The sequence below is a fragment of the Nocardia sp. NPDC059240 genome (assembly GCF_042753865.1).
Classification (GTDB): Bacteria; Actinomycetota; Actinomycetes; order Mycobacteriales; family Mycobacteriaceae; genus Nocardia.
In genome coordinates this window covers 57,672-114,204 of the sequence record NZ_JBHZAC010000009.1, presented here as the reverse complement: position 1 = coordinate 114,204, position 56,533 = coordinate 57,672, and the positions used below count along the sequence as shown (strand labels likewise).

The following is a 56,533-nucleotide window of genomic DNA, read 5'->3' as shown; positions in this document are numbered from 1 at the left end:
GCCGCCGGCGGTAGGGTCGCGGCATGCCTCGCATCGCGATCGAATACTGCACCCAATGCCGCTGGCTGCTGCGCGCGAGCTGGATGGCGCAGGAGTTGCTCTCCACCTTCGCCACGGACCTCTCCGAGGTGGCGCTGATCCCCGGCGAGGGCGGGATCTTCCGCATCACCGTCGACGGCGAGCAGATCTGGGAACGCAAGGCCGACGGGGGATTTCCCGATATCGCGGTGCTCAAGCAGCGCGTCAGGGACCGCGTGGCCCCGGACAGGTCGCTGGGCCACGCGGACGCAAAGGCGGACGGTAAAACGGCGGACTAGCCGCAGCAGCCGCCACCGCAGCAACCGCCGCCGGACGGGGGCGCGACCGGAGCGGGTGACGGCCCACCCCCGCGTGTCACCGTCCCGAACGTCGTCAGCAGCTTGACCGTGTCGTCATGTCCCGCGGGGCAGGCGGCAGGTGTCGCAGACTCGGCCATCGGACGGTTCATTTCGAAGGTATCCCCGCACTCACGGCAGCGATACGAGTAACTCGGCACGCCGACAGCCTAATCGACGTGTCGGGACGACTCGGTACGCTCGATTTACGGGGTACGAGGAGGTGGCTGGTGAGCACTCAGATCTTCGACACACTGTCGGAAGACGCCGGCGTGCCGATGGCGCGGACGGCCAGCGGTGAGATTTCGGGTTCGCGCGACGGGAAGATCGCCGTGTGGCGCGGGATTCCCTATGCCGCCACGACCGGTGGACCCAACCGATTCCGCCTACCGCAACCCCCGCAACCGTGGACCGGGGTCCGTGAATGCACCACCTTCGGTGACGTCGCACCCCAATCGCCCGGTTTCGTCCCCGTGGACGGCAGCCTGCGCATGGGCGAGGACTGCCTGTGGCTCAATGTCTGGGCCCCCGCCGCACCGAAGGACGACCACCGCCCGGTCCTGGTCTGGCTGCACGGCGGCGCGTACTGCCTGGGCACCGCCGCCCAGGCCATCTACGACGGCAAACGCCTGGCCGAGACCGGCGACGTGATCGTGGTCACCGTCAACTACCGGCTCGGTGCGCTGGGTTTCCTCGACCTCTCCTCGCTCGGCGAAGAATTCACCCCGAATCTGGGCTTGCACGACCAGATCGCCGCCCTGCGCTGGGTGCGCGACAATATCGCGGCCTTCGGCGGCGACCCGGGCAATGTCACCCTCTTCGGCGAATCCTCCGGCGCGGGCTGCGTGACCGCACTGCTCACCTCACCGCTGTCGGCGGGCCTGTTCCACCGCGCCATCGCCCAATCCCCGCCCGCCACCACGGTTTTCGGCCCGGAACGCGCCGCCGTCGTGGCCAAGCGCTACCTCGAACTGCTCGACATCACACCCGACCAGGCCACCGAACTGCTGACCATGCCGATGGAACGCATCATCACCGCCGCGGGCACCCTGCTCGACGAGGTGCCGCTGCGCGAGCCCGGCCGCCTGGCCGCCGCGCCCGTGGTGGACGGCAATCTGCTGCCCGCCTATCCGAGTGAGCGCTTCCAGCAGGGCCGTTCGCATCGGGTGCCGCTGCTCATCGGCACCAACAAGGACGAGGCGTCGCTGTTCCGGCTGTTCCGCTCGCCGATCATGCCGGTCACCCCGGACGCGGTGAACGCCATGCTGCGCGGCGTCGCCGCCGACCATCCGGGCTTGTCGCCGGAGCGGTTGGCCGAGATCGCCTCGGCCTACGAGTCCAGCACCCCGCGCGGTGCGCTCACCATGTCCACCGACGCCGCCTTCCGCATGCCCGCGCACTGGGTCGCCGACGCGCATTCCGCGCATTCGCCGACCTGGATGTACCGCTTCGACCATGCCACCCCGATGCTCAAGGCGGCCCGCGTCGGAGCCGGGCATGCCACCGAATTGCCTTATGTCTTCGGCAATTTCGGCTCCTTCGACTACGACCCCACCTTCTGGCTGGGCGGCCGCAAGGCGGCGCAGGACGTGTCGGGCCGCATGATGCGCCGCTGGCTCGCCTTCGCGGGCTACGGCGTGCCCGCCGCGATCGACGGGTCCAAGCATTGGCCGCCCTACAGCGCCGCGACCCGGCGAACCCTGGTCATCGACACGGTGGACCGGGTGATCGACGATCCCGACAAGGACCGCAACACCATCTGGGGAGACGACGTCGTCGGGTTCTACTGAGCGGCAACAGTTGCGCGCCGGCCCAGCCGAACCGGCATGTGCGCGTACCCGTGCAGGGTGTAGAGCGGACGACGATGCGGTTCCCCGTCCAACGCCAGATCGGGGAAGTTGTCGAACAGCGACCGTAGCGCGTACGCACCCTCCATCCGGGCCAGGCTCGCGCCCAGACACGTGTGGATACCGCTCGAAAAGGTCAGGTGCTCACGGGCATTCGACCGGGTGATGTCGAAACTGTTGGGCTCCTCGAACTTGGCAGGATCGCGATTGGCTCCCGACAGTGACATCACCACCACCGTGCCCGCCGGAACCGCGTGCTCGCCGACCTCGGTGTCGCACAGCGCAAGTCGTGCGGTCATGGTGACCGGCGGGTCGAATCGCAGGATCTCGTCCACCGCCTGCCCCCACAGCTCCGGATCCTCCTTCAACTTCGCCAATTGCTCAGGGTGCGAAAGCAATTGGACGACACCATTGCCGATCAGATTGACCGTCGTCTCGAAGCCCGCGCCCATCAGCAGACTCGCGGTGGCCTTCAACTCCCGGTCGTCCAGATCGCCCGCGGTGACCAGGCTGCTGAGAATGTCCTCGCCCGGCTCCCGCCGCAACCGGGCCAGATGCTCGTCGAGATAGCCGTCCATCACACCCATGGCCAGATAGGCGTCGCGCCAGGTCCGCCAGGAGATGCCGATATCCAGCAGCGGGCTGCCCGCGTCACCCCAGGCCAGGAACTCGTCGCGCTTCTCCTGCGGGAAACCCAGCATCTCGGCGATGATGGCGATCGGCACCTGCTGGGCGAAACCCTCGATCAGATCGGCCGAACCGCCCGGCGGCAGCGCGTCGAGCAGTTCCGCGGTCACCGATTCGATCCGATCCCGCAACCGGCCGATGGCGCGCGGCGTGAACGCCGCCGACACCGACTTGCGCAGCCGGGTGTGCTCGGGAGGATCGACCATCAGCATGGACGGCGGCTCCACCGGATTCGGCGGCGTCTGCACCGTCTTCAGCCGATTCCGCAGCCATTTCGGCATGTCCATGCCATCGGGCCCGAAGGTGCCGAAGCGGCTGTCGCGCAGGATGGCCCGGGTGAACTCGTAGTCGGCGGTGACCGTCCAATACGACTTCGGCAGCAGCCGTCCGCGCTGACGAATCTCCTCGATACTCGGGTAGGGATCCCGCAGCGCCGCCTGCGTGGTGATCAACCGCGCGAACGGGTCGCGGCGAGCCTGTAGTCGCAGCGCATAGCGCGCGCCACCCTGTTCGACCACCCAGCGGGCCCAATACCGTGGACTCATCATCACGGGACTCCCTCGTCATCGGATGATTCCACGGTACGGAAGCCGTTGGCCGGGAAAAACATCCCGCGGAGGGAAGTAATTCTCCTACCCGGGTAGGAGAGCTCAACTCTCGAACTCTCAGGGGCTTCCCCTGAAACCCCTGCTACCGACGCTCGGTGGTCACCCTTTCACTGGCCACCCGGCGCTCCCGCGCCCCCGCATCCTGATTGGCCACCTGCACCAGCGACGCCCCCGCCGCCAGCACCGCGACGAACCCGTCGATCAGCTCGGCCGGGGTATCCCACGACCCGGTGGACAGCACCCGGTCCTCGCTGGTGAACCCTTGCCGCGCCGCCGATTTCCGCGCCTGCTCGAGCACCTCCGACACCGACACGCCGTCCAGCGCGCACCCGATGCCGCCCGGCCGGAACTGGTCGCCGTGCACGCGCACGGAGGTCGCGTAGTCGGTGACCCCGATCGGCAGATCCTTGACCGGCATCCCCATCGGGTCCAGTGACAGCGCCGCCACCTCCGCGATCCCGTCGGCCTCGTCGATGCGTTCGGCGGTCACCAGCGCCAGTTCCGCGTCCGGATCGGCGTGCAGCACCACCTCGGTCCCGGCCCACCAGCAGCCCAGCAGCACGGCCGCGGTCTGCCAGTGCGCCGGCAGCAGCACGGCGACGCGCGCCCCCGCACTCAGCCCGAACTCGTCGCGAATCATATTGGCGGTCTTGGCCGCCCAGTTGGCCAGCGTCAGCGCGGATAGTTCGATACGCGCGCCGGTGGCGTCGTCGTAGAAGGTGATGCGCGGGCCCGCGGGGTCGCGGGCGAGGATGGGGTCGAGTACCGCTTCGGTGAGGGTCTCGTTCAGTTCACGCATTTCGGTCCGTTCGTGCCGGCATCGATGGGTGGGGCTGGTGGCACCGGCGTCGCGGTCGTGCTGCCTCCGGAGAAGTCGAACGCGCCACTGCCGGTCGCCGAACCCGGACCAGCGTAGTCACTCGCCAGCACCACGCGGATGGTGCCCGCCGGAAGTCCGTTCTCACCGATCACCGGCAGCCCGCCCAGCGCCGCAGCCACCGCCCGCGCCTTCGGATCCCCGCCCGATCCGGCCAGCACCCGGCTGCTCTGGATCGGCCCGCCGATCCAGTTGTCCACCGTCCCGGTCCGGAATCCCTTGGCGGCCAGCGCCTGCGCCGCCTGCCCGGCCAGTCCGCCGGTGCCGGACGCGTTGTAGACGTCGACGGTGATCGAGGACGGGTCGATGCCGCCGTCGCCCTCATCGTCGCCGCCCACCGCCTTGGCCACGAACTTCTGTACCGCGGGCGGATCCACCCGCACCACGGATTCGCCATTGTCGGTCCAGCCGTTGAGGTCCTTGACCGGAATGGTCGCGAACTTCACCTGACCGCCGGAGAGGTCCTGCAGCTGATGCAGGAAGCTCAGCACATCCCAGCCGTCATCCAGCACCACCGTGCGGCCCACCGCATTGCTGAGTTCCTGCAGGCGGGACGGGCTGGTGAGCATCTTCGCGCTGAGCACCTGATGCACCAGCTGCGCCATGTACACCTGCTGCCGCACGATCCGGTCCAGGTCGCCGCGCGGCAGCTCGTGCCGCTGGCGCACGAAGCTCAAAGCCTCTGCGCCATTGAGCTTCTGCGGCCCGGCCGGGAAGTCCGCACCCGAAAGCGGTTCGTCCACCGCATTGTTCAGGCACACGTCCACCCCGCCCACGGCATCGGTGAGCAGCACGAAACCCAGCAGCCCGACCTCGGCGTAATGGTCGACCGTGATCCCGGTGAGGTTGGCCACCGTTTTGACCAGCGCCTGCCGCCCGGCCAGGGTCGAGCGGCGATCCGCCTCGGCGGCCGTGACGCCCTGATCGACCAGCTTCTGCTGCAGCAGGGCCTTGGTCACGCCGTACGCCGAATTGATCTTCCCCATGCCGATGCCCGGGATGTCCACGTACGAGTCGCGCGGAATCGAGATGGCTGTCGCGGAACTGCCGTCATTGGGCACCCGGATGAGCACGATGGTGTCGGTATTGAGCCCGCCCTCGCCGTCGTCCCCCGCGTGCAGCATGGCCAATTCGTCCGTGGTGAGCGGATTTCCGTGCGCGTCGGTGCGGGCGTCGATGCCGACCATCAGGATGTCGGTCGCGCCGTCGGCATTGTCGCCGCCCAGCCCCAGATTCCCGATCCGCTCGATGCTCGACACCAGCTGATCCACGCTGTGCCAGCCCAGCCCGGTGACCACCAGCACCAGCACCGCGACCACCGCGGTCAGCACCCGGCCCGGAGTGGCCAGGCGGCGGTTCGATGCGAATGGCATGGATGCCCAGGAACTCTCTGGCAACCGGATGGTCCTTTCGAAAGCGTGGGAATCCCCCGATATGCAGGCTAGTAGCGGTAACCAAAATGTTGCAGTATCGGCGGATCCGGTGAGTCGTGCGGGTGCATGGGAAACTGGCTGCCGTGACTGGCACCAGGCTGCTGATAACGGGCGCACGCGGGCAGTTGGGGCGGGCAGTGCAGACTCTCGCGCCGCAGGCGCGTGGCTTTGCACACACCGATCTCGACATCTGCGATCCCGATGCCGTGCGCAAGGTGGTGCACGAAGGCGACATCCTGATCAACTGCGCGGCGTATACCGCTGTGGACAAGGCCGAAACCGACGAAGCTGCCGCCTACGCCGTGAATGCCACCGGCCCCGGCGTGCTGGCTCAGGTCTGCACCGAAGAATCAGCCCGCCTGATCCACGTCTCCACCGACTACGTCTTCCCGGGCACCGGCACCCACCCGTACGAACCGGACGATCCGACCGCCCCCGCCACCGTCTACGGCCGCTCGAAACTCGCTGGGGAACAAGCCGTTGCGGAGTTCGCCCCCACCGCGCACATCGTCCGCACCGCCTGGGTCTACACCGGGCAGGGCACCGATTTCGTCGCCACCATGCGCCGCCTCGAACGCGAACGCGACACCCTCACCGTCGTGAACGACCAACTCGGCTCGCCCACCTACGCGCCCGATCTGGCGGCGGGCCTGCTCGAACTGGCCGCCACCCCGGCCGCCCCGCGAATCCTGCACGCCACCAATGCCGGTCAAGCCACCTGGTTCGATCTCGCGCAGGCCGTCTTCAGCGGCCTCGGCGCGGACCCGAACCGCGTACTGCCCTGTGGCACCGAGGATTTCCCGAGACCCGCTCCGCGCCCGGCATATTCGGTCCTTTCGGGCAATTCGTGGGCCGCCGCGGGCCTGTCGCCGCTGCGGCACTGGAAGCTGGCACTGAACGACGCACTGGCCGCCATCTCCGACTATCCTGGGCCCCCGTGAGCCCCTCGGATTCTGTCGGACAGCCCCCCGCCGCGGCGAAAAAACCGCAGCTGGCAGTCGTCACGGTGACCTACTCGCCCGGCGAGCACCTGGAACACTTCATCAGCACGCTGACCACCGCCACCGGTGAGAAGCCGCAGGTCATCCTGGCCGACAACGGCTCGGTCGACGGCACCCCGGAACTGGCGGCCGAAGCCAACGCCCATGTGCGGCTGCTGCGCACCGGCGGCAATATCGGCTACGGCGGCGCCATCAACCGCGCGGTCGCCGAGATCGACCCGGACATCGAATTCATCGTCATCGCCAACCCGGACATCCGGTGGGGCACCGACTCCATCGACGAACTGCTGGCCGCGGCGCGCCGCTGGCCGCGTGCCGGTGCGGTCGGCCCGATGGTGCTCGAGCCGGACGGCAGCACCTACCCGTCCGCGCGCTCGGTGCCGGGCATCGCCGACGGTGCGGGCCACGCCATCCTGGGCAGCATCTGGCCGGGCAACCCGTGGACGCTGCGCTACCGGCAGGACAATGCCGCGCCTTCCGAGCGTTCGGTGGGCTGGCTGTCGGGCTCCTGCCTGCTGGTGCGCCGCGCCGCCTTCGATTCCATCGACGGTTTCGACTCCCGGTACTTCATGTACATGGAGGATGTCGACTTCGGTGATCGGATGGGCCGCGCGGGCTGGCACAATGTTTTCGTGCCGTCCGCGGAGGTCACGCACGCCAAGGGGCACGCCGCGGGTCGCCACCCGGAAACCATGCTGCCGGCGCACCACGCCAGCGCCTACCGTTTCCAGGCCGACCGGCATCCGCATTGGTGGCAGGCTCCGCTTCGGGTCGCGCTCAAGGCTGGACTTGCGATTCGTTGCAGGCTTGCGGTTCGATCCGCACTGCGCGAACGCGATCGAAACGGCACCGTTTGAAACACGGCCGTTTAATATCGCTGACGCGCATTCCTGACAACCTGACACAGGGGAGAAAATGGCGAACAGCGGTAGTACCGCCGCGACAACGGATGCGGTGATCCTGGTCGGGGGCCAGGGCACCCGACTGCGTCCGTTGACCTTGTCCGCCCCCAAGCCGATGCTGCCGACGGCCGGACTGCCGTTCCTGCAGCACCTGCTGGCCCGCATCGCCGATGCGGGCATCAAGCACGTGGTGCTCGGCACCTCGTACAAGGCGGAAGTGTTCGAAGAGCACTTCGGCGACGGCTCGGACCTGGGCCTCGAGCTCGAATACGTCACCGAGAGCGAAGCGCTCGGCACCGGCGGCGGCATTCGCAACGTGCTGCCCAAGCTGCGTGCGGACACCGTCATGGTGTTCAACGGCGACGTGCTCGGCGGCACCGACCTGGGCGGCGTGCTCGACACGCACCACGAGTCGGGCGCGGACGTGACCCTGCACCTGGTGCGGGTCAGCGATCCGCGGGCCTTCGGCTGCGTGCCGACCGACGCGAACGGTCGGGTCACCGCGTTCCTGGAGAAGACCCAGGATCCGCCGACCGACCAGATCAATGCCGGCTGCTACGTCTTCCGGCGCGAATACATCGAGAAGATCCCGGCCGGTCGACCGGTCTCGGTCGAGCGGGAGACCTTCCCGTCGCTGCTCGCCGAGGGCGCGCACATCCAGGGACACGTGGACACGTCGTACTGGCGTGACATGGGCACCCCGGAGGACTTCGTGCGTGGCTCGGCGGATCTGGTCCGCGGCATCGCGCCCTCCCCGGCGCTGCCGGGACAGCGGGGCGAATCGCTGGTCCACCCGGGTGCGGGAGTCGCCCCGGGCGCACTGCTCATCGGCGGCACGGTCGTCGGGCGCGGTGCCGAGGTCGGCGCGGGCGCCAGGCTCGACGGTGCGATCCTGTTCGACGGTGCGCGCGTGGAAGCCGGTGCCACCGTGGAACGTTCGATCATCGGCTTCGGTGCTCGGATCGGTCCGCGTGCGCTGGTGCGGGACGCCGTGATCGGTGACGGCGCGAATGTCGGTGCGCGTTGCGAACTACTACGTGGTGCTCGTATCTGGCCGGGTGTCGACATCCCGGACGGCGGCATCCGCTTCTCCACCGACGTCTGACACCTGAATACGAATTCGGGCCGATCCCTGGGGATCGGCCCGAATTTCGTTTCTGCGGCAGGGGTTCAGCGTTCCCACTTGCCGGGGTTGAGATGGAACTGCGCCAGCGCGGTCGCATGGCCGTGCCCCATCTCATGATCGGTCTTGAGCCAGTTCACCAGGTCCTTCTGACCGCTGAGACCGGAGGCGGTCATGGCGGTGAACCATTCGTCCACGGTGCGACCGTATTTCGCCTCGATCGACGGGAAGTACGAAGCGGGGCCGTGCGGCTTGGTGGTCGCCATGTCTGTCTCCTTGTCCGTGGTGTCGAAACAGTTGACGGTACGGCCCGGTGGAATTCATCGCGGTGTGACGCGGGTCATGCTGTGACGGCGCGGGTTTCGGCGGTGCGCTCGTTGACCAGCAGTACTCCGGTGAGGGCGACCAATGCGGCGGTCACGCCGTGGACGCCCAGCGCCGTGGCGGTCGAACCGTCGTGGCGCAGGATGGAGAGCATGTCGCCGGTCGGAATCAGGGCCGTCACCAGCATGGCGATGCCCGCGGACTTGCGTTGTCCGGCGACCAGCAGAGCGACCGGGACCAGGCCGGAAATGACATCGCGGACGCCCTTGACGTTCAGGAAGTCGGCGGCGTCGCCTGTGGGATAGGTCTTGAAGCCGAAGCTGGGGGCCATGGCCTGGGGATCGGCCATGTAGCGCACGCCGATGTAGCCGATGAACCCGGCTCCGGTGACGGCGAGGGTGGTGGCGATGCGGGAGGTGAGGCGCGAGGTGAACATGTGCTGTGCTCCAAGTTCTAGCGGTGCTAACTGATGAAGCAACGCTAACTGATGCATCGGTAGCTTGTCTAGCGGTGCTAGAGTTTTCTTTCATGAGCGCCATCCAGACCCGCAAGGAACGCGAGCGCGCCGAACGCCGGCAACGCATCGTCGAAACCGCCCGAGAGATCGCGGAAACCGACGGCTGGGACGCCGTCACCGTCCGCAAGCTCGCCGACCGCATCGAATACAGCCAGCCCGTGCTGTACAGCCACTTCGCGGGCAAGGACGCCATCGTCTCGGCCGTCGCCCTGATGGGTGCCGCCGAACTGGCCGAATCCACCCGGCAACTGCGGGAATCCGCGGACACGCCGGAAGCTGCGCTGCGGGCGGTCATCCAGGGCTATCTCGACTTCGCCCGCGACAGCGCCGCCCTCTACGACGCGATGTTCCTGCTGCGCACCGACCTGAAATTCGGCCCGGACGCACCGCAGGCACTCAAGGACGCGTTCGTGGAGCTGCTGCTGACCTTCGCACCGTTCGCACCGCCACACGACGTCGAGACCTTCACCGAAGTCGCGTGGAGCACCCTGCACGGGTTGGCCACGCTGGATCGAGGTGGCCGGTTGCGGCCCGACTTTCGTGCTCAACGTCTGGAAATACTGATCGCCCAATGGGTTCGCGGTGACTGAACCCACGGTTGCGCCTCGGGTCGCGTCTACCGGCCTAGTCTGGATTCATGGCTGACGCTGTGGTGGTCGGATCGGGTCCCAACGGGCTTGCGGCGGCGGTGATCCTGGCGCGCGCGGGACTCGCGGTGGAGGTGTACGAAGCCGCGGACACGATCGGGGGCGGCTGCCGGACGGGGGAGGTGACGCTGCCGGGATTCCATCACGACCTGTGCGCGGGGGCGCATCCCATGGCGATCGCGTCGCCGTTCTTCCGGGCCTTCGATTTCAAGGCGCACGGGGTCGAGTTGCTGACGCCGCAGGTGTCGTATGCGCATCCGCTCGACGGCGGGCGGGCGGGGCTGGCTTGGCAGGACCTCGAGCACACCGTCGACGGGCTGGGGCGCGACGGGGGATCGTGGAAGCGGCTTTTCGGGCCGCTGGTGCGTAGATGGGAAGATCTGGTCGGGCTGATCATGTCTGATCTGCGGCACCTGCCCATCGATCCACGGGGGCTGCTGGATCCGGGCATCGAGGTGCGGGTCGCGCGGCGGATGGTCGAGCAGGCTACACCGTTGTGGAACCTGCGGTTTCGTGAGGAGATCGCACCGGCGCTGCTGACCGGTGTTGCGGCACATGCCATCCGGCCGCCGCGCAGCATTGCGGGGGCGGGGGTTTCGCTGCTGCTCGGGACGTTGGCGCATGTCGACGGGTGGCCGGTGCCGCGGGGCGGCAGCCAGGCCATCATGGAGGCCCTGGCCGAGGACTTGAAAACCCATGGCGGCCGGATCTTCACGGGGCATCGCGTCGATTCGCTCGACGATTTCGCCGACGTTCGCGCCGTGCTGCTCGACCTCGCACCGGCGGAATTCCAGCGCATCGCAACGCTTCCCGCGCGATACAACTTCGCTTTGGACAAGTTCCGGTACGGGGGAGCGGCTTGCAAGGTCGACTTCGCGCTCTCGGGGCCGGTGCCTTGGCAGGCACACGGCTGCGACCGGGCGGGCACGCTGCATCTCATCGGGACCCGGGCCGAGGCGCTCGCCGCCGAAAGAGCGGTGGCCGCCGGAAGGTTCGCTGATCGCCCTTACGTTCTCGCCATCCAGCCGGGCGTCGTCGACGCCACCCGCGCACCCGCCGGCAAGCACACCTTCTACACCTACGCGCACGTCCCCAACGGCTCCACCGAAGACATGACCGAAGCCGTCACCGCCCAGGTCGAACGCTTCGCCCCTGGCTTTCGCGACCTCATCCTCGCCACCAACGTCCGCACCGCTGCCACCATGCCCGCCCACAACGCCAACTACATCGGCGGCGACATCTCTGCCGGTGCAATGACATTGCGCCAGACCATCTTTCGCCCGGCCCCTCGCTGGAACCCCTTCTCGACTCCACTCCCCGGCGTCTACCTCTGCTCCTCCGCCACGCCACCCGGCCCGGGAGTCCACGGCATGAACGGCTACTACGCCGCCCGCCACACCCTCCGCAAGGAATTCGGCGTCCTCACCGACCCTCTCGATCTTCTGACCGACAACTGGCGCATCTGATTTCGAGGTTTGCTCCACGAATCTTGTTGATTGCCGGGAGTTTACAGAGCGTGTTGCCCTGATAGTTCTGTCGTGTCGCTTGATTCGAAACTATGATCGAATACATGACCGATATCGCAGATGAGCTCGCTACCGCGCAAGCGGTTGTCGCGCATCTGCGTGCCGTGCACTCACAGATTGCTGCCCTGCAATCCGAAGAGATCGCGTTGATGACCAGCCTCTACCACCTGCGCCGCACTCAACAACTCGACCTCGGCGTCAGCAACCTCAACGCCGGCGAGGACACCGCCACCGAAATCGGTATCGCACTGAAGGTTTCGCAGGGCACTGCCGACGGCTTGATCGCCCTCGGCCTGGATTTGGAGAACCGCTGCCCAGCCGCCCGCGAGGCCTTCGCTGCCGGTCGCATCGACCTGGCCCAGACCCGCGCGATCACCAAGTCCCTGACCAACGCCTCCGACGACCTGCTGGCCGAGCTGGAACCGGGCCTGGCCGCGTACGCGGAAAAGGCTGACCCGCAACGCATCCGCCGCACCGCCCGCCGCCGCCTCCTCGAAATCGACCCGGCCGGTCAAGCCGCCCGCCGCAAGTCTGCAGAAGCCGACCGCTACGTCTCCATCACCGCCCACGACGACGGCACCGCCCTCCTCGACGGTGTCCTGCCCGCCGCGGGCGGCCAAACCCTCTACGAGCGCCTGCGTGAAATGGCTTCCACTCAGTGCTGCGGCAAGGACCTGCGCACTGTTGCCCAACGCCGCGCCGACGCCCTCGTCGCGCTGGCCGACGGCACCGGCCGCCTGATCTGCCGGTGCGGCCACGACGACTGCCCCCGCGCCGTCGTCGGCGAAATCCCGGTCCCCCGCAAAGCCCTTGTCCAGGTGGGCGTCTCGGCGGAAACCCTGGCCGGCCTGCAAGACAACCCGGCCCTCCTGTCCGGTCTCGGTGCCATCGACCCCGACCTGGCCCGCCAAATCGCCCGCCACGCCCGCTTCGAAATCATCACCGACACCACCACGCCGTCCACCGCCGCATCGATCCCCACCGAGCCTGCTGCTGGTATTGCGGAAACCGGCTCCGCCGCCACGACTGTCACCGCCGCTGCCGCCATCGGTGGGTTGGCCGCCATCTCCGACCTCGCGACGGTCGGGCTCAACGCGACCGCCGTTGGCGCGGAAACCGGCTGCACCACCCCGACCGTCGCCACCGCAACCAGCATCACCACCGGCCGCACCGCCTCCAGCGCTGCAACCGAACTGCGCTACCGCCCGGGTGGCCGCACTGCGCGGCAGGCGCGTGCGATCGACGGGACCTGCCGGGCACCCGGCTGCCACATCCCCGCTACCGCCAGCGATCTCGACCACCAGGACCGGTTCGACCACATCAACCCGCAGGCCGGGGGCCGCACCACCGAGGACAACCTCGGGGCACGTTGCCGCCGTCACCATCGACTCAAGACGTTGGCCGATAATCGCGCCAACGGGTGGACCGTGCGTCACCACCCCGGCCGGGTCGTGGAATGGCGCACGCCTACTGGGGAATCCGCGATCACCGAGCCCGAAGGCAGCCTCTTCCTGTTCCCGACCACCGTCGTGCCGCCGGTCACCGCGGCCGGGGTGCCGGACGCGGAACCGACCGGGTCGATCTTCGATCCGGGGGTCGCGGTCAACATCATGACCGAGTTGATGCAGGTCTACACGACCCCGTTGCAGCGTCGGGAGCAGGCACGCGCCCTCGCTTCGCGTCGGGCCCGGATCAACATGTGATTCAGATGCTTGAGGCCAGGTAACTCGGGGGGGAAGACTACTTGCGTGACTGCACGCCAATGGGATTGCGTCGCGGTGGGATGTACCAGGCAGTGTGGTTGCGTCGCCTGCCCTACCGGACTTTCGCTGACGCGACTTGGGGGACGTGACTCGCCTACCGGCCCACGGACTGCACGGATCACCTTTCAGAGACAAGACTCGGGAAGATGCGGGGGTTAGGCTCTCGCGTTATGGCCGGTTATTCGGGGACGCCATTGCCTCGCAAGCTTGGCATCAAGGCGGAGTCCAGTGTGTTGTTGGATGGGGCGCCTGTGGGGTTCGAGTTGGGGGAGCTGCCGCCGGGGGTTGAGGTGCATCGGCGGGCGGGGGGTGGGCCCTACGATGTTGTCGTTCTGTTTTGTGGTGATCGTGCTGCTATGGTGCGGCGGTTTTCGGCGTGCCGGGCGGTGCTGACTACCGCTGGGGGGTTGTGGGTGGGGTGGCCCAAGAAGGCCAGTGGGGTTCCTACCGATCTGAGCGACAACGTTGTTCGGGAGTATGGGTTGGCTCAGGGGCTGGTGGATAACAAGGGGTGCGCGATCGATGACACCTGGTCGGGGCTGCGGTTTGTGGTGCGGCTCGTCGACCGGTGATTACTGCTGAGCCGGTTCGGTTCGGTAGAGGTCGGGCTCGAGGTAGATGACTCGGGCGGCGGGGACCTGGGTGCGGATGCGGGATTCGGCGTCGTCGATGGCTGCGGCGATGTCGGTGATTTCCAGGCCGGGGACGATGGAAATCTTTGCGGCTACCAGCATTTCTTCGGGGCCCAGGTATTGGGTGCGGAGGTGGATGACGCGGTCGATGCGGTGGTCGTCGACCAGGGCCTCGCGGATTTTGGTGTCTTCCTCGGGGGTGGCGCCCTCGCCGATCAGCAGGCTCTGCATTTCGATGATGAGGATGATCGCGATGGCGCCCAGCAGGATTCCGATGGCGAGGGTGCCGACACCGTCCCAGATCGGGTCGCCGGTGATCATGGTGAGGCTGATCGCGGCGAACGCGAAGACCAGGCCGATGAGCGCGCCGGAGTCTTCGAGCAGGACGACGGGGAGTTCGGGGTTGCGGGAGTTGCGGATGAACCGCCACCAGCTCGCGTTTCCCTTGAGGGGCGCGGATTCTCGCATGGCGGTGGTGAAGCTGTAGCCCTCCAGCGCGATGGCCAGGCCGAGGATGGCGATGGCGACAAGCGGGTTGGATAGCTCCTCCGGGTGCTGGATCTTGTGGATGCCTTCCCAGATCGCGTACAGCGAGCCGAGTGCGAAGATCACCAGGGCGACCACGAAGGAGTAGAAGTAGCGGTTGCGGCCGTAGCCGAACGGGTGGAGTTGGTCGGCTTCCTGTTCCGCGCGGCGTTGGCCGAGCAGGAGCAGGCCCTGGTTGGAGGTGTCGGCCACGGAATGCACCGCCTCGGCCAGCATGGATGCCGATCCGGTGATGGCCGCGCCGACGAACTTGGCTACCGCGATACCGGCGTTCGCGCTCAGCGCCGCCAGGATGGCCTTCTTACCGCCGCCCGCAGACAATGCGACCGCCCTTTCCCGAGATGTCCGTTTTGTCCGTAAAACGTGCTTCAGACCGGGAGAGCCTACAGTCTGCTCGTCACTCCTCGCCTACCGCGGCACAGAACAACTGTGCGGCGCCGTCGATGGCTTGTGCGCGAATTCCGCCGTCGGCGGCCGAGATCCAGGCGGCGTGGCCGCATTCCACGGTGAGGTCGTGATGGCCCTGGGACAGTTTCACCCGGCCGTGGGTGACCAGGGCGATGACGGGGCCGGACTTCACCACCGGTACCGGATCCGCGCCCTCGAGCAGTTCGAAACGGCTGAGGCCGAATTCGGGGGCGGGGGTGTGGTAGCGGAAGACGGTGTCGGACACCTTTTCCGGCTCCACGACGGGCAGTTCCAGCGGCTCGAAGTCCAGGACCCGCAGCAGCTCCGGCACATCCACGTGTTTGGGGGTGAGGCCGCCGCGCAGCACATTGTCGGAGTTGGCCATGATCTCGACGCCGACGCCGCGCAGGTAGGCGTGCAGGTTTCCGGCGTCCAGGAACAGGCCCTCGCCGGGTTCCAGGGTGATGCGGTTGAGCAGCAGCGCCGCCAGCACTCCGGCGTCGCCGGGGTAGGCCTCGGCCAACTCCAGCGCGGTGCGCACCTCGGCCACGAATTCCTTGCCGGTGCTGCCGGTTCGGGACTCCGACAGGTAGCGCACGCAGCCGTCGAGGACCTTGGGCAGCAGGGTGCTCAGGCTGCCCTGCGGCAGCGCGATCCAGGTGGTGAACAGGGTCCGCAGGCCGGCCGAATCGGGTTGGGCGGCCAGCAGATCGGCGTACTGGGACAGCTCGGGCACGTCGATGGCGTTGAGCAGGCGGACCGTTTGGCGCGGGTCGCGGAAACCGGCGAGCGCCTCGAAACGGTTGAGCGCCACCACCAGTTCGGGCTTGTGGTTCTCGTCGCGGTAGTTGCGCAGCTTCGAGTCGAGGGCGATCCCGCTCTGGTTCTCCCGGGCGAAACCGGCGCGCGCCTGTTCGAGGCTGGGATGCGCCTGCAGCGACAGGGGTTCCTCGGCGGCCAGGATCTTCAGCAGGAACGGCAAGCGCCCGCCGAATTCGCCCGCGACGCCGCCCAGTTCACGCTGGGGGTCGGCGCTGACGAATTCCAGCAGGGATTCGCTGTGTCCGTTGATCTGTACGCGCGCGGGATCGGCGGGGTGTGCGCCGAACCAGAGTTCCGCTTCCGGATGTGCGGAAGGAACCGGTCGTCCGCACAGCTGAGCGAGCGCGGTGCGCGAACCCCATGCATAGGAACGCAGCGCACCAACGAGTCCGTGCACTAGTAATTGCCCCCGTCGTAGTGTCCCGGTCCGGTGGCCGGGCGGGAACCGAGTAGTCGAAGATAGGCGGCCGCCATCTCCAGCCGAAGTGCGAGTACCGCAAGCTTTTCCAGCTCGGTGCGGTTGGTGGTGCCCCCGTCGGCGACCGGTGCGGGACTCGCCGCCTCGGCGTCCACCGTCACTAGGTCGGCGTCGACAAGTCCGGCGTCGGAGCCGAAGACGGCCAGCCGGCGGCGTGCGGTCAGCTCGTCGGGGTCGGCGCTGAGCACGAAGATTCGAACCTGCTCCACGGGGGCCGGACCGTCGAGTTCCTCGTCGTGGAAGAGAGGGTCGAAGTCGGGCGCGGGCACACCGGCGGCGGCGACCAGACGGGCGTGGGCGGCAACGGCTTCCGGCAGGGTGACGCCGGTGACGATCTGCCCGGCGGCGGCCAGCAGTACCTCGGAGCCGTGTTCGGCCAGCACCGCGGCGGCACCGGAATCACCGGCCAGCAGCACGCGTTTGCGCTGCTGCATGCGGGTGGCGAGGGTCTTGGCGGGATTGTGGAAGGCCTCGTAGGTGGGGCCGTCGCGCAGCGCTTCCTCGTCGAGCAGGTCTGCGAGCGCGTTCAATTCGGGCACCAGCGGGCCGGTGCGGTGCGGGTCGATGGTGGTGAGCACGGCCAAACCGGCCGCGAGATAGCGCAGCATGCGGTTGTGGTCGAGCACCCGCACCCGCGGCGCGAGGATGGTGGCGCGGCCGGCGGCGGCCGCGCGGATCGGGCCCTCGTCGGGGGCGGCGACGACCACTTCGGCACCCCGGCGAAGCGCTCGGTCCACTGCCTCGGCCATGCGTGGATCGCCCGCGTCGTCACCGGCGACGAGCACCACGTCCAGCGGGCCGACCCACGGCGGGATCGACGTCGCCGACACCAGCGGCATGCTGGTGCTGTCGCCGAGGGCGGCGATGAGGAGTTCGGCGGCGCGCTTGGCGCGGCCGCTCCCCGAGACCAGGACCAGACTGCGCGGGCGCAGATCGGTCAGACGAGACAGGGCATCCTCGGCCAATGCCGCGGCGGTCGCCCGTACCTGGGCTCCCCCCGACGCCGCGGAACGGAGTACGCCGCCGGCGTCCGCCGCCTCCAGCGAGGCGACGTCATCGAGATCGAATATCGGTGTCCCAGCGATCATCGGGCGTTGCCACCTCCCCTCATCGGGTCACCAGACGCTGGTGAATCCAAGCTCTGTGATTCCACTATTCCAGTCAGGCGCGGACGATGCTCAGGATCTCGGTTACGAGTGCGTCTACTTCGTCCTGCGATCGCGCCTCGACGTTGAGCCGCAGTAGCGGTTCGGTATTACTGGCGCGCAGGTTGAACCACGCACCGTCGGCCAGCTGCACCGTCACACCGTCCAGCCGATCGACCGATTTCGCTCGCTTGCCGAATGCCTCGAGGATCGCTTGGGTGCGCTCCTTGGCATCCGCCACTGTTGAGTTGATCTCTCCGGAGGACGCGTATGTTGCATACGCGGAAGCCAATTCCGACATCGGGCGGTCCTTCTCGCCCAAAGCCGCCAAAACGTGCAGCGCCGCGAGCATGCCGGAGTCGGCGCCCCAGAAGTCGCGGAAGTAGTAGTGCGCCGAGTGCTCGCCGCCGAAGATCGCGCCGGTCGCCGCCATCTGCTGCTTGATGAACGAGTGGCCGACGCGGGTGCGCACCGGAGTGCCGCCGAGCTCGGTCACCAACTCCGGCACGGCCTTCGAGGTGATCAGGTTGTGGATGACCGTCGCGCCCGGCTCCTTGGTCAGCTCGCGCTCGGCGACCAGACCGGTGATGGCGCTGGGGGAGACCGGGTCACCCTTCTCGTCCACCACGAAGCAGCGGTCGGCGTCGCCGTCGAAGGCCAGACCGATGTCCGCGCCGGTCTTGCGGACGTAGTCCTGCAGATCGACCAGGTTCTTCGGATCCAGCGGATTGGCTTCGTGATTGGGGAAGTTGCCGTCGAGTTCGAAGTAGAGCGGCTCGATGGTGAACTGCGGCAGCACGCCCAGCACGGCGGGCACGGTGTAGCCGCCCATGCCGTTGCCGGCGTCGACCGCGATGCGCAGGGGGCGGGAGGTGCTCAGGTCGACGAGCTTGTTGAGGAAGTCGGCGTAGGCCTGCAGGAGGTCCTGACGGGTCTCGGTGCCGCGGGGGCCGTCGAATTCCGGGACTCCGGCGATGACCTCGTCGCTGATGGTGGCGAGGCCGGTGTCTTGTCCGACGGGAAGTGCTTTTGCCCGGCACAGCTTGATGCCGTTGTACTTGGCCGGGTTGTGGCTCGCGGTGAACATGGCGCCGGGGCACTCCAGGTGGCCGGAGGCGAAGTACAGCTCGTCGGTGGAGGCGAGGCCGATGTGCACCACATCGAGGCCCTGGGCGAGCACGCCGTCGGCGAAGGCGGCAGCCAGTTCCGGTGAGGAGTCGCGCATATCGTGACCGATGACGATGCGCTGCGCACCCTCGGCGCGCATCAGCCGGGCGAACGATCCGGCGACGTCCCGGACGAAGTCCGCGTCGATCTGCTCGCCGACCACTCCGCGAACGTCGTATGCCTTGATGACTGCTTGAACGGACTCGGCGGACCGGGCGACTGTCATAAGGGACACCCTAATAGTTGACGCCGACGTGTCGCATTCGGTGCTACCCATGTCCAGCTCGGTGCTACCCATGTCCGATGACCGCTCCCACGGGGCAACGTCAGTTCGGGGGATCCGGTAGGACGCGTAGATGCCCTCTCCGGCCGGTGCGACCCGGACGGGCCGGGCGCTGCGGGGCGGGGGCGTAGTCGGAATAGCCACGCGGATCGGGTTCCGGTGCGCGACGGCGTAATCCGGCCTCGCGGACGGCCTCCGCGAGTGCGGTGAGATCGTCGTCGTCAGGAGTCGAGCTGGAAAACCCGCCCTCGTGGCGGACCAACTCCCAACCCTTGGGCGCGGTGATCCGGGAAGCGTGTGTTTCGCACAAATCCCAGGAATGCGGTTCCGCGACCGTGACCAGCGGACCGACGACTGCCATCGAGTCGGAGTACACATAGGTCAGCGTCGCAACGGCCGGGTTTTTGCAGCCTGGACGGCAGCAACGACGCATGGGGATCACGCCAAGCAGGGTAACCCCACTCACGCCTCGCCGGTAGCGGACACGCTCAATGACGGGCCCACAGCCTCGGAACCCGCCCGCAGCCGAGCGGAGGGCAAGTTAGATACAACCAGGGGTTAGATTCAAGGTATGACCCGTTCCCGTAAGAGGCGACCGCCCACCGCGCGGTCGGTCATCCGCCGTGGGCGGGGTGTGCGCGGGCCGATGTTGCCGCCGACGGTGCCCGCTCGGCGCACCCGCGGCCAGGAGTTCGACCGGTTGGTGCTGGAGGCGTTCGCGCCGCTGGAGAGTCGCTGGCACGAGCAGCTGACCAAGCTCGACATCGCCGTGGATGATGTGCCGAAAATCCGTCCGCTGCACCCGGATTCGGTGACCTGGCCGGATGAGGTGGTGGCCGACGGGCCGGTGCCGCTCTCGCGGCTGATCCCGGCCGGCGTGGACCGTTACGGGATGGCTACCCGCGCCCGAATTGTCTTGTTCCGCAAGCCGTTGGAACTACGGGCGCAGGACCCCGACGATCTGGTCGACCTGCTGCGCGAGGTGCTCGTGCAGCAGATAGCGACGTACCTCGGGGTCGAACCCGACATCATCGACCCCGAGCCGGAGTAGAGCGAAAAGGGTTGGCGGGCTAGATAATCCCGCGCTTGAGGCGGCGGCGCTCACGTTCGCTCAGCCCGCCCCAGATGCCGAAGCGTTCATCGTTGGCGAGTGCGTATTCCAGGCACTCGTCACGAACCTCGCAGCCGAGGCAGATGCGCTTGGCTTCTCTGGTGGAGCCGCCCTTCTCGGGGAAGAACGCTTCCGGGTCGGTCTGGGCGCACAGCGCCCGTTCCTGCCACTGTTCGGCCTCGGTCATCTGGCGACCGCCGCGCGAGAAAGTGTCGAACATATCCTCGCCACCGGTGACGATCAGGCTCAGCCGCGGTGGCTCGGGCTGGTAGGCGGCTCGCGCCCACTGCCCGCCCCCCGGCCGTGCAGTCGTCATCGGTTCACCCCCCTCGTATCCGTTCCGTTCATCGGCGCAGAAGTCAGGTGCTGCGCCAGTCATGGAATCGGTTCGCGATACACCGCCCGGAATGCCCGACGGGGCCAGCTCTTCGGCCATCGCTCCGCCTCCTCACTGTGTGTTAGCGCAGAATGATTAATCCGCCGGAGCCGATCCCACCGACGGCCCAACACCGCGGCGTAGTCCCGCGGCCATCCCCGAGCTTGACGTCACTCCAGTGCGAACGCTTGTTCGAAAACCCGTCCGCGCCTTGCACTCTCACGCGGACCCGGAATGACATGCCTGTGATTAGACACGCCGGGGACGGCGATGGTCAAGCTGCCGAAGCAATTCCGTTACCATCTCCGACCCCCTTACCCGGTGTTCCCGCAGATCAAACAGCAAATTCATAGCAAATGATCTGTTATCGGGCATCCCTCGCTCACCGCATAGGCTGTGCGGATGTGACTCGAGAACAAGCGGACACGGCGCCCGGCACCGGCCTGCGGATCGCCGTACTGGTCGGCGGAGTCGGCGGCGCGCGGTTCCTGATGGGCGTGCGCGAGCTGCTGCCCGGCGCGGACCTCACGGCCATCGTCAATGTCGGCGACGACGTCTGGATGCATGGGCTGCGCATCTGCCCTGACCTGGACACCTGCATGTACACCCTGGGTGGCGGCATAGATCCCGAACGCGGTTGGGGGCACGCGAACGAGACCTGGCACGCCAAGGAGGAGCTGGCGAAATACAACGCTCAGCCTGATTGGTTCGGGCTGGGGGATCGGGATATCGCCACCCATCTCATTCGCACCGAAATGCTGCGTCAGGGATACCCGCTCTCGGCGGTCACCGAGGCGCTCTGCAATCGGTGGCAACCGGGTGTGAAACTGCTCCCGGCAACCGACGATCGGTGTGAAACACATGTCGTTATCGGTGACCCGGAGAACCCTGGCGAACGTCGCGCGATCCATTTCCAAGAGTGGTGGGTCCGGTACCGGGCGAACGTAGAGACCCATGGATTCGTGACTATTGGGGCAGATGCTGCGAAACCGGGCCCCGGTGTGACGGAAATCATAGAGTCGGCTGACGTGGTGTTGCTGGCCCCTTCCAACCCCGTGGTGAGTGTCGGAAGCATCCTTTCGGTTCCGGGCATTCGCGGCGCACTGCGCACAACGGACGCCAAGGTGATCGGTCTGTCACCGGTGATCGGCGGAAAGCCGTTGCGGGGCATGGCGGATGAGTGCCTGTCGGTGATCGGCGTGGAGACCACCGCGGAGGCGGTCGGCAACTATTACGGGGCGCGCTCGGGCACCGGAATCCTGGACGGCTGGCTCATCCATACCGGAGATGTGGCCGATGTTCCGGGTGTCGAAGTCCGGGCCATTCCCTTGCTCATGACCGACCCCGCCACCACCGCCGAGATGGTGCGTCAGGCCCTCGATATCGCGGGAGTCAAACCGTGACAACGGATTCCACCCAGCCGCCGGCGGATCACGCATCCGGCGGCGAGCTGCGCATTCTGCCCATTCCGGGCCTGCCGGAGTTCCGGCCCGGCGACGATGTCGCGGAAGCCATTGCGGCGCAGGCGCCTTGGCTGGCCGACGGGGACGTGCTGGTGGTCACCAGCAAGATCGTCGCCAAGGCCGAGGGACGCATTGTGAGCGTGCCGAGCGATCCGGAGGAACGCGACGAGGCGCGGCGGCGGCTGGTGCTCGAGGAGTCGGTGCGCGTGCTCGCGCGCAAGAACCGGACCCTTATTACCGAGAACAAGCTCGGCATCGTGCAGGCGGCCTCCGGGGTCGACGGGTCGAATGTCGAGCAGGGCGAACTGGTGCTGCTGCCGGTGGACCCCGACGCCTCCGCCAAGGCATTGCGGACCGCGCTGGCCGAGCGGCTGGGCGTGCAGGTGGCCGTGGTCATTACCGACACCATGGGACGCGCCTGGCGGAATGGTCAGATCGACGCGGCCATCGGATCGTCGGGGTTGCGGGTGCTGCACGACTACAACGGTGCGGTGGATGGCCAGGGCAACGAACTGCACGTGACGCTGGTTGCCGTGGCCGACGAATTGGCCGCCGCCGCGGACCTGGCCAAGGGGAAGCTGGGCGGGGTGCCGGTCGCGGTGGTCCGCGGGTTCGAGTACACCGACGACGGGTCCAATGCCGCGGCGCTGCTGCGCGGTGGCGTGGACGATCTGTTCTGGCTCGGCACCGAGGAAGCCATCGATCTCGGCCGGAAACAGGCCGTGCCGCTGCGACGCTCGGTGCGGGCCTTCGCCGATACCCCGGTGGAACCCGAGGTCATCCGTGCGGCCGTCGCCGCCGGGCTGACCGCGCCCGCTCCCCATCACACCCATCCGGTGCGGTTCGTCTGGTTGCGCGATCGTGCGCGACGCGAGCAGTTGCTGAACGCCATGGCCGAGGCCTGGCGCGCGGATCTGACGGCCGACGGTAAGTCTGCGGAGAGTATCGCCAAGCGAATCGCGCGCGGCCGCATCCTCTTCGACGCACCCGAGGTGATCATCCCGTTCTGCGTGCCCGACGGCGCGCACGACTATCCGGACGAAACGCGCCGCGCGGCCGAGCGGACCATGTTCACCGTCGCGGTCGGCGCGGCGGTTCAGGGGCTGCTCGTTTCGCTGGCCGTGCGCGGCGTGGGCAGCTGCTGGATCGGTTCGACCATCTTCGCGCCGGAGGTGACTCGCCGGGTGCTGGGACTGGAGGCCGACTGGAATCCGCTCGGGGCCATCGCGATCGGCTACCCGCTGGCGGAGCTCGCGACGCGCGAGCCCGGGGATCCCGGCATCGGCCTGGTCGAGCTGTGAGCGCGGAGTCGCTGCACAAGTCGGCCACCGAACTGCTCGAAACCTGGTACCCGGAAACGGGTCCCGAGCAGTCGCTCCGGGAGGCCATGCTGGCGTTCCTCGGGTCCGCGCCGCGCGGGTGCCTGCGGGAGCACGCGGCCGGGCACATCACGGCCTCGGCCATCGTGCTATCGCATGACGAGAGTCACGTGCTGCTGACGCTGCATCCTCGGGTGGGTCGGTGGATTCAGCTGGGTGGGCACTGCGAGGAATCGGATGATTCGGTTGCGGCGGCGGCATTTCGGGAAGCGACCGAGGAGTCGGGGATCGCGGGCTTGACGCTGGTGCCCGGGCTCTACGGGGCGCAGGCGCATCCGATCAAGTGCTCGCTGGGCGTGCCGACCCGGCACCTGGATCTGCTGTTCAAGATCGTCGCGCCGGAAGGCGCTGTGCCGGTGCGGAGTTCGGAGTCCACGGACCTGGCGTGGTGGCCGGTGGACGGGCTGCCCGCCGACGCGGATGTGCTTTTGCGCTGAGTGAGTTCGGGCTTTTGCGCTGAGCGAGTCCATCTCTTCCCCGCTCTGAGGGCCCGTGTTACCTTTCGGTAGTACACGTTCTCAGGGCGGGGTGAAATTCCCCACCGGCGGTAATGGCATCCGGACCGATCCGGGCGCACGAGCCCGCGAGCGCCAGGTGGTTCCGATCGCCTGGGTCGAGCAGATTCCGGTGTGATCCCGGGGCCGACGGTCACAGTCCGGATGAAAGAGAACGCGGCACCGGCACATCCGCCCGCGCGGATGGGCCTGTTCGCGTCTATGCCCTGGGTGACATCGCGAACAGGAGGAATCCCCATGTCACCCAAGTCGAATCGCATCGCCCTCGTCGCCGCGCGCTGGCACAGCGAGATCGTCGACAAGGCGGTGGATGCCGCCAAGGCCGGGCTCATCGAGCGGGGTTATACCGAGATCGATGTGATCGAAGTGCCCGGCGCCTTCGAAATTCCCTTGCAGGTCAAGCGATTGGCGAACCGCGGCTCCTACGCCGCCGTCGCCGGTGTCGCGCTGGTCGTCGACGGTGGTATCTACCGGCACGACTTCGTGGCCTCGACCGTGGTCGACGCCCTCATGCGGGTCCAGCTGGAGACCGATGTGCCGGTGTTCTCGGCGGTGCTGACGCCGCACCACTTCCACGAGCACGGTGAGCACTTGACCTACTTCTCACGCCATTTCGAAACCAAGGGTGCGGAGCTGGCCAATGCCATCGCCGCGACCCTGGCGCTGGACGCGATCGGCGTCTAGCACCAGGGTCTGTGCGGGTCCCGTCGGCGCATACGGGGGGAAGATGCGCCGGCGGTCCCGGTTCCGCCCGGGGGTTGGGGTCAGGCGGGAACCAGGTCTTTTTCGGCGGGCTTGTCGGCCGGGCCATCCTTTTCGGCCGAGGCAGCGTCGGCGGCGTGATCGTCGACCATGGTGGCCTCGTCGAACGGGATCTCACGGTTGAGCACCGCGGTCACCCGGGCCGGGTCGATGGTCTTGGTCCAGGTGCCGACCAGCAGGGTGGCCACGGCATTGCCCGAGAAGTTGGTCAGCGCACGGGCTTCCGACATGAACCGGTCGATGCCGACGATCAGGCCGACGCCGTCCAGCAGTTCCGGCCGGTGACTCTGCAGGCCGCCGGCCAGCGTGGCCAGGCCCGCGCCGGTGACACCGGCCGCGCCCTTGCTGGCGATGATCATGAACAGCAGCAGGCCGATCTGCTCGTGCCAGGCCAGCGGCTTGCCCATGGCGTCGGCCACGAACAGGGTGGCCATGGTCAGGTAGATGGCGGTGCCGTCGAGATTGAACGAATACCCGGTCGGGACAACCACACCCACGGTGGTGCGGTCCACGCCGACATGCTCCATCTTGGCGATCAGGCGCGGCAGCGCCGACTCGGACGAGGACGTCGCGAAGATCAGCAGGTATTCGCGGGCCAGGTAGCGGACCAGCTTGAAGATGGATGCGCCGGTGACCGCCCGTAGCAGGATGCCGAGCACGCCGAAGATGAACACGATGCAGGTCAGGTAGAACGCGACCATCAACAGTGCCAGCTGTTTGACCGCGTCCAACCCGGTGCGGGCCACCACGTTCGCCATCGCGCCGAACGCGCCGATCGGGGCCAGCCACAGGATCATGGTGAGGATCCGGAACACCAGCTTCTGCACCGAGGCCACCCCGCGCAGGATCGGTTCGCCCGCCTTGCCCATCGCCTGAATGCCGAAGCCCACCAGCAGCGCCACGAACAGCGCCTGCAGCACCTTGCCCGAGGTGAGCGAGGACAGCAGCGAGGTCGGGACGATGTCCTCGAGGAACTGCCAGGTGCCGCCCGCGGCCTTCGCGTCGGTCGCGTACTTGGTGACCTCCTTGGCGTGGGCGGCCACATTCAGGCCCGAACCCGGGTGCAGGAGATTGCCGACCAGCAGGCCGATGCCGAGCGCGACCGTCGACATGACGAGGAAGTAGCCGAGAGCCAGGCCGCCGACCTTGCCGACCTTGGCGGCCGCGCGCACCGAACCGATGCCCAGCACGATGGTGCAGAAGATCACCGGGGTGATCATCATCTTGATGAGATTGACGAACAGGGTGCCCAGTTCGCCGACGTTCTTGCCGAATCCGGGAGCCAGCCAGCCGACCAGAATGCCCGCGAGGACGGCCGCTATGACGGCCAGGTAGAGCCAGTGGGTACGGTCTCGGCGCTGTCGTGTTGTCGTATCGCTCATCTTGCTGGCTGCCTCCGGGGTGGGGTGTTCAGCACAGAATCTTGGTTGGCAGAGTGACGGCGGTCACTGTTTCGTAAATTATGTTCATGAAGTACCCGGAGGAAATGTGAGAGGTACCCGCGCCCGGCGCACCCTGGCCGGGCAGGTGTTCGTGGTGCAGGTGCTGGTGCTGGCCGTGGTGATCGCGGCGGGCGCGGTGCTGGCGGTGCTGCAGACCCGGCGCGTCCAGGACGACGCCACCCGGGCGGAGGTCACCGATACCGCGGTGGCGGTGGCACAGTCGCCGTCGACATTGTCCGGGGTGCGCTCGCCGAATCCGACGGTGCTGCTGCAGCCGGTGACCGAGGCGATCCGCAAGTCGACCGGCATGGATTTCATCGTGGTGATGGCCCCGGACCGGACTCGCTACACGCATACCGATCCGTCGCAGATCGGAAAACCGTTCAGCGGCAATATCGATCGGGCGCTGGCGGGGGAGACGTTCACCGAGACCTACACGGGGACACTGGGACCCTCGATCCGGGCGGTGACGCCGGTGCGGGACGCGGACGGGAAGATCGTGGCGCTGGTGTCGGCGGGGGTGACCCGGACCCATATCGGGGCGCAGGTGCGCGAGCAGTTCCCGGTCATCCTGGCGGCCGCGCTGGCGGGTCTGGTGCTGGCCACGATCAGTTCACTGTTGTTGCGGCGCAGGCTGTTACGGCAGACGCACGGGTTGGGTCCGGCCGAGCTACGGGCCTTGTACGAGCATCACGACGCGGTGCTGCATTCGATTCACGAGGGATTGCTGGTGTTCGACAAGTCCGACGAGAACGCCGAAGTGGTCAATGACCAGGCGCGGCTGCTGCTGGATCTGCCGGACGGCCCGATCAAGCGGTCCGATCTGCCGGTGTCGTTGCAGCGCTTGGGGACCGGTGTGGTGCGCGACGAGATGCATGTGACGCCCGACCGGGTGCTGGTGGTGAATCAGGACATCGTGGAGCACGGCGGCCGCCGCATCGGCACCGTGCTGACGCTGCGCGATCACACCGAATTGCGGGACGTGCTCGGCGAACTCGACTCGGTACGCGGGTTCGCCGAATCGTTGCGGGCCCAGGCGCACGAGGCCGCCAACCGGCTGCACACCGTGGTGACCATGGTGGAACTGGGCCGGGCCGAGGAGGCGGTGAACTTCGCGACCGCGGAAATCGAACTGTCCCAGGCCCTCATCGACCGGCTCACCGGCGCGGTGGCCGAACCGGCGGTGGTGGCATTGCTGCTGGGCAAGGTGGAACAGGCCGCCGAGTACGGGGTCGAGTTGACCGTCACCGGGGACACCCTGCTCGACACCACCGACCCGCTCACCCCCAACGAGATGGTCACGCTGCTCGGCAATCTCATAGACAACGCGCTCGACGAGGTCGGGCACGACGAGGACGCGTGGGTGGAAGTGACGGTGCGCCGGGAGGATTCGGACCTGTACGTCCGGGTGGCCGACAGTGGGCCCGGCATGTCGGAGGAGTTGTTCAGCCGGGCCACCGAGCGCGGGTACTCCACCAAGACCGACCACCATGGTTTGGGGTTGGCGCTGGTCCGGCGGCTGGTGGCGCGGCACGGCGGCGAGTTGCGGGCGCGGCGTGAGCCGGAATCCGCGGTGATCGTGAGGTTCTCCAGATGATTCGGGTGCTGATCGTCGAGGACGAGACGAAAATCGCTGCGGCACATCGGTCTTATGTGGAACGGCTGCCGGGCTTCGCGGTGGTCGCCGTCGCGCACACCGGACGCGACGCGATCTCGATCGCGAAAAGGTCACAATCTTCCGGCGTCCCCGTTGATTTGGTGCTGATGGATATCGGCTTGCCGGATATGAGCGGCCTCGCCGTGGCGGCCGCGCTGGCGGGGCTGCGGCCGCGGCCCGACGTCATCGCGGTCACCTCCGCGCGGGATTTGGCCATGGTGCGGGCGGCGGTCTCGCACGGCGTGGTGCTGTATCTGTTGAAGCCCTTCACCTTTGCGGCGTTCCGCGACAAGCTGGAGCGCTATCTGGAGTACCGGGCGGCCCTGCCGGCCGGGGAGACCGCGATCTCGCAGCACGACATCGACCGCGCCTTCGGCGTGCTGCGCACGCCCGACCAGCGCTCCAGCTTGCCGAAAGGCATTGCGCCGCAAACCATGGACGAGGTGTCGCGGGTGGTTCGCGCGGCGGCCGACGGCCTGTCGGCGGGTGAGGCGGGGCGGGCGGTCGGGGTATCGCGGGTCACGGCGTGGCGATACCTGGAGCGTCTGGCCGAAGACGGCGTGGTGGAACGGCGGACCGACTACGGTCGGACGGGTCGGCCGCAGGTGCGTTATGTGTGGTGCCGCTGAGCGGCTGAACCGAGGGTTTGCCAGTGCGCTTGGGTGACTGGCACCACATGAGCAGTTGCACGAGAACCGACTGCTCATGATGTAACAGTTGCCACCTTTCGGCGCGACCACGTGCTGTAACAGCGGCTAAGTTTCAAGATATGTAGCGGCGAGTTGTAAGAGGTATCTGATTAGCGGGGCAAATGTGCAAATGGTTGGCAAACGATCGGGTTCGCCGGATCCGAAACGCCACCTGTGGGTGCTGGGTTTGATCGCACCCGCGAGTGCGTTGTTGCCGTCACAGCTGGTGCTCTATACCAAGCTCACGGTGTTCTGGTGGATCGGTCCGATCATCGTTCTGATCGTGATTCCGGTGCTGGACTGGGTCGTCGGGGAAGACGGCACCAATCCGCGCGACGAGGACTACGAACTACTCAGCGGCGACCGGTATTACCGGTGGTGTACCTACATGTTCCTGCCTGTACAGCTGGCGGGGTTGATAATCGCCGCCTACATGTGGGCCGGAGACGACTTGTCCATCCCCAACAAGCTGGGGTTGGCGGCCACCCTCGGGTTCGTCAGCGGCATCGGCATCAACGCCGCGCACGAACTCGGCCACCGCGTCGAGCACCTGGAGCGCTGGCTGTCGAAACTGGCCCTGGCGCAATCGGCTTACGGGCATTTCTTCGTCGAGCACAACAAGGGCCACCACGCCCGGGTCGCCACGCCGGAGGACCCGGCCAGCGCGCGGATGGGTGAGTCGCTGTGGGAGTTCCTGCCCCGCAGTGTGATCGGCGGTTTCCGTTCGGCAATCGCGATCGAGGGCGGACGACTGCAGCGCAAGGGGCACCGGTGGTTCAGTGTCCACAACCACATCCTGCAGGCGTGGACTATGACCCTGGTGCTGTTCGCCGCTTTGCTGGGCATTTACGGCTGGCGGATCCTGCCGTACCTGGTGCTACAGGCGGTGATCGGTGCCGCGCTGCTCGAAACCGTGAACTATGTCGAGCATTACGGGCTGTTGCGCCGGCGGCGGCCCAACGGCGGCTGGGCGCGCTGCTCGCCGCGCGACAGCTGGAACAGCGACCGGTTGGTCACCAATATCTTCCTGTTCCATCTGCAGCGGCACAGCGACCATCACGCGAATCCGGGACGGCGGTATCAGACGCTGCGCACCACCGAAGAGGCGCCGCAGCTTCCGGCCGGCTACGCCACCATGATTCTGCTGGCCCTGTTCCCGCCGCTGTGGCGCATGGTGATGGACCCGCGGTTGCTCGCGCACTACGCGGGTGATGTGAGCCGGGCCAATATCCAGCCCCGCAAGCGGCAGCGCATCCTCGACGCCTACGACTATCCGGCTGCGGCCTGAGGGTTTTCGCGTATCGACAAACTCCAGCCGACGTGCGTACGCTGTACGCACGTCGGCCGCCCCGTGGGGGGACCAAGTTGGACCGACTAGCCTTAGCGCCAAGCAGCCGACCATGGAGAGGCAGATGACGACAGCCGTGTCCAGCATGATGACCGCAGACGTCCGCAACGGAATCGATTACAAGGTGGCGGACCTGTCACTGGCCGAGTTCGGCCGCAAGGAGATTCGCCTCGCCGAGCACGAGATGCCGGGCCTGATGGCGCTGCGTCGCGAATACCACGATGTGCAGCCGCTGCGGGGCGCGCGCATCTCCGGTTCCCTGCACATGACCGTGCAGACCGCCGTGCTCATCGAGACCCTGGTGGCGCTCGGCGCGGAGGTCCGCTGGGCCTCCTGCAACATCTTCTCCACCCAGGACCACGCGGCCGCCGCGATCGTGGTCGGCCCGCACGGCACCGTCGAAGAGCCCAAGGGCACTCCGGTTTTCGCTTGGAAGGGCGAGACCCTGGAGGAGTACTGGTGGGCGGCCGAGCAGATGCTGACCTGGCCGGGCGAGCCCGCCAACATGATCCTCGACGACGGCGGTGACGCCACCATGCTGGTGCTGCGCGGCGCGCAGTACGAGAAGGCCGGTGTGGTGCCGCCGGAGGACGAGACCCACTCGGCCGAGTTCAAGGTGTTCCTGGATCTGCTGCGCGCCAGCCTTTCCGCTGACGCGACAAAGTGGTCGACGATCGCTGATTCCGTGCGGGGCGTCACCGAGGAGACCACCACCGGCGTGCTGCGGCTCTACCAGTTCGCGGCCGCGGGCGAGCTCGTCTTCCCGGCGATCAACGTCAACGACTCGGTCACCAAGTCGAAGTTCGACAACAAGTACGGCACCCGCCACTCGCTCATCGACGGCATCAACCGCGGCACCGATGTGCTCATCGGCGGCAAGAAGGTGCTGATCTGTGGCTACGGCGACGTCGGCAAGGGCTGCGCGGAGTCGCTCGCGGGCCAGGGCGCGCGCGTCCAGGTCACCGAGATCGACCCGATCAACGCGCTGCAGGCGCTGATGGACGGCTATGACGTCGTCACCGTCGAGCAGGCGATCGGCGACGCCGACATCGTCATCACCTCGACCGGCAACAAGGACATCATCACCCTCGATCACATGAAGGCGATGAAGGGTCAGGCCATCCTCGGCAATATCGGCCACTTCGACAACGAGATCGATATGGCCGCCCTGGAGCGCTCGGGTGCCGATCGCCTGAACATCAAGCCGCAGGTCGACCTGTGGACGTTCAAGGAGTCCGGCAAGTCGATCATCGTGCTGTCGGAGGGTCGCCTGCTCAACCTGGGCAACGCCACCGGCCACCCCTCGTTCGTGATGTCGAACTCGTTCTCCAACCAGGTCATCGCGCAGATCGAACTGTGGACCAAGCCCGACGAGTACGACAACGAGGTCTACCGCCTCCCCAAGCACCTCGACGAGAAGGTCGCCAAGATCCACGTCGAGGCCCTCGGCGGCACCCTGACCAAGCTCACCAAGGACCAGGCCGAGTACATCGGCGTGGACGTGGAAGGCCCGTACAAGCCGGACCACTACCGCTACTGAGTCCAAACCTGCTGTAGCAGCTGAACATTCGGCCGGTCACCCAGGGTGACCGGCCGAATCGCGTCGGTGGCCAGTCAAGCCGGAGGGGGGAGGCGTTGTGTCGGTGTGGATCTCATCGGTGGTCTCCTATCCGACGGCCGGCATGTCGCTGAAGGTGCACCCCGGGGGTAGGCCCCGGCTGAGGTGCACGAGCGTGCAAAAGATATCGAACAGGACGCCGCTGGAGCCCGTGCCGGAGCCTGAGGCCGTGCTGCCGTCGATTGCCGTGGCTGCGGGTACGGGGGTGGGCGGGGCGGCCTGGGCGGGGCCGGTGGCGCCCAGGGCGGCCACGGCGCAGGTGGCCAGGAGGAGGATGAGGCGTTGTGCCAGAGTCGATTTCATCGTGGCTCCTAGCCGTCGAGGCTGGACTTGGGGCCCACGTTGCATGTCTGGGTGGTCGGCTCCCAGTGCAGGGCGAGGAGATTGCATTCGAGCTGGGCCGAGCCCGAGCTGGAGCCGGACGAGTCCGCACCGGCGATCGGGAGGGTGCTGGTCGTCGGCTCGGCGTGGGCGGCTCCGGTGGCGCAGAGGGCGGCGAGGACGCCGGTGGCCAGGAGGAGGGGGAGGCGGTGTGTCAGAGCCGATTTCATCGGGGTCTCCTTGTCGAAGCGTGTTCAAACTGTAAAAGGAACGCGTTTCAGAAAGGTGCCCTGAGTTCTGGGGGCTTGGAAACGACTGTGCCGCCGACGGTTCGGGTCGGCGGCACAGGGGGGTGGCGGGGCTAGACGCAGACGTCGAACACGGGGATCCAGGTCTTGCCGTTGAATTTGCAGATGGCAGCGTTGGCCAGTTCGCTGAAGCTGGAACCGGTGCCGCCGATATTGCTCGAGCCCGAGCCGCCGGAGCCGGAGGGGACCGACGGGATCGACGAACCGGAGTTGGCGACCGGGGTGACAGGCTCGAGGGGGAGCGGGGCGGCCGACGCCGCGCCCGCGGCGGTCAGGGTGGCGGCGGAGAGGGCGGCGGCCGCCAGGGTGGCGGCGGCGAAACGGGTCTTCATCAGGTGTGCTCCTTGCAGGGGGTCTCTGGCTGGACCCTACAAGGGTTGACTTAGTTGCGTTTCAGATTCGGATTGGTAATTTCGGACCGCTTCGGTTACTTCCGGAAGGACTTCGGCAGGGGGTAGCCCTTCGCGTCCATGACGTCGCGCGCCCGGTTCGGGTAGTCGGTGATGATGCCGTCCATGCCCGCGTCCAGCAGCTTGCCGATGGCGTCCTTGTCGTTCACGGTCCAGGGAACCACGGTGATCTTCAGGTCGTGGGCCTTTCGTACGTATTCACCCGCATTGCCGAGCAGCTGATAGTTCGGCGACGAAATGTCCGCTCCCAGAGCCTTGATCGCGCCCAGCGCGTCATCGGCGTGATCCTCGTAGCGAATCGGGCCCAGCCACATGCTGTTCGGCTTGAAGGTGGTGGCGTCGTAGAGGGCGACCGTCGGAATGGCGGCGTTGCGGGCCTTCACCAGTGGCAGACTGCGCCAGTCGAAACTCTGGATCTCGACTTTCGGCGTGGCCCCGGCCTGTTCGATGGTGTCCAGGATGACGTCCACGAATTCCTGCGGGGTGGCGGACTGTTCGGGGTGCTCGGCCTCGACCTTGGTCTCCACGTTGTAGCGCAGGGTGTCGAAAGCGCCCGGATAGGTCTTCACCAGATCGAACAATTCGGGCAGTCGCGCGATCTTGTTGCCCGGAAGCTCCTGCGCGTCGGGGAATCCCGCCAGCTTCTTGCCGCAGTCGAGAGTGCGGACCTGGTCGTAGCTGAGGTCGTGGACCAGTTTGCCGACGTAGGGGTATTGCGGATCATCGGGGAAGGCCGCGGCCGTATCGGTGCACTTCTCGGTCTGGATGATCGGGTCGTGCCAGATGAGCGGGACCTTGTCCTTGGTCAGCACGATATCGAGTTCCAGTGTGGAGACACCCAGTTCGATGGCTTTGGCGAAACCGGGCAGCGACTCCTCGATGGTCATGCCGCGGCCACCGCGGTGCGCTTGAAGGTCGAACGCCCGGTGGGTGTCGGCAGTGGGGGAGGTCGCGGACGAGGAGTTCTTGTCGTTCGAGTTGTCGCTGCAAGCCGTCGCGCCGAGCGCGGCGACCGTGACTCCGAGTAGTACAAAAGCGCGCTTGAGCTGCATTGATGTCACTCCGGTGGAAGTCATGGCCGGACCATAGCAAGGATTCGGTACGCTCCCCTGCATGGGCGCACTGATCGCGATAGAAGGGCTCGACGGCGCGGGTAAGCGCACGTTGACCGATGCTGTCGTCGCCGATCTGACCGCTCGCGGCCTCCGGGTCGCCACCCTCGCGTTCCCGCGCTACGGGGTCTCGGTGCATGCCGATCTCGCCGCCGAGGCGTTGCGCGGCGGCCATGGAGATACCGCCCAGTCCGTGAACGCCATGGCGCTGCTGTTCGCCCTCGACCGGGCCGACGCGCGCGACGAGCTGTCGAAACTGCTGGCGGACAACGACATCGTGCTACTGGACCGCTATGTGGCCTCCAATGCCGCCTATTCGGCGGCGCGGGTGGGGCAGGACGCGCACGGTGAAATCGTGGCGTGGATCGCGGAATTGGAGTTCGAGCGCTTCGCGCTGCCCGCCCCGAATGTCCAGATCCTTCTTGATGTCCCAGTTGATGTGGCCGAGGAGCGTGCGCGCCTGCGCGGCGAGGCCGACAGCGCCCGGGAATTGGACGCCTACGAGAAAGACGGTGGTCTGCAGCGCCGCACCGGTACTGTCTACCGTGAGCTGGCCGAAATCAACTGGCGTGGAAGCTGGTGGGTGCATCGGACCGGTGACGAACCGGCAACACTTGCCGCGCGCCTCGCGGAAATTGTTGCTGGATAGGGTTGGATGTGCGCCGACAGGTCACGAGTGTTGGCGTGGCGGCCGAATCAGAGCCGGAGAGGTGACAAACTAGACGTTATGAAGCCGAAGATTCTGGTCGTCGACGACGATATGGCTCTCGCGGAGATGCTCACGATCGTCTTGCGGGGTGAGGGTTTCGACCCGCACGTCGTCGGAGACGGCACGCAGGCATTGACCGCGGTTCGGGAGCTGCGCCCGGACCTCGTGTTGCTGGATCTCATGCTGCCCGGCATGAACGGCATCGACGTGTGCCGAGTGCTGCGAGCCGATTCGGGAGTGCCCATCGTGATGCTGACGGCGAAGACCGATACGGTCGACGTCGTCCTGGGTTTGGAAAGCGGCGCCGACGATTACATCGTCAAGCCGTTCAAGCCGAAGGAACTCGTTGCTCGGGTGCGGGCCCGCCTGCGCCGCACCGAGGAAGAGCCGCAGGAACTGTTGTCCATTGCCGACATCGTCATCGATGTGCCCGCGCACAAGGTGACTCGCGGCGGTCAGCAGATCTCGCTGACTCCACTGGAATTCGATCTACTGGTGGCGCTGGCCCGTAAGCCACGCCAGGTGTTCACCCGCGAGGTGCTCCTCGAACAGGTCTGGGGCTACCGGCATGCCGCCGATACCCGCCTGGTCAACGTGCACGTGCAGCGGTTGCGCGCCAAGGTGGAGAAGGATCCGGAGAACCCCGAGATCGTGCTGACCGTGCGAGGTGTGGGCTACAAGGCCGGACCGCCGTGATCGCTGGTTCCAGAAACCGCGTTCAGCGGTTGCTGGCGGTAGTGGTGGCCTGGTTCCGCAATCTGGGCGAGCAACTGGGCCACGTGTGGCGGCGTTCGCTGCAGTTGCGTGTTGTCGTGTCCACACTCACCCTGTCGCTGATCGTCATCACGATTCTCGGAGTCGTGCTGACATCTCAGATCACCGACCGGTTGTTGGACGCGAAGATCAACGCGGCCGTCGAGGAGATGGGCCGCGCCCGCATCACCATTCAGAATCAACTTGCGGGAGTGCACGATTCGGGCACCCCGCAGAGCCGTTTGGACGATGCCCGCCGCGCGCTGTTCTCCAGCGCCGGCGGGACCCAAACCGGCGGCGCCGCAGGCAGTTATGAGGCCGCGCTGGCCATGACGGGGGACAGCGGGCAGGAGATCACCTCGGGTGCCATCCAGGAGATCCCCACCGAGCTGCGGCAATTCGTCAAGCAGCGCCAGGTCTCCTATCAGTTCGCGACCGTGTCGAGCCCGGATGGGTACAAGGGCTCCGCGCTGATCATCGGCAGTCCCTCCGCCGATATCGATTCGCTGGAGATCTATCTGATCTTCCCGCTCACCAATGAGCAACGGAGCCTGTCGCTCATGCGCGGCACCATGCTCATCGGCGGCATCGTGCTGCTCGTCCTGCTGGCCGCGATCACCGCGCTGGTGACCCGACAGGTGGTGCTGCCCATCAGATCCGCGGCGCGGATCGCGAGTCGTTTCGCCGACGGACGACTCAAAGAGCGCATGCTGGTGCGCGGTGAGGACGACATGGCCAGGCTGGCCATGTCGTTCAACGAGATGGCCGAAAGCTTGTCCAACCAGATCACCCAACTCGAGGAGTTCGGAAATCTGCAGCGACGCTTCACCTCCGACGTCAGCCACGAACTGCGCACCCCGTTGACCACCGTGCGCATGGCGGCCGACCTCATCCACGGATCCAGCGACGACCTGGACCCGGCGCTGGCGCGTTCGGCCGAACTGCTCGTCAACGAACTCGACCGCTTCGAGGGGCTGCTCAACGATCTGCTCGAGATCAGCCGCCACGACGCGGGTGTGGCCGAGCTGCAAGTGGAATCGCTGGACGTGCGCATGTGCGCGCGGGCCGCGGTCTCCACGGTGCGGCACCTGGCCAAGGAATCCGGTGTGGAACTCGTGGTCGACATGCCCGAGGAACCCCTTGTCGCCGAGGTGGATCCGCGCCGCGTCGAGCGGGTGCTGCGCAACCTGCTCGCCAATGCCATCGACCACAGCGAGGGCAAGCCGGTGCTGATGCGCATGCGCGGCGACGCCGACGCCAACGCGGTCGCCATCGTGGTGCGCGATCAGGGCGTGGGGCTGCGGCCCGGCGAAGAGAAGCTGGTGTTCAACCGGTTCTGGCGCTCGGACCCGTCGCGCATGCGGCGCTCCGGCGGCACCGGGCTGGGATTGTCCATCAGCGTCGAGGACGCCAACCTGCACGAGGGCAAGCTCGAAGCCTGGGGCGAGATCGGCGTGGGCGCGAGCTTCCGGCTCACCCTGCCGCTGGTGCGCGGGCGCAAGCTCGGGCAGAGCCCACTGTCGTTGGATCCGCCCAAGATTCGCGGTGCGGTGTCGCCGGAACAGCTGGCGCTCGACATCGCCGGATCGGATGCGACGCCGGAGGCCATCGCCTCCGCGGCCGCCGTGCTGGAATCCGCGCCCGCCCCATTGGAATTGGAGGCCGGCAACGGTGTGGCCGAGGCCGGGGAAGCCGGATTCGATGCCATCGCACCGGAATTCCCGTCCGCGACCAATGCTGACGGGCAGTCATGAAAGCTCCCAAAGCCCGCCTCCGGCGGGCTCTGGTCGCATTCGGCTGCCTGTGGATGGTGGCCGCCTGCGCGAGCCTGCCCGACTCCTCGGCTCCGCAGGCGTTGGGCAGCCTCGACCACCAGCCCACCAGTACCGCACCCACCCCGCCCATCGCCGGGCGCGAACCAGAACAGCTGCTGCTGGACTTCCTGCAGGCCACCGCCGATCCGAGCAATCGGCATCAGGCGGCGCGCCAGTTCCTGTCCCCGGCGGCCAATGTGCAGTGGGACGACGCGGCGACCACCACCATCGTGGACTCCCAGCCCAATACGCTGCGGGAATCCCGCACCGGGGACGCCGCCACCTACGTGATCCGGGCCCGCAAGATCGGTGAGCTCGCCACCGACGGCTCCTACCGGGCGGCCGACGGCACCCTGGAGACCAAGATCGACATGGAGAAGATCGACGGCCAGTGGCGGATCAAGGATCTGCCGTCCGGCGTCATCGTCGAACAGGCCGCGTTCTCCAAGTCCTACCACCGGTATTCGCTGTTCTTCCCGAATCTGGCGGGGCTGGCCATGGTGCCGGACCTGCGCTGGATCTCCGTGCGCAAGGATCAGCTGGCGCAACGACTGCTGAGCCTGCTCGGCGAGGGGCCGCAGGCCGCGCTGGCGCCGGCCGTGCACAACCCGATGAGCGCGCCGATCGCGCTGCGCGGGCCGATCACCAAGGCCAACGGCGATCCCGAGAACGTCGGCGTCGGCGGCGGCGGGGTGGGTGTCGACTTCTCCGGCGCGACCCCGCTGGACCCGCCCACCCGCGACCTGATGGCCACCCAGGTGGTGCTGACCCTCTCCAGCGCCGACGTGCTCGGGCCGTATCTGCTCAACGCCGACGGCAAACCGCTCGACGAGAAGTTCGCCAACGGCTGGCAGCGCGCCGACGTCGAGGCCAAGAGCCCGGATGTGATCGCCCGCAACCGCGTCGGCCTGCACGCCGTGCGCGACGGCTCACTGGTCGCGGTCACCGACACCGGAATCGTGCCGGCCCCCGGCTTCTTCGGCACCACCCATACCTTGCAGTCGGTGGGACTCTCGCCCGACGGGCAACTGGTCGCCGCGGTCGCCAAGTCCGGCCGCCCCGACCCGGAACCCGAACGCACGCTGATCATCGGCACCTACGACGGGCAGGGCGGCTTCCCGGTCGCCACCGGCGGCACCTTCACCCGGCCGTCCTGGCCCGCCGACGGCGGCTCCGCCTGGTCGGTGGTGGACGGGGATCGGGTGATCCGGGCCGTGCACGACCGCAGCACCGGCAATGTGTCCGTGCAGGACGTCGACATCGCCGAACTGGTGGCGGCGGCGGCGAATTCGACCTCCCCGCGCACCCCGATCACCGAGCTGCGCATCTCGCCGTCCGGGGCGCGAGCCGCGATCATCGCCAACGGCAAGGTGTACGTGGCCGTGGTGGTGCCGCAGCCCAACGGAAAATTCTCGCTGACCTCGCCGCTGCCGCTGGCCATCGGGCTGAGCACGCCGGCGGTGTCCATCGACTGGCTCACCGACGAGAAGGTCGTGGTGGGTCGCGACGGCAATGTGGATCCGGTGGCCGGAGTCCTGGTGGACGGCTCCGAGTTCCGGCCCCAGACCTCGCAGAACCTGACGCCGCCGGTGCGGGTGCTCAGTGCCGCGCCCGATCAGGAGTATGTCGCCGACTCGCGCGCGGTGCTGGAACTGACCCGCAATCCCGAAGGGCGCGAGGACTACTGGCGCGAAGTTCCGGGATTGGGGGCCAACGCGGTCCCGGTGCTGCCCGGCTAGGCGCACACTGGGGGCATGGGGGAGCTGCTGGATCTGATCCTGCCGCGCGCCTGCGGCGGGTGTGGCCGGGCGGGGACGGCTTGGTGCGCCCGATGCGCGGATGCCTTGTCGGGACCGCCGATTCGCATTCGCCCGCGTGCGGATCCCGGCGTGCCCTGTTGGGCCCTGGGGACGTACCGGGGTGTGCCGCGGGCGGCCGTGCTGGCCGTCAAGGAGCATTGCCGGTGGGACCTGACAAAGCCGTTGGGCTTCGCGATGGCCAGGGGACTGGATCATTTGCGGGACACCGCGCGTCCGTTGATATTGGTCCCCGCGCCGACTCGGCGCGCGGCGGCACGCCTGCGGGGAGGCGATCCGGTGGCACGTACCGGAGGCGTCGCGGCGAGTTCGCTGCCGGGTTGCCGACTGGTACGTATGTTGGGCATGCGGCCAGGTGTGCGCGACTCGGTGGGCCTGGGACACCGCGATCGCCAGCACAATCTGCACGGGCGGATCATCGTAGCCACCACCCGGCCGCCGGGTGTCCTTTTTCCGGCAAATGCCGAGGTAGTGCTGATCGATGACGTGTTGACCACCGGGGTCACGATGCGTGAATCGGTGCTTGCGCTGGCTGAGGCGGATGTGACTGTTCGTGCCGCGCTGGTTACCTGCGCGGCTTGATTCTTCGAAATTTGCGTGAACACTGGCGGACAGGTCGCTGGCGCACTAGGTTGGCGATCAGACACCCGAACCGCAAGTTTGGAGGTGGCGCCTCGGACCCTATGTGCCGAGCGAATCATTCGATCGGCACACGTTTCAATCCCGCCGCACGAGCGGCTTGTGCGGCCAGATCCGGGAGGTACGCGTGACGACTACTTCACGACTCTCAGCGAAGAACGCAGACACCGCGGTCTTGCTCGATGACGATGTCATCTCAGACGATTTGCCCAGTCGGGCGACCAAGGCGGATGTCGTGGTCAAGGGCCGGACCCTCGGTGAGGGTGGAGTCCCCGACCATTTCCGAATTCATGTGGCGGACAAGCTTTCTCGCTTGGAGCGCTTCGACCCCACCATCTACCTCTTCGATGTGGAACTCACCCACGAACGCAACCGTCGTCAACGCAAGAATTGCCAGCGGATAGAGATCACCGCCCGCGGCAAGGGTCCGGTCGTCCGGGCCGAAGCCTGCGCGGACAGTTTCTACGCCGCCCTCGAGCAGGCGGTCGAGAAGCTGGAGAGCCGATTGCGCCGGCTCAAGGACCGCCGTCGCGTCCATCACGGGGACAAGACACCGATCTCGGTGTCGGAAGCCACCGCCGGACTGCTCGACGAATCCCTGTTCGCCTCGAACGGGTCGGTCGCCCATGATCATTCGGCTGCGGAATCCGACGGCGAATCCGCCGGTCCCGGCCACGTCGTGCGTGTGAAGCAGCACCCTGCCATACCCATGACGGTCGATGACGCCCTCTATCAGATGGAGCTCGTCGGCCACGATTTCTTCATGTTCCAGGACAAGGAGACCGACCGACCGTCGGTTGTCTACCGTCGCCACGCCTTCGACTACGGGCTGATCAGGCTCGCTTAGTCGGCGGTTTCGGAACATCTGCCCCTTTCGACCGGGGTCTCGGGACAGGCCCCGGTCGACTATGACCCTCCACGCACCGGCTCTTGCTGTTACGCGCTGTATCAGTTAAAACTGGCTCATGGCTAAACCAGGCGCTCGCCGTGCTGTCATCGTCGCCGGGGCGCGAACCCCCTTCGTGCGGGCATTCACCGATTTCACTCGGATGGACTCCATCGATCTGGCCGACACCGCCGTGCGCGGTCTGCTGGAACGCACCGGACTGCCCAAACAGGACGTGCAGTCGATCGTGTGGGGCGGGGTCATCCTGCCCAGCGCCGCGCCGAACATCGCGCGGGAGATCGCACTCGACCTCGAGCTGGATCCGGGCTGCGAGGGGTACACCGTCACCCGCGCCTGCGCCTCCGGGCTGCAGGCCGTGGTGTCGGCGGCCGCCGCCATCGAGCGCGGCGAATACGACATCGTGATCGCCGGTGGCAGCGACTCCACCAGCAATGCCGAGATCAAGCTGCCGCAGAAGCTGGTGCACGCGGCCGCGCCGCTGGCCCTGGGCAAACCCAAGGCCAAGGACTACCTCAGCGCGGCAACACAACTCGCGCCGTTCCTCGACCTGATGCCGAAGCGGCCGCAGATCGCCGAACGCACCACCGGTGAGGTGATGGGCGAATCGGCCGAGAAGATGGCCCGCATCCACGGCATTTCGCGTGGGGCACAGGACAACTTCGCGGCCACCTCGCATCACCGGGCGGCGGCGGCCATCGAATCGGGGCGCTTCGACCGCGAGGTGCTCTCGGTGTGCACACCCGACGGCGTGGCCGTCTCCCGCGACGGCCTGGTCCGGCGCGACACCAGCCTGGCCAAACTGTCCAAGCTGGCACCGGTTTTCGCCGAGGACGGCACCGTCACCGCGGGCAACTCCAGCCCGCTCACCGACGGCGCGTCCGCGGTGCTGCTGATGAGCGAGGAGAAGGCCCGCGCCCTCGGCTTCGAACCGCTCGCCGCCTTCCGCTCCTGGAGCTTCGTCAGCGTCGATCCGCGCGACCAGGTCCTCATCGGCCCCGCCATCTCCATGCCCCGCGCCCTGGACAAGGCCGGAATGTCCCTCGCGGACATCGATTTCGTCGACATCCACGAGGCCTTCGCCGCCCAGACCCTCTCGGTCGTCTCGGCCCTGGCCAGCCACGAATGGGCCAAGACCCGCCTGGACCGCGACACCGCCGTCGGCACCATCGACCCGGCCAAGCTCAACGTCCACGGCGGCTCGGTCTCCCTCGGCCACCCCTTCGGCGCGACGGGTGCCCGCATGGTCACCACCATGGCCAACGAGCTTGCGCTCACCGGCAAGTCGACCGCGCTGCTCGGCATCTGCGCGGCCGGCGGCATCGGAGCCTCGGCGGTGCTGGAGCGCGTCTGATCCGACCGTTACGGCGCGAATGTGTCTTCGCGCAGGTAGGCCCCGGTTCGCGGTAGCGGATCGGGGCCTTTTCGGCGTCGGGTGGATGTCGTTGGTGGTGAACCGGTGTCGAATGGGTATCCAGAGGGGGATGAGGCGAGCGGAGGTGGATCATGGTCGGGCGGACGATGATCGGGGCCGCGGCGATCGGGATCGCGGTCGGTGTCGGTATGAGCGGGATGGGAAGCGCTGCGGCGCAGCCACTCCCCGCGACCGGGTCGGACGGCGGGCAGCCGGTGTCCGACTACGATCTCGGGCAGCGCCTGCGCAATGCCGAACAACACGCCGGTGAACGGGTTTCCGTCTACGGGCTGGTGTATTCGGATGCGGCCGTGTGGACCCTCGCCTTCGTGCACGGCGGGCCGACCGACTACTACACCATCGACGGCTCGCGGGTGGAGCTCGCCGGACCGGTCGGCACGGCCCTCACGCAGGGAGACGTCTTCACCGGCACCATCACCATCACCGGCAAGGCCGACTCCGGTGACCCCGTGGTCACCCTCGACGACGCGTCCGTCATCGGACACCGCCCTACCGAGCCGCCGCGCTGACACAATGAACCGGTGGGATTCCGGGAGTGGAAGCAGGCGGTCTCGCACGGCGACAGTGATCGCGCCATCGCGGTGCGGATGGGGACCAATCAGATGCGGGTGTCGCGGCATCTGAGCGGGGACGCACCGGTGGCGGAGACGGTCATCGCGTTCAGCCGCACCTATGACGTGAGCCCGGTCGAAGGGTTGATCGCGGCCGGATTCTTGACCCGTGACGACATTCTGCGCGCCTCGTTGGTCGAGGCTTTGCGCGAGGCGACCGGCGCGGAACTGGCTGCCGAGGTCACCCGGCGGCTCGCGGAACCGGGGCAATAGCGAATTCGGGGCAATAGCGGATTCGGGAGTGCTCTGTCGGTCACATGTGACGGACAGAGCAGATTCGCATGACCGCATCGCTGTGAACGGGTCATTCGTGTTTGGAAATGCCGCTTTTGGTGGCCCCGGTCACGCCGTTTACTGAGCGCGCTCATCTTGGACAGTTGACCATTCGGGCCTAGCGTCGGTGGTGCAAAGCGAATCAATGCACGAAAGCCGGTGTTTTCCGATGTCTGTTCGTAAGATCGTTCTTTCCTCTGTCGTCGCCGTTCCCGTGGCCGCCGCCGTCGTGCTGGCCGGAGCCGGAACCGCCTCCGCCGCCACCGTTTCCGATCCCGCCCCGATCTCGGATGTGCAGCGTGACCCCACCACCGGAATTCCGGTCGACACCCTCAACCGCATGGGGCAGACCGCTGCCGCCGGTGCGGGCATCGGCGCGGTCGCCGGTGGCGTCGCGGGCGGTGTCGCCGGTGGCGTCGTCGGCCTGCCGCTGGGCCTGACCGGTGCCGCGATCGGTGCGGGCATCGGTAGCGGAATCGGCACCGGGACCGGCACTGCGGCCGGTGCGGTCGCCGGTGCGGGCGTGGGTGCCGTTCCGGGTGCCGCCGCCGGCCTGACCGCCGGCACCGTGATCGGTGGCGTCGTCGGCTTCGCCGCCGGCGAGGCCATCCCGGTCGCCGTCGGTGCCGCCGGTGGCGCCCTGGTCGGCGCGGGTGTCGGTGCCGCCATCGGCGCGGGCGTCGGCTACGCCCAGTCCCCGCAGCACTGAGCCCGATTCATCGAACCCCTTCGAGCGCGAAACCCCGGTCCGCCTGTGCGGATCGGGGTTTCGCGTATGCGCGGGGCCGTGCGGTCAGGCCGGTTCGATCAGGTGGATGCCGAGGTCGAGGGTGAGGGTTTTGCCGATCATGCCGCCGAAGGAAGGACCGACACCGAATTCGGTGCGGTCCAGAGCGCCGGTGGCGGTGAAGGCGATGGCCTGACGGCCGGTCACCGGGTGCGGGCGCAGGCCGTTCCAGGCGGCCGACAGCGTGAGTGGGCGAATTCGGTCGGCGAAGGCGACCTCGCCGTCCACCTCGAAGGATTCGCCGATGACGACCGGCGCGGGCGCGCGGAAGGTCATGGTCGGCCGGTTCTCGACATCCAGGAAGTCGGCGTGGCGGACGTGGTCGTCGCGCTTGGCATTGCCGGTGTGGAAGGAATCCAGGTGGATGGTGGCTTCGATGGCGGCCGCACCGGCGTCGTCCACCACGAATTCGGTGTCGAAGCGCTGGAATTCACCGCGCACCTTGATCAAGCCGAAGCTACGCAGGGTGAAGGCGACGGTGGAGGGCGCGAGGTCGAGGGTCCAGCGGCCGGGGGCCAGGGTGATGCGGGTCGAAGTCGTCATAAGTTGACTGTGGTCCGCTTGCTCGCCCGCAACCAGACCGGCTTGATCCGGGGACTGCCGGTCCGTGGCTAATCGTCCACGCGTGCGGTGAATTGATCCCAGTGGATGGCGGATTCGAGTGGGCGGCGGGTGCGCCAGCCGAAGCGTTCCAGGTCGGGGACCTGCTGGAATTCGTCGACCGGGCCGACACACAGCCACGCGACCGGCTTCACACCGGCGGGGAGGTCGAGCAGATCGACCAGGAAGGGCTCGTCGTAGAAGCTGACCCAGCCGACGCCGACGCCCTCGGCGGTGGCGGCGAGCCACAGATTCTGGATGGCCAGGATGGTCGAGTAGATGCCGGTTTCCGGCACGGTCGCCCGGCCCAGCACGTGGGTGCCGCCGCGAGCCTGATTGTGCGTCACCACGATTCCGGTGCCGCTCTCGACAATGCCCTCGATCTTGATCGGATTGAAGGCCTCCGCGCGATCGGCGGGCAGCGCATCGCCGAATTGCTGCCGCTTCTCCGCGACATGATCGGCGAATTTGTTCAGCGTGGCCGGATCACGCAGCACCACGAAGTCCCAGGGCATGGAATTGCCGACGCTGGGGGCGCGATGGGCGGCCTCGAGAATGCGCAGCAGGGTGGCATCGTCGACCACCTCACCATTGAATTCGGCGCGGACATCCCGGCGCAGGCGGATCGCGTCGTAGACGCTCAGACATTCGGGGGTACTACAGGGACCTTCGGAACACACGGCCTCCAGTGAACACGACGCCCCCGCCGGGATTCCGGCGGGGGCGTTCGCGGTCAGGCTGTGTTCAGCTCGCCATAGCGGGCTGCGTGCGGCGGGTCAGCTTGCGGCCGCCCTCCGCCAGCGCGGTGCGCAGGCCGCGGCGACGACCGGTCACCGGGTCGATGGTGGTCTCGCCACCGAAGACCTTCTCCGACTTGGTTTCCGGAGCGTCGTCGGTGCCGCGGCGCAGGTACTTGTTGGGCAGCGACAGCTTCATGATGGTGCGCCACGACTTGGCGTACTGCACCGGCAGCGAACCGGTGGTGTACGGCAGGTCGTACTTCTCGCACAGGGCGCGCACCCGCACCGCGATGTCACCCAGTCGGCGGGACGGGATGTTCGGGTACAGGTGGTGCTCGATCTGGTGCGAGAGGTTGCCGGTCATGAAGTGCATGAGCGGGCCGCCGGAGATATTGGCGCTGCCCAGCATCTGACGCAGGTACCACTCGGCCTGGGTCTCGTTGTCGCAGTCGCCCTTGGTGAACTTCTCCGCGCCGTCGGGGAAGTGGCCGCAGAAGATGACCGCGTTGGTCCACACATTGCGCACCACATTGGCCGCCAGGTTGGCGGTCAGCGTGCCGAGGAAGGCCGGGCCGGTGAGCAGCGGGAAGATCAGGTAGTCCTTGGCGGCCTGCTTGCCGATCTTCTTCAGAACGGTCTTGCGGTCCTCTTCGAACTGGCGGCGCTCCGGCGAATCCGCGGCCCACTTCTTCTTGGCGACCTTGCCGAGCTCCAGATGCTGGATGGCGACACCGTATTCGAAGAACATCTGCAGCAGCAGGTTGTAGACCGGCTGGCCGAGGTAGAACGGGGACCAGCGCTGATCGCGGGTGACGCGCAGCAGGCCGTAACCGATGTCGTCATCCATGCCGAGCACATTGGTGTACTTGTGGTGCAGGAAATTGTGGGTGATCTTCCAGTGTTCGGAGGGACCGGCGTTGTCCCATTCCCACTTGGTGGAGTGGATTTCCGGATCGTTCATCCAGTCCCACTGCCCGTGCATCACATTGTGGCCGATCTCCATGTTCTCGATGATCTTGGCGGTGCCGAGCAGCGCCACGCCGGCCAACCAGGCCGGCGGGAAGAGACTAGCGAAAAGCACGGCGCGGCCACTGATTTCGAGGCCGCGCTGGAGACGGATCACATTGCGGATGTAACGGGCATCCTGCTGACCCAAGGAGGATTCGACCTCGCGGCGGATGGCGTCTAGCTCCGCCCCGATCGCTTCGACATCCTCCGGGGTGAGGTGCGCGTATTCCTTGACATCCGAGATCGCCATGCCGGTTACAGTACCGTAGGTTACGGTCCCGTAGGTTGGCGAGGAATGAATCTCTACTGTGTCGAATACCGCGTTGTGTTCGCTACTCGACTCTGCTAGCGATTACGCCCGAGCTTACGTGAAAACCAACCGCCCCGTTGTGCTTTCTCGGACAGCAAAGCCTTTTCCGCCCTTGCCTTTTCCTGCAGCGCCGCCTTGGCCTCGCGCAACACCTGCTTCTCCTGCGCGGCCTTCTCCTTCAGCACAATCTTGGCTTCCTGCAATGCCGAACGCAGCCCGCGCCGCTCACCCGTCACCGGATCCACGCCCCAGGACGGCTGATGCTCCGCCAGCCACTCGCTCGCGCTGTGCTCATTGAGCCATTCGCCGCCGTGCTCGGCCAGCCATTCACTGCCGTTCAACGCGGGCAGCGCAGGCAGGGTGATGCCCGCGAACTTGCGCTCGGACGACGTTTCCGGCGCATCGTCGGAGGTCCGCTTGAGCCACTGGTCCGGCAGCGCCAGCTTGTGAATCGTGCGGAACGCCAACAGGTATTGCTTGAGCAGCGAACCGGTCGTGTACGGCAGGTCGTACTTGTCGCACAATTCCTGCACCTTGACCGATACCTCCCGGTACCGATTGCTCGGAATATCCGGGAACAGGTGATGCTCGATCTGGTAGCTCAGATTGCCGCTCATGAACGCCATCGTCGGGCCCGAATCGAAATTCGCGCTGCCCAGCATCTGCCGCAGGTACCACTCGCCCTGCGTCTCGTTCTCGAACTGCTCCTCGGTGAATTTCTGTGCGCCGTCGGGGAAATGGCCGCAGAAGATCACCGCGTATGCCCACAGATTGCGGACCAGGTTCGCGGTGGCATTCGCCTTGAGCGTCGACTTCCACGCCGGACCGGTGAGCGCCGGATAGATCACGAAATCCTTGGCGACCTGCTTGCCCGCCTTACGCCAGAACGCCACGTTCGGTTCGGTGAAGACGTGCTGCGGGGGGAACAGCTTGGTCGTGGGCACGCCCATCTGTTCCTTGGTGGCCGCCAGATCGTGCAGCGCGATGCCCCACTCGAACAATGCGGCCAGCACCAGATTCGCGAACGGCTGCGCCAGGTTGATCGGCTTCCACTCCTCGTCGCGCGTCATGCGCAGGATGCCGAAGCCCAGATCGTCATCCATGTCGAGGATGTTGGTGTACATGTGATGCGAGTAGTTGTGCGCGGCCTTCCACTGCGCCGACGTACCCGTCATATCCCACTCCCACGTGGTGGAGTGGATCTCCGGGTCGTTCATCCAGTCCCACTGCCCGTGGCTGATGTTGTGCCCGAGCTCCATGTTCTCGATGATCTTGGCCACCGAAAGCAGGGCGGTGCCGGTCAGCCAGGCCCAGCGCTTCTTGGAGGCGAACAGCGTCGCGCGCCCGGCGGCCTCCAGAATCCGTTGTGCCGCAATGGTGCGACGGATGTATTTCGCATCCTTCTCACCCAGCGACAACTCAACCTCGCGACGAATCGAATCGAGCTCATGCCCGAGCGATTCGATATCGGCCGCCGAGAGATGGGCGAACGCCTTGATATCGGTGATTGCCACCGGCGGTCCTTCCGTGGTTGATCTGCCGTGCGCCCCCCGCAGTAATTGCTATCGAGGGTAGCCGTTCTCGCGCGCCGCGGCCGCAGCCGGTGCGGGCGTCACACTTCGATCGTGCAGTCGCCCGCGGCGGCCGAGATGCAGGTCTGGATCTTGTCGCCCGCGCGGTGTTCCTTGCCATTGCGCAGATCTCGCACGTGACCCTCGGTGACGGTCACCACACAGGTCTGGCAGATGCCCATGCGGCAGCCGAACGGCATCTGCACGCCCGCGTCCTCACCGGCCTGCAGCAGCGTGGTCGCGCCGTCCACCTCGATGGACTTACCGGCCTTGGCGAAGGTGACATTGCCGCCCTCGGCGGTGGCATTGCGCTCGATCTCGAAGCGCTCGACGTGCAGCTTGTCGGCCAGACCGGCGGCGGCCCAATACTTCTCGATCTCGTCGAGCATGGGCAGCGGGCCGCAGGCCCAGACCTCGCGCTCACGCCAGTCCGGGCACACCTCGTCCAGATCGGCGAGCGCGAACTTGCCCTTCTCGCCGGTCAGGTGCAGGTGCGCGGTGAAACCCGGTCGGCGCTCGTGCAATTCGCGCAGCTCGTCACCGAACATGACGTCGTCGGGGGTGCGGGCGGAATGAATGTGCAGGACATCCGCGACCGAGTCGCGGCGATCCATGGTGCGCAGCATGGCCATCACGGGAGTGATGCCCGAGCCCGCGGTCAGGAACAGCACCTTGCTCGGCGTCGGCTCCGGCAGCACGAATCCGCCCTGCGGGGCGGCCAGGCGCACGATGGTCCCGGCGGGCACGCCGGAGACGATGTGGCTGGACAGGAAGCCCTCGGGCATGGCCTTCACGGCGATGGAGATGAGCCGCTTGCCCTTGTGCCCGGCCTCGCCGGTCCAATCCGGCGGGCAGGTCAGCGAATACGAGCGCCAGTGCCAGCGGCCGTCGACCAGCACGCCGATGCCGATGTACTGGCCGGGGGAGAACTTGAAGTCGAAGCCCCAGCCCGGCTTGATCACCAGGGTGGCCGAATCGGCGGTCTCCTTGCGGACCTCCACAATGCGACCGCGCAGCTCACGCGCCGACCAGAGCGGATTGATCAGGTGCGCGTAATCGTCCGGCAGCAGGGGAGTGGTGATCCGGGCCGCCGCGCCGCGCAGTGAGTCGAGGGGAGTCCGTCCGCCGTTGCCGCCCTCGGCCACGGGGGCCTCCAGCCATTCCCGCAGCGCGCGCACGGAGAAACCACTCTTCGAAGCCATGATCCGGAAACCGTTCCTATCGTCGTACCGCGTCCGTCACAGCAAGGTTACGGCATCGTAGGTTACGGTGCCGGAGCTAGCTGGTAAGACCAGCTCAGAGCAGGTCCAGCAGGAACGGCAGTTCCTGCGCGGCATACCAGGCGAGCTGGTGATCCTCGGCGTCGCCGAGCACGAATTCGGCGTCGGTATCACCCATATCGGCGGCGTCGATCACACCGACGGCCTTGGAGACCTCGGACTCGGCCTCGGCCAGATCCACGTGGATGGACGCGATGCGGTCGTACGGGATCGCGGCCGAGAGCCGGACCACGGCATCGTCGAGGTCGGGGCGCAAGGTCGCGCCGTCCACGTCCGCGGCGATGACGGCGCGGCGGAAGATGGGACCCGCGGGGGCGGAATCGGATTCGTCCGAGCCGCGCAGATCCGCGGCTTCCTGCTCCTGGGCCAGCAGTCGCAGCGAGGCGCGTGCGGCCTCGGCCATGGCCACCTCGGCCAGTTCCTCGTCGTCGCCGGAGGCGTAGGCCTCGCGCAGCGCGGGCGTCACCGCGAAGGCGGTGTCGTTGAGCGCGCGAATCTCCCGATCGGCGACCAGTTCCCGCAGCATCGGCACCGTGGCCGGGACGTAAACCCGTAGCTTCTTGGATACGGCGGACGACTCACTGGACGCAGGCACCGAGCATCTCCTCCATCGACTCGTGCACCGAAGCGGTCAGCACCGCGATATCGGCCATGGCGTCGCGATCGGCCGTGAGCCCGTAGAACACGCGTCCGTCGTAGGACGTGAGACCGATGCTCAAAGCCTGAAAGCGCAGCAATGGCGACACCGGGTACATCTCCAGCATCCGCGCGCCGCCGATGTACATGGCCTGCTGCGGACCCGGCGCGTTGGTGATCACCAGATTGAACGTGTGCTCTGCAAAAGTACTCGCCGAGCGCACGCTCATCGCATGCAGGCTCGCCGGAGCGAATCCGGCCATATGTACGAGGGTCCGGGCCCGCACCCCGCGCTGATGGCGGTCGTGCGCCTCGGTGGCGTGCTTGATGTGCTCCATGCGGATCACCGGATTCGGTTCGCCGACCGGCAGATCCAGCAGCAGCGAGGTGACCTCGCCGGCCGGTTTGAGCTCGCCGTGCGGGCCGTCGGCGTAGACCGACATGGGCACCACCGCGCGCAACTGGTCGGCCTCGGTGAGCACTTGCCCGCGCGAGAGCAGCCAGTTGCGCAGCGCGCCCGTCACCACCGCGAGGATCACGTCGTTGATGGAGCAGTCGAACCGTTTGCGGATCTTGCGGTAGTCCTCGAGATCGGTGCGCACCACCGCGAAACGGCGATTGCGGGAGGTGCGGGTGTTCAGGGGGCTGTCGGGTGCGCCGATGGCCGCGGTGCGGACCATGGACACCAGTTTCGCGACCGCCTTGCCGGTGGCGTCGACCATGGCGAACGCCTCCGCCACGTGATGGCGGGCCACCTCCAGGCCCTCGCGCGGCTGGGTTGCCAGATGCAGGACCGCGCCGACCAGGAGTTCCAGATCGGCGGGTTCGCGGTGCGCGATCCAGGCGTCGTCAGCGACCTTGCGCGGGGCGGTCGAGGTGTCCAGGATCACATGCCCGATCTCGAGCGCGCTGTCCCCGTCGACCAGCGCCGAATGGGTCTTGGTGAACACCGCGCAGCGGCCCTCGGACAGTCCCTCCACCAGATACATCTCCCATAGCGGGCGAGTGTGGTCGAGCGGGCGCGAGGCCAGGCGCGCGACCAGGTCCAGCAGCTGTTCGTCGGTGCCCGGTTCGGGCAGCGCGGAACGGCGGATGTGATAGGTGATGTCGAAGTGGCCGTCGTCCACCCACACCGGGCGACCCAGCGCGAAGGGGATCTCCCGCACCTTGCGGCGGTAGAGCGGAACCAGCGGCAGCCGCGATTCGACCAGCGACACCAGCCGCTCGTAATCCAGCGGCCCGCTCCCGGAATTCCCGGTCGGCGCGGGATTGCGCAGGATGGCCAAGGAACCGATATGCATCGGGTTGCTACTGGATTCCAACCGGTAGAACGACGCGTCCTGCGGCGTCAGTCTGGTGATCACGCTGCCCGCTACTCCCTTATCCCTGCCTTCGCCCGCGGAAGTTCCCCCTGCCGAGGCGTCGGCTGACCGACGGCGTACGCCGTCTGGAAGGCAAGCTATCGCAATCCGATCACCTGGGGGAATGGATGGGCGGCACTGCCCGAGCCGGACCCCCTACATGCTACGGCAGGGGGTCTGAAACAGCCTCGCCCACAAGGGCATTCGCTGAGAGGTCGCTGGCGTGCCGAGGGTGGTTCCGGCAACCCGTATTTCACAGCTTTCCCTCAGTGGGCGGTCCATCCCCGCCGCACTTCAGCACCTATGCTGGGCTGCGGATTACCATGGCTTAAAGATTGCGCGCCCGCGCGCGATGTTCCCTGCCTTGGTGGGGGCTACCGACAACACCGACCAGAGGACTACAAGACCCGTGCCTGCGCTGAGTTTTTCAAGGTTGCTACGGATTGGTGAGGGTCGCACGGTCAAGCGGCTCGCGAGTCTCGCGGATGAGGTCATCGCCCTCGACGAGGAGTACACCGCGCTCTCGGACGCCGAACTCCAGGCCAAGACCGCGGAGTTCAAGGAACGCTACGCCGACGGCGAGAGCCTCGACGAGTTGCTGCTCGAGGCCTTCGCGACCGCGCGGGAGGCGTCGTGGCGGGTGCTCAACCAGAAGCACTACAAGGTGCAGATCATGGGTGGCGGCGCCCTGCACATCGGCAATGTCGCGGAGATGAAGACCGGTGAGGGCAAGACCCTGACCTGTGTGCTGCCCGCCTACCTCAACGCCATCTCCGGCGAGGGCGTGCACGTCGTCACCGTCAACGACTACCTCGCCAAGCGCGACGCCGAGTGGATGGGCCGCGTGCACCGCTTCCTCGGCTTCGAGGTCGGTGTGATCCTCGGTGGCATGACCCCGGCCGAGCGCCGCGAGGCCTACGCCGCGGACATCACCTACGGCACGAACAACGAGTTCGGCTTCGACTACCTGCGCGACAACATGACCCACTCGCTGGACGATCTGGTGCAGCGCGGGCACAACTTCGCCATCGTCGACGAGGTCGACTCGATCCTCATCGACGAGGCCCGTACCCCGCTGATCATCTCGGGCCCGGCCGACGCCTCCTCGAAGTGGTACGCGGAGTTCGCGCGCATCGCGCCGCTGCTGAAGAAGGACCTGCACTACGAGGTCGACATCAAGAAGCGCACCATCGGTGTGCACGAGGCCGGTGTCGAATTCGTCGAGGACCAGCTGGGCATCGACAACCTCTACGAGGCCGCGAACTCGCCGCTGGTGAGCTACCTGAACAACGCCATCAAGGCCAAGGAGCTCTACACCAAGGACAAGGACTACATCGTCCGCAGCGGTGAGGTCATCATCGTCGACGAGTTCACCGGCCGAATCCTGGTGGGCCGCCGCTACAACGAGGGCATGCACCAGGCGATCGAGGCCAAGGAAGGCGTCGAGATCCAGCCGGAGAACCAGACTCTCGCGACGATCACGCTGCAGAACTACTTCCGCCTGTACGACAAGCTCTCGGGCATGACCGGTACCGCCGAGACCGAGGCGGCCGAGCTGCACCAGACCTACGGCCTGGGCGTGGTGCCGATCCCGACCAACAAGCCGATGGTCCGCCAGGATCAGTCCGACCTGATCTACAAGACCGAAGAGGCCAAGTACGTCGCGGTCGCCGACGACATCCAGGAGAAGCACGAGCAGGGCCAGCCGGTCCTGGTCGGCACCACCTCGGTCGAGCGTTCGGAGTACCTGTCGAAGCTGCTGACCAAGCGCGGCATTCCGCACAACGTGCTCAACGCCAAGTTCCACGAGCAGGAAGCGCAGATCGTCGCCGAGGCCGGGCGCCCGGGCGCGGTGACCGTCGCCACCAATATGGCCGGTCGTGGTACCGACGTCGTGCTGGGCGGTAACCCGGACATCATCGCCGACATCCTGCTGCGCCGGCAGGGCCTGGATCCGGTGGAGACCCCGGACGAGTACGAGGCCCAGTGGCACGCCACCCTCGAGCGGGTCAAGGAGCAGGTCGACGAGGACGCCGACGCCGTGCGCGACGCGGGCGGCCTCTACGTGCTGGGCACCGAGCGCCACGAGTCGCGGCGCATCGACAACCAGCTGCGCGGTCGTTCCGGCCGTCAGGGTGATCCGGGCGAGTCCCGCTTCTACCTGTCGCTGGGTGACGAGCTGATGCGGCGCTTCAACGGTGCCGCGCTCGAGTCGATCATGACCCGGCTCAACCTGCCCGACGATGTGCCGATCGAGGCCAAGATGGTCTCGCGTGCCATCAAGTCCGCGCAGACCCAGGTCGAGCAGCAGAACTACGAGATCCGCAAGAACGTCCTCAAGTACGACGAGGTCATGAACCAGCAGCGCAAGGTGATCTACGCCGAGCGCGCCCGCATCCTCGAGGGCGAGGATATGGAGGGCCAGGTGCAGGAGATGATCACGGACGTGATCACCGCCTACGTCACCGGCGCCACCGCCGAAGGCTATGTCGAGGACTGGGATCTGGAGAAGCTGTGGGGCGCGCTCAAGACGCTGTACCCCATCGGCGTCGCCTTCAAGGACCTCACCGGTGAGAACGAGACCGGCGAGGTGGGCGAGCTGTCCCGCGAGGAACTCACCGAAGCCGTGCTGGAGGACGCGCACGCGGCCTACGAGAACCGTGAGTCCGAGATCGACGGTCTCGCCGGCGAGGGCAGCATGCGCAATCTGGAGCGCCAGATCCTGCTGAGCGTGCTGGACCGCAAGTGGCGTGAGCACCTCTATGAGATGGACTACCTCAAGGAGGGCATCGGCCTGCGTGCCATGGCGCAGCGCGACCCGCTGGTCGAGTACCAGCGTGAGGGCTTCGACATGTTCGCGGCGATGCTGGAGGGCCTGAAGGAGGAGTCGGTCGGCTTCCTGTTCAACCTCCAGGTCGAGGTGCAGCAGCCGCAGCCGGCGGGCATGAACGTGGCTGCGGGCCTGCAGTCGCCGGTCGGCAACCGTCCGCTCCCGACGCAGGAGGACGCGGCCGCCGGTAACGGCAACGCGGCCCCGGCGGCCTTGCGCGCCAAGGGAATCGACGAGTCCGGCCCGCGTGGCCTGTCCTACTCCGGTCCGGACGAGGGCGGCCACGCCGCCATTCGCAGCGACAGCGACGAGTACGGCAACGAGGACGGTCAGAGCGGCACCCGCCGCGAGCGCCGTGAGGCGGCTCGCAACGAGAGCAAGCAGGATCGCGCGCCGCGCAGCAAGCGTCGGCACTAGGTAATCGAAAAACGGTGAGCCCCGGGCGTTTACGCCCGGGGCTCACCGTTTTTCGCACTGGACCAGCACTTTTCGGCCGGTCATGAAACGGTCACGATCACTGCGATCAAATGGTTCCAGTCCGGTCGCCGCGGGGTGGCCGAGCAGGAAGGGAATCACACAATGCGCAAGACTTTCGCCGTGACCGCTATGGCCCTGGGCATCGCCGCCATGGGAATCGGTGCCGCGTCGGCCAACCCCGGTGGTAACTACATCGGCAACTACGCCACCCAGTCCGCGTGCGACGCCGACGGCCAGGCCCCCAGCACCGGCGGCACCCACTACGTGTGTGAGCCGCAGGCCGATGGCACCTTCGATCTGTACACCGGTGTGCCCGCCTGAACGGTATGACCATCGGCCGCTGACCCTCGCGGCTGTGCGCTCCCGGCGAATTCGCCGGGAGCGCTTTCGTTTTCGATGTTTACCGAGGGTCGGTTCGGTGAATCATCAATGGGGATAGCATGATTCGTGGCGGGGCGCATCCGGGCTAATCTTATTCGAACTCCTTTCACTTCGGATCGCGCAAAAGTGGGCAGAGATATCGCCCGAAGTCGCCGGTGTGTTAATTGAATTCGTCCGGTCAAATTTGTGATTTGCGTCATTCGGGGACATTTTGTGCCAGTTCTCGGGGGCGACTTGGTTGCAGGCTATTAGCTCGTCTAAGTTTCGGTATGTGTGGGAGGACCGAAAGTTGTACGGGCGGGGTCGGGAACAAATCCAATTGGATGGTGTTCTCGCGGCGGCTCGGTCAGGGCGGGGTACCGGAGTGGTGCTGTGCGGAGATCCGGCCATCGGCAAGACCGCGCTGTTGCGCGCGGCGGTCGCCCGGGCCGCGGACTTCCGGGTGCTGCGCTGCCAGGGCATTCGCACCGAATCCGAATTGCGCTATGCGGCGCTGCACGAATTACTGCTACCGGTCGCCGATCGAGTGGGCGCGCTGCCGCCCGCGCAGGCGGAGGCACTGCGCGCGGTGCTCGGCCTCGGCGCCGGGGCCCCCGATCCCTTTCTGGTCGGCGCCGGTCTGGAGCGACTGCTGGCGGAGCTCGCGACCGCGGGACCGCTGCTGCTGATCGTCGACGAGGCGCGGCTGGTGGACCGCGAATCGGCGCAGGCGCTCATCTTCGCCGTGCGCCGCCTGTCCACGGCGCCGGTGGCGCTGCTGGTGGCGCTGCGCGGCGATCCGGCCGACACGCCCTGGCGTGAGATGCCCGCACTGCCGGTGACCGGCCTGCCCGACGCGGAGTCCCGTCGGCTGATCGCGGAGAACTACGGCCCGATGGGTGCACTGCGGCTGTCGCGGATCCTGGCGGTGGCGGGCGGCAATCCGCTGGCCCTGCACGAATTGCCCGGCGTGGTGGACGATCTCGCGGGTACCGGCCCGCAGCCGGTGCCGCTGGGTCCGGCGCTGCGCGCGGCCTTCCGGGAGCGCGTCGCGGCGCTGCCGGAGCAGGTGCGGATGCTGTTGACGGTCGTCGTCACCGAGACGCGCGGCGTGCTCGGCACCGTCACCGAGGCGGCCACCGCGCTCGGGACCGGTCCCGCCGCCTGGGAATACGCCGCGGCCGCGGGCCTGCTCAGCGTCGGCGACGGCCGGGTGGAACGTCGACATCCGCTGCTGTGCGCCGCGGTCCACGACGCCGCCACCCCGGCGCGCCGGCGGGCCGCGCAATTGGCGGTCGCGACCGCGCTGGTCGGTTCTGGTGAGGCGGATCTGCGGGTGTGGCATCGGGCCATGGCCGCGGACCGGCCCGACGAACGACTGGCGTGGGTGCTCTCGGAGCGAGCGGGGGCGGCGGGCCACGGCGCGCTGACCGCCGCCGCCATGTTGCGCCAGGCGGCGGCCATCAGCGCCGATCCGGAACGGGCGGGGGAGCGGCTGGCGACGGCCGCCCGATTTGCCTGGGCCGGTGGCGATATCGCGTCGGCGCGCGGGCTGCTCGACCGGGCCACCGCCCGGCTGGGCGCGGAGCGGGCGGCGACCGCCAGTCGCGGATTGGCCGGACTGCTGGAATTCGTTGCGGGCGAACCGGAACGGGCGAGCCGACTGCTGTTGCGCGACGCCGAACTGGTGGATCCGCACACCGCGGAATTGCTGCGCCTGGACGCCGAGCGGGCACGCTGGGTGGCCGGGCACGGCGTGCTCGAGCTGGATATCGCGGAAATGACGGTGCGGGAAGGAATTTCGCGTCTGCACTCGATGATCCGGCCGCTGCCGCCCGCCCCGCTGGTGCTGCTGTGGGGGCTGGCGGACGTGGCGCTCGAGCCCTATACGCAGGCCGTGGCGTCGCTGCGCGGCAGTGCGGCCCCGGCGGCGGTGTCGCTGCTGCCGCAGCTGGCGATCGTGCAATTCGCCAACGGCCGCTTCGCCGATGCCGAGC

General features: G+C 67.2%; 54 protein-coding genes and 1 riboswitch (1 of these 55 running past the window's edge). Of the genes, 30 read left to right on the top strand and 24 right to left on the bottom strand.

The features are described 5' to 3' along the window. Positions 1-23 precede the first annotated feature (23 nt). Positions 24-317, top strand: a complete 294-nt coding sequence (locus ACFXHA_RS30400; RefSeq protein WP_379362404.1) for a SelT/SelW/SelH family protein — start codon at positions 24-26, stop codon at positions 315-317. On the opposite strand, the gene ACFXHA_RS30395 is transcribed toward ACFXHA_RS30400, so the two are convergent. Then, the gene (locus ACFXHA_RS30395) at positions 314-535 is read right to left on the bottom strand and encodes a zinc ribbon domain-containing protein (protein ID WP_379362403.1); all 222 of its coding nucleotides are present in this window, start codon (positions 533-535) and stop codon (positions 314-316) included. The genes ACFXHA_RS30400 and ACFXHA_RS30395 overlap by 4 nt on opposite strands. A gap of 117 nt (positions 536-652) precedes the next feature. Between ACFXHA_RS30395 and ACFXHA_RS30390 the strand changes: the two genes are divergently transcribed. Then, positions 653-2,164 carry a carboxylesterase/lipase family protein gene (locus ACFXHA_RS30390; RefSeq protein ID WP_379362693.1) on the top strand — a complete coding sequence of 504 codons (1,512 nt, stop codon included), beginning with the start codon at positions 653-655 and terminating at the stop codon, positions 2,162-2,164. Here ACFXHA_RS30390 and ACFXHA_RS30385 read toward each other — a convergent pair. The 3 genes from ACFXHA_RS30385 to ACFXHA_RS30375 form a co-directional block, all read right to left on the bottom strand. Then, a complete protein-coding gene (locus ACFXHA_RS30385) occupies positions 2,158-3,453 on the bottom strand; it encodes a cytochrome P450 (RefSeq protein ID WP_379362692.1) in 1,296 nt (431 codons plus the stop codon). The genes ACFXHA_RS30390 and ACFXHA_RS30385 overlap by 7 nt on opposite strands. A 145-nt stretch (positions 3,454-3,598) precedes the next feature. After that, positions 3,599-4,315 carry a TIGR03089 family protein gene (locus ACFXHA_RS30380; RefSeq protein ID WP_379362402.1) on the bottom strand — a complete coding sequence of 239 codons (717 nt, stop codon included), beginning with the start codon at positions 4,313-4,315 and terminating at the stop codon, positions 3,599-3,601. Further along, positions 4,303-5,766 (bottom strand): LCP family protein, encoded by a 1,464-nt coding sequence (locus ACFXHA_RS30375; protein ID WP_379362401.1) that lies wholly within the window; start codon positions 5,764-5,766, stop codon positions 4,303-4,305. The genes ACFXHA_RS30380 and ACFXHA_RS30375 overlap by 13 nt, the downstream gene beginning before the upstream one ends. A 143-nt stretch (positions 5,767-5,909) precedes the next feature. Between ACFXHA_RS30375 and rfbD the strand changes: the two genes are divergently transcribed. Genes rfbD through ACFXHA_RS30360 form a run of 3 tightly spaced genes read left to right on the top strand, consistent with a single transcriptional unit; the run spans position 5,910 to position 8,834 of the window. Continuing rightward, entirely contained in the window at positions 5,910-6,767 is an 858-nt protein-coding gene (rfbD, locus tag ACFXHA_RS30370; RefSeq protein WP_379362400.1) for a dTDP-4-dehydrorhamnose reductase, read from the top strand. Further along, positions 6,764-7,684, top strand: coding sequence for a glycosyltransferase family 2 protein (locus ACFXHA_RS30365; protein WP_379362399.1), 921 nt, complete (start codon positions 6,764-6,766; stop codon positions 7,682-7,684). The genes rfbD and ACFXHA_RS30365 overlap by 4 nt, the downstream gene beginning before the upstream one ends. A 58-nt stretch (positions 7,685-7,742) precedes the next feature. Beyond that, a complete protein-coding gene (locus ACFXHA_RS30360; protein WP_379362398.1) occupies positions 7,743-8,834 on the top strand; it encodes a sugar phosphate nucleotidyltransferase in 1,092 nt (363 codons plus the stop codon). A gap of 65 nt (positions 8,835-8,899) precedes the next feature. Here ACFXHA_RS30360 and ACFXHA_RS30355 read toward each other — a convergent pair whose 3' ends face one another. Both ACFXHA_RS30355 and ACFXHA_RS30350 read right to left on the bottom strand, forming a co-directional pair. Then, a complete protein-coding gene (locus tag ACFXHA_RS30355; RefSeq protein ID WP_379362397.1) occupies positions 8,900-9,118 on the bottom strand; it encodes a DUF4287 domain-containing protein in 219 nt (72 codons plus the stop codon). Between the two features lie 74 nt (positions 9,119-9,192). Next, positions 9,193-9,612: a DUF4267 domain-containing protein gene (locus ACFXHA_RS30350; protein WP_379362396.1), complete on the bottom strand. Its 420-nt coding sequence runs from the start codon at positions 9,610-9,612 to the stop codon at positions 9,193-9,195. A gap of 92 nt (positions 9,613-9,704) precedes the next feature. Between ACFXHA_RS30350 and ACFXHA_RS30345 the strand changes: the two genes are divergently transcribed. The 3 genes from ACFXHA_RS30345 (at position 9,705) to ACFXHA_RS30335 (ending at position 13,569) form a co-directional block, all read left to right on the top strand. Then, entirely contained in the window at positions 9,705-10,283 is a 579-nt protein-coding gene (locus ACFXHA_RS30345) for a TetR/AcrR family transcriptional regulator (RefSeq protein WP_379362395.1), read from the top strand. Between the two features lie 47 nt (positions 10,284-10,330). Then, a complete protein-coding gene (locus ACFXHA_RS30340) occupies positions 10,331-11,806 on the top strand; it encodes a phytoene desaturase family protein (RefSeq protein ID WP_379362394.1) in 1,476 nt (491 codons plus the stop codon). 104 nt (positions 11,807-11,910) lie between these two features. After that, entirely contained in the window at positions 11,911-13,569 is a 1,659-nt protein-coding gene (locus ACFXHA_RS30335; RefSeq protein WP_379362393.1) for a DUF222 domain-containing protein, read from the top strand. A 632-nt stretch (positions 13,570-14,201) separates the two neighbouring features. Here the strand turns inward: ACFXHA_RS30335 and ACFXHA_RS30330 are convergent. The 5 genes from ACFXHA_RS30330 to ACFXHA_RS30310 all read right to left on the bottom strand — a co-directional run bounded on the left by ACFXHA_RS30330 (position 14,202) and on the right by ACFXHA_RS30310 (position 19,543). Then, positions 14,202-15,128, bottom strand: a complete 927-nt coding sequence (locus tag ACFXHA_RS30330; RefSeq protein WP_379362392.1) for a cation diffusion facilitator family transporter — start codon at positions 15,126-15,128, stop codon at positions 14,202-14,204. Between the two features lie 76 nt (positions 15,129-15,204). Continuing rightward, entirely contained in the window at positions 15,205-16,434 is a 1,230-nt protein-coding gene (gene manA / locus ACFXHA_RS30325; RefSeq protein WP_379362391.1) for a mannose-6-phosphate isomerase, class I, read from the bottom strand. Continuing rightward, positions 16,434-17,603 (bottom strand): tobH protein, encoded by a 1,170-nt coding sequence (locus tag ACFXHA_RS30320; protein WP_379362390.1) that lies wholly within the window; start codon positions 17,601-17,603, stop codon positions 16,434-16,436. Before ACFXHA_RS30320 ends, manA begins: the two co-directional genes overlap by 1 nt. 73 nt (positions 17,604-17,676) lie before the next feature. Continuing rightward, on the bottom strand, positions 17,677-19,053 hold the full coding sequence (locus tag ACFXHA_RS30315; protein ID WP_379362389.1) for a phosphomannomutase/phosphoglucomutase: 1,377 nt from the start codon (positions 19,051-19,053) through the stop codon (positions 17,677-17,679). Positions 19,054-19,153: 100 nt separating this feature from the next. Then, positions 19,154-19,543, bottom strand: a complete 390-nt coding sequence (locus ACFXHA_RS30310) for a DUF3499 domain-containing protein (RefSeq protein WP_379362691.1) — start codon at positions 19,541-19,543, stop codon at positions 19,154-19,156. A gap of 138 nt (positions 19,544-19,681) precedes the next feature. On the opposite strand from ACFXHA_RS30310, the gene ACFXHA_RS30305 reads away from it, so the two are divergent. Continuing rightward, the gene (locus tag ACFXHA_RS30305; protein WP_379362388.1) at positions 19,682-20,161 is read left to right on the top strand and encodes a metallopeptidase family protein; all 480 of its coding nucleotides are present in this window, start codon (positions 19,682-19,684) and stop codon (positions 20,159-20,161) included. 19 nt (positions 20,162-20,180) lie between these two features. On the opposite strand, the gene ACFXHA_RS30300 is transcribed toward ACFXHA_RS30305, so the two are convergent. Next, entirely contained in the window at positions 20,181-20,441 is a 261-nt protein-coding gene (locus ACFXHA_RS30300) for a WhiB family transcriptional regulator (RefSeq protein WP_167659837.1), read from the bottom strand. A 599-nt stretch (positions 20,442-21,040) separates the two neighbouring features. On the opposite strand from ACFXHA_RS30300, the gene cofD reads away from it, so the two are divergent. From cofD to ACFXHA_RS30280, 4 genes are all read left to right on the top strand, one after another. Next, positions 21,041-22,000 carry a 2-phospho-L-lactate transferase gene (gene cofD, locus ACFXHA_RS30295; RefSeq protein WP_379362690.1) on the top strand — a complete coding sequence of 320 codons (960 nt, stop codon included), beginning with the start codon at positions 21,041-21,043 and terminating at the stop codon, positions 21,998-22,000. After that, positions 21,997-23,361, top strand: a complete 1,365-nt coding sequence (locus tag ACFXHA_RS30290) for a coenzyme F420-0:L-glutamate ligase (protein ID WP_379362387.1) — start codon at positions 21,997-21,999, stop codon at positions 23,359-23,361. The genes cofD and ACFXHA_RS30290 overlap by 4 nt, the downstream gene beginning before the upstream one ends. After that, entirely contained in the window at positions 23,358-23,876 is a 519-nt protein-coding gene (locus ACFXHA_RS30285; protein WP_379362386.1) for an NUDIX hydrolase, read from the top strand. Before ACFXHA_RS30290 ends, ACFXHA_RS30285 begins: the two co-directional genes overlap by 4 nt. 73 nt (positions 23,877-23,949) lie before the next feature. Continuing rightward, positions 23,950-24,114, top strand: a riboswitch (FMN riboswitch). Positions 24,115-24,191: 77 nt separating this feature from the next. Continuing rightward, a complete protein-coding gene (locus ACFXHA_RS30280) occupies positions 24,192-24,638 on the top strand; it encodes a 6,7-dimethyl-8-ribityllumazine synthase (protein ID WP_379362385.1) in 447 nt (148 codons plus the stop codon). An 80-nt stretch (positions 24,639-24,718) separates the two neighbouring features. On the opposite strand, the gene ACFXHA_RS30275 is transcribed toward ACFXHA_RS30280, so the two are convergent. After that, positions 24,719-26,098, bottom strand: a complete 1,380-nt coding sequence (locus tag ACFXHA_RS30275; RefSeq protein WP_379362384.1) for a cation:dicarboxylate symporter family transporter — start codon at positions 26,096-26,098, stop codon at positions 24,719-24,721. Between the two features lie 106 nt (positions 26,099-26,204). On the opposite strand from ACFXHA_RS30275, the gene ACFXHA_RS30270 reads away from it, so the two are divergent. The 4 genes from ACFXHA_RS30270 (at position 26,205) to ahcY (ending at position 31,392) form a co-directional block, all read left to right on the top strand. After that, entirely contained in the window at positions 26,205-27,755 is a 1,551-nt protein-coding gene (locus ACFXHA_RS30270) for an ATP-binding protein (RefSeq protein ID WP_379362383.1), read from the top strand. Continuing rightward, on the top strand, positions 27,752-28,444 hold the full coding sequence (locus ACFXHA_RS30265; protein ID WP_379362382.1) for a response regulator: 693 nt from the start codon (positions 27,752-27,754) through the stop codon (positions 28,442-28,444). Before ACFXHA_RS30270 ends, ACFXHA_RS30265 begins: the two co-directional genes overlap by 4 nt. Before the next feature lie 190 nt (positions 28,445-28,634). Then, positions 28,635-29,792, top strand: a complete 1,158-nt coding sequence (locus ACFXHA_RS30260) for an alkane 1-monooxygenase (RefSeq protein ID WP_379362381.1) — start codon at positions 28,635-28,637, stop codon at positions 29,790-29,792. Between the two features lie 124 nt (positions 29,793-29,916). Next, on the top strand, positions 29,917-31,392 hold the full coding sequence (gene ahcY, locus ACFXHA_RS30255; RefSeq protein ID WP_379362380.1) for an adenosylhomocysteinase: 1,476 nt from the start codon (positions 29,917-29,919) through the stop codon (positions 31,390-31,392). Positions 31,393-31,518: 126 nt separating this feature from the next. Here ahcY and ACFXHA_RS30250 read toward each other — a convergent pair whose 3' ends face one another. The 4 genes from ACFXHA_RS30250 to ACFXHA_RS30235 form a co-directional block, all read right to left on the bottom strand. Continuing rightward, positions 31,519-31,773, bottom strand: coding sequence for a hypothetical protein (locus ACFXHA_RS30250; RefSeq protein ID WP_379362379.1), 255 nt, complete (start codon positions 31,771-31,773; stop codon positions 31,519-31,521). 8 nt (positions 31,774-31,781) lie between these two features. Continuing rightward, a complete protein-coding gene (locus ACFXHA_RS30245; RefSeq protein ID WP_379362378.1) occupies positions 31,782-32,021 on the bottom strand; it encodes a hypothetical protein in 240 nt (79 codons plus the stop codon). A gap of 131 nt (positions 32,022-32,152) precedes the next feature. Beyond that, complete coding sequence (locus tag ACFXHA_RS30240; protein ID WP_379362377.1) at positions 32,153-32,431, bottom strand: hypothetical protein; 279 nt, start codon at positions 32,429-32,431, stop codon at positions 32,153-32,155. Positions 32,432-32,526: 95 nt separating this feature from the next. Then, a complete protein-coding gene (locus ACFXHA_RS30235; RefSeq protein WP_379362376.1) occupies positions 32,527-33,585 on the bottom strand; it encodes a glycerophosphodiester phosphodiesterase in 1,059 nt (352 codons plus the stop codon). 37 nt (positions 33,586-33,622) lie between these two features. Here ACFXHA_RS30235 and ACFXHA_RS30230 point away from each other — a divergent pair, with 37 nt between their 5' ends. From ACFXHA_RS30230 to ACFXHA_RS30185, 10 genes are all read left to right on the top strand, one after another. Further along, complete coding sequence (locus ACFXHA_RS30230; protein ID WP_379362375.1) at positions 33,623-34,270, top strand: dTMP kinase; 648 nt, start codon at positions 33,623-33,625, stop codon at positions 34,268-34,270. A gap of 78 nt (positions 34,271-34,348) precedes the next feature. Further along, positions 34,349-35,026 (top strand): MtrAB system response regulator MtrA, encoded by a 678-nt coding sequence (gene mtrA, locus ACFXHA_RS30225; protein ID WP_029931579.1) that lies wholly within the window; start codon positions 34,349-34,351, stop codon positions 35,024-35,026. Further along, positions 35,023-36,837 (top strand): MtrAB system histidine kinase MtrB, encoded by a 1,815-nt coding sequence (gene mtrB, locus ACFXHA_RS30220; protein ID WP_379362374.1) that lies wholly within the window; start codon positions 35,023-35,025, stop codon positions 36,835-36,837. The genes mtrA and mtrB overlap by 4 nt, the downstream gene beginning before the upstream one ends. Then, a complete protein-coding gene (lpqB, locus tag ACFXHA_RS30215; protein WP_379362373.1) occupies positions 36,834-38,636 on the top strand; it encodes an MtrAB system accessory lipoprotein LpqB in 1,803 nt (600 codons plus the stop codon). The genes mtrB and lpqB overlap by 4 nt, the downstream gene beginning before the upstream one ends. 15 nt (positions 38,637-38,651) lie before the next feature. Then, a complete protein-coding gene (locus ACFXHA_RS30210) occupies positions 38,652-39,296 on the top strand; it encodes a ComF family protein (RefSeq protein ID WP_379362372.1) in 645 nt (214 codons plus the stop codon). Between the two features lie 232 nt (positions 39,297-39,528). Continuing rightward, positions 39,529-40,200: a ribosome hibernation-promoting factor, HPF/YfiA family gene (hpf, locus tag ACFXHA_RS30205; protein WP_379362689.1), complete on the top strand. Its 672-nt coding sequence runs from the start codon at positions 39,529-39,531 to the stop codon at positions 40,198-40,200. Positions 40,201-40,318: 118 nt separating this feature from the next. Continuing rightward, on the top strand, positions 40,319-41,611 hold the full coding sequence (locus tag ACFXHA_RS30200; RefSeq protein WP_379362371.1) for an acetyl-CoA C-acyltransferase: 1,293 nt from the start codon (positions 40,319-40,321) through the stop codon (positions 41,609-41,611). Between the two features lie 152 nt (positions 41,612-41,763). Continuing rightward, positions 41,764-42,201, top strand: coding sequence for a hypothetical protein (locus tag ACFXHA_RS30195; protein WP_379362370.1), 438 nt, complete (start codon positions 41,764-41,766; stop codon positions 42,199-42,201). A gap of 12 nt (positions 42,202-42,213) precedes the next feature. Continuing rightward, the gene (locus ACFXHA_RS30190; RefSeq protein WP_379362369.1) at positions 42,214-42,516 is read left to right on the top strand and encodes a hypothetical protein; all 303 of its coding nucleotides are present in this window, start codon (positions 42,214-42,216) and stop codon (positions 42,514-42,516) included. Positions 42,517-42,745: 229 nt separating this feature from the next. Next, entirely contained in the window at positions 42,746-43,285 is a 540-nt protein-coding gene (locus tag ACFXHA_RS30185; protein WP_379362368.1) for a hypothetical protein, read from the top strand. An 84-nt stretch (positions 43,286-43,369) separates the two neighbouring features. Here ACFXHA_RS30185 and ACFXHA_RS30180 read toward each other — a convergent pair whose 3' ends face one another. From ACFXHA_RS30180 to ACFXHA_RS30150, 7 genes are all read right to left on the bottom strand, one after another. Further along, a complete protein-coding gene (locus ACFXHA_RS30180; RefSeq protein ID WP_379362367.1) occupies positions 43,370-43,906 on the bottom strand; it encodes a YceI family protein in 537 nt (178 codons plus the stop codon). A gap of 68 nt (positions 43,907-43,974) precedes the next feature. Beyond that, positions 43,975-44,607 (bottom strand): 5,6-dimethylbenzimidazole synthase, encoded by a 633-nt coding sequence (bluB, locus tag ACFXHA_RS30175; RefSeq protein ID WP_379362688.1) that lies wholly within the window; start codon positions 44,605-44,607, stop codon positions 43,975-43,977. 100 nt (positions 44,608-44,707) lie between these two features. Next, a complete protein-coding gene (locus ACFXHA_RS30170; protein ID WP_379362366.1) occupies positions 44,708-45,961 on the bottom strand; it encodes a fatty acid desaturase family protein in 1,254 nt (417 codons plus the stop codon). 95 nt (positions 45,962-46,056) lie between these two features. After that, on the bottom strand, positions 46,057-47,535 hold the full coding sequence (locus ACFXHA_RS30165; RefSeq protein WP_379362365.1) for a fatty acid desaturase family protein: 1,479 nt from the start codon (positions 47,533-47,535) through the stop codon (positions 46,057-46,059). A gap of 98 nt (positions 47,536-47,633) precedes the next feature. Then, positions 47,634-48,794 carry a ferredoxin reductase gene (locus ACFXHA_RS30160; RefSeq protein ID WP_379362364.1) on the bottom strand — a complete coding sequence of 387 codons (1,161 nt, stop codon included), beginning with the start codon at positions 48,792-48,794 and terminating at the stop codon, positions 47,634-47,636. Between the two features lie 94 nt (positions 48,795-48,888). Continuing rightward, positions 48,889-49,467, bottom strand: a complete 579-nt coding sequence (locus ACFXHA_RS30155) for a DUF6912 family protein (protein WP_379362363.1) — start codon at positions 49,465-49,467, stop codon at positions 48,889-48,891. Then, positions 49,451-50,872, bottom strand: coding sequence for a wax ester/triacylglycerol synthase family O-acyltransferase (locus tag ACFXHA_RS30150; protein WP_379362362.1), 1,422 nt, complete (start codon positions 50,870-50,872; stop codon positions 49,451-49,453). The genes ACFXHA_RS30155 and ACFXHA_RS30150 overlap by 17 nt, the downstream gene beginning before the upstream one ends. A 406-nt stretch (positions 50,873-51,278) precedes the next feature. Between ACFXHA_RS30150 and secA the strand changes: the two genes are divergently transcribed. The 3 genes from secA to ACFXHA_RS30135 all read left to right on the top strand — a co-directional run. After that, positions 51,279-54,116, top strand: a complete 2,838-nt coding sequence (gene secA / locus ACFXHA_RS30145; protein WP_379362361.1) for a preprotein translocase subunit SecA — start codon at positions 51,279-51,281, stop codon at positions 54,114-54,116. Positions 54,117-54,278: 162 nt separating this feature from the next. Then, complete coding sequence (locus ACFXHA_RS30140; RefSeq protein ID WP_379362360.1) at positions 54,279-54,497, top strand: hypothetical protein; 219 nt, start codon at positions 54,279-54,281, stop codon at positions 54,495-54,497. Between the two features lie 331 nt (positions 54,498-54,828). Beyond that, a protein-coding gene (locus ACFXHA_RS30135; RefSeq protein ID WP_379362359.1) for a LuxR C-terminal-related transcriptional regulator crosses the window boundary here: on the top strand, positions 54,829-56,533 show its 5' portion. Its footprint extends 917 nt past the window's final position; only the first 1,705 of its 2,622 coding nucleotides appear in the window; its start codon is at positions 54,829-54,831; the stop codon falls past the right edge of the window.

What these genes read in the sequence shown, in the direction of transcription:
- ACFXHA_RS30400 (WP_379362404.1), top strand. Translation starts at nt 24, where the DNA reads ATGCCTCGCATCGCGATCGAATACTGCACCCAATGCCGCTGGCTGCTG.
- ACFXHA_RS30390 (WP_379362693.1), top strand. Translation starts at nt 653, where the DNA reads ATGGCGCGGACGGCCAGCGGTGAGATTTCGGGTTCGCGCGACGGGAAG.
- ACFXHA_RS30385 (WP_379362692.1), bottom strand. Translation starts at nt 3,453, where the DNA reads ATGAGTCCACGGTATTGGGCCCGCTGGGTGGTCGAACAGGGTGGCGCG.
- ACFXHA_RS30380 (WP_379362402.1), bottom strand. Translation starts at nt 4,315, where the DNA reads ATGCGTGAACTGAACGAGACCCTCACCGAAGCGGTACTCGACCCCATC.
- ACFXHA_RS30375 (WP_379362401.1), bottom strand. Translation starts at nt 5,766, where the DNA reads ATGCCATTCGCATCGAACCGCCGCCTGGCCACTCCGGGCCGGGTGCTG.
- ACFXHA_RS30360 (WP_379362398.1), top strand. Translation starts at nt 7,743, where the DNA reads ATGGCGAACAGCGGTAGTACCGCCGCGACAACGGATGCGGTGATCCTG.
- ACFXHA_RS30355 (WP_379362397.1), bottom strand. Translation starts at nt 9,118, where the DNA reads ATGGCGACCACCAAGCCGCACGGCCCCGCTTCGTACTTCCCGTCGATC.
- ACFXHA_RS30350 (WP_379362396.1), bottom strand. Translation starts at nt 9,612, where the DNA reads ATGTTCACCTCGCGCCTCACCTCCCGCATCGCCACCACCCTCGCCGTC.
- ACFXHA_RS30345 (WP_379362395.1), top strand. Translation starts at nt 9,705, where the DNA reads ATGAGCGCCATCCAGACCCGCAAGGAACGCGAGCGCGCCGAACGCCGG.
- ACFXHA_RS30340 (WP_379362394.1), top strand. Translation starts at nt 10,331, where the DNA reads ATGGCTGACGCTGTGGTGGTCGGATCGGGTCCCAACGGGCTTGCGGCG.
- ACFXHA_RS30335 (WP_379362393.1), top strand. Translation starts at nt 11,911, where the DNA reads ATGACCGATATCGCAGATGAGCTCGCTACCGCGCAAGCGGTTGTCGCG.
- ACFXHA_RS30320 (WP_379362390.1), bottom strand. Translation starts at nt 17,603, where the DNA reads ATGATCGCTGGGACACCGATATTCGATCTCGATGACGTCGCCTCGCTG.
- ACFXHA_RS30315 (WP_379362389.1), bottom strand. Translation starts at nt 19,053, where the DNA reads ATGACAGTCGCCCGGTCCGCCGAGTCCGTTCAAGCAGTCATCAAGGCA.
- ACFXHA_RS30310 (WP_379362691.1), bottom strand. Translation starts at nt 19,543, where the DNA reads ATGCGTCGTTGCTGCCGTCCAGGCTGCAAAAACCCGGCCGTTGCGACG.
- ACFXHA_RS30305 (WP_379362388.1), top strand. Translation starts at nt 19,682, where the DNA reads ATGACCCGTTCCCGTAAGAGGCGACCGCCCACCGCGCGGTCGGTCATC.
- ACFXHA_RS30300 (WP_167659837.1), bottom strand. Translation starts at nt 20,441, where the DNA reads ATGTTCGACACTTTCTCGCGCGGCGGTCGCCAGATGACCGAGGCCGAA.
- ACFXHA_RS30280 (WP_379362385.1), top strand. Translation starts at nt 24,192, where the DNA reads ATGTCACCCAAGTCGAATCGCATCGCCCTCGTCGCCGCGCGCTGGCAC.
- ACFXHA_RS30275 (WP_379362384.1), bottom strand. Translation starts at nt 26,098, where the DNA reads ATGAGCGATACGACAACACGACAGCGCCGAGACCGTACCCACTGGCTC.
- ACFXHA_RS30265 (WP_379362382.1), top strand. Translation starts at nt 27,752, where the DNA reads ATGATTCGGGTGCTGATCGTCGAGGACGAGACGAAAATCGCTGCGGCA.
- ACFXHA_RS30260 (WP_379362381.1), top strand. Translation starts at nt 28,635, where the DNA reads ATGGTTGGCAAACGATCGGGTTCGCCGGATCCGAAACGCCACCTGTGG.
- ahcY (WP_379362380.1), top strand. Translation starts at nt 29,917, where the DNA reads ATGACGACAGCCGTGTCCAGCATGATGACCGCAGACGTCCGCAACGGA.
- ACFXHA_RS30250 (WP_379362379.1), bottom strand. Translation starts at nt 31,773, where the DNA reads ATGAAATCGACTCTGGCACAACGCCTCATCCTCCTCCTGGCCACCTGC.
- ACFXHA_RS30245 (WP_379362378.1), bottom strand. Translation starts at nt 32,021, where the DNA reads ATGAAATCGGCTCTGACACACCGCCTCCCCCTCCTCCTGGCCACCGGC.
- ACFXHA_RS30240 (WP_379362377.1), bottom strand. Translation starts at nt 32,431, where the DNA reads ATGAAGACCCGTTTCGCCGCCGCCACCCTGGCGGCCGCCGCCCTCTCC.
- ACFXHA_RS30235 (WP_379362376.1), bottom strand. Translation starts at nt 33,585, where the DNA reads ATGACTTCCACCGGAGTGACATCAATGCAGCTCAAGCGCGCTTTTGTA.
- ACFXHA_RS30230 (WP_379362375.1), top strand. Translation starts at nt 33,623, where the DNA reads ATGGGCGCACTGATCGCGATAGAAGGGCTCGACGGCGCGGGTAAGCGC.
- mtrA (WP_029931579.1), top strand. Translation starts at nt 34,349, where the DNA reads ATGAAGCCGAAGATTCTGGTCGTCGACGACGATATGGCTCTCGCGGAG.
- lpqB (WP_379362373.1), top strand. Translation starts at nt 36,834, where the DNA reads ATGAAAGCTCCCAAAGCCCGCCTCCGGCGGGCTCTGGTCGCATTCGGC.
- ACFXHA_RS30210 (WP_379362372.1), top strand. Translation starts at nt 38,652, where the DNA reads ATGGGGGAGCTGCTGGATCTGATCCTGCCGCGCGCCTGCGGCGGGTGT.
- ACFXHA_RS30200 (WP_379362371.1), top strand. Translation starts at nt 40,319, where the DNA reads ATGGCTAAACCAGGCGCTCGCCGTGCTGTCATCGTCGCCGGGGCGCGA.
- ACFXHA_RS30195 (WP_379362370.1), top strand. Translation starts at nt 41,764, where the DNA reads ATGGTCGGGCGGACGATGATCGGGGCCGCGGCGATCGGGATCGCGGTC.
- ACFXHA_RS30185 (WP_379362368.1), top strand. Translation starts at nt 42,746, where the DNA reads ATGTCTGTTCGTAAGATCGTTCTTTCCTCTGTCGTCGCCGTTCCCGTG.
- ACFXHA_RS30180 (WP_379362367.1), bottom strand. Translation starts at nt 43,906, where the DNA reads ATGACGACTTCGACCCGCATCACCCTGGCCCCCGGCCGCTGGACCCTC.
- ACFXHA_RS30170 (WP_379362366.1), bottom strand. Translation starts at nt 45,961, where the DNA reads ATGGCGATCTCGGATGTCAAGGAATACGCGCACCTCACCCCGGAGGAT.
- ACFXHA_RS30160 (WP_379362364.1), bottom strand. Translation starts at nt 48,794, where the DNA reads ATGGCTTCGAAGAGTGGTTTCTCCGTGCGCGCGCTGCGGGAATGGCTG.
- ACFXHA_RS30140 (WP_379362360.1), top strand. Translation starts at nt 54,279, where the DNA reads ATGCGCAAGACTTTCGCCGTGACCGCTATGGCCCTGGGCATCGCCGCC.